This window comes from Streptomyces sp. NPDC101166, from assembly GCF_044768125.1.
In the GTDB taxonomy this organism is placed as follows: domain Bacteria; phylum Actinomycetota; class Actinomycetes; order Streptomycetales; family Streptomycetaceae; genus Streptomyces.
The window spans coordinates 126,862-178,675 of record NZ_JBIWPF010000011.1 but is presented as its reverse complement, the minus strand read 5'-3'; the positions used below and the strand labels follow the sequence as shown (position 1 = coordinate 178,675).

General features: G+C 68.7%; 44 protein-coding genes, 1 tRNA gene and 2 pseudogenes (1 of these 47 cut by a window edge). 35 read left to right on the top strand and 12 right to left on the bottom strand.

What is annotated here, in order from left to right; genetic code table 11:
• Positions 1 to 76: 76 nt before the first annotated feature.
• Positions 77 to 1,066 carry an ArsR family transcriptional regulator gene (locus ACIRS4_RS20855; protein ID WP_404197876.1) on the bottom strand — a complete coding sequence of 330 codons (990 nt, stop codon included), beginning with the start codon at positions 1,064 to 1,066 and terminating at the stop codon, positions 77 to 79.
• A 130-nt stretch (positions 1,067 to 1,196) separates the two neighbouring features.
• On the opposite strand from ACIRS4_RS20855, the gene ACIRS4_RS20850 reads away from it, so the two are divergent.
• The 3 genes from ACIRS4_RS20850 to ACIRS4_RS20840 all read left to right on the top strand — a co-directional run bounded on the left by ACIRS4_RS20850 (position 1,197) and on the right by ACIRS4_RS20840 (position 4,414).
• Complete coding sequence (locus ACIRS4_RS20850) at positions 1,197 to 2,429, top strand: MFS transporter (RefSeq protein WP_404197873.1); 1,233 nt, start codon at positions 1,197 to 1,199, stop codon at positions 2,427 to 2,429.
• Positions 2,426 to 3,154 (top strand): rhomboid family intramembrane serine protease, encoded by a 729-nt coding sequence (locus tag ACIRS4_RS20845; RefSeq protein ID WP_404197870.1) that lies wholly within the window; start codon positions 2,426 to 2,428, stop codon positions 3,152 to 3,154. The genes ACIRS4_RS20850 and ACIRS4_RS20845 overlap by 4 nt, the downstream gene beginning before the upstream one ends.
• A gap of 102 nt (positions 3,155 to 3,256) precedes the next feature.
• Positions 3,257 to 4,414: a M20/M25/M40 family metallo-hydrolase gene (locus tag ACIRS4_RS20840; RefSeq protein ID WP_404197868.1), complete on the top strand. Its 1,158-nt coding sequence runs from the start codon at positions 3,257 to 3,259 to the stop codon at positions 4,412 to 4,414.
• Here ACIRS4_RS20840 and ACIRS4_RS20835 read toward each other — a convergent pair.
• On the bottom strand, positions 4,373 to 6,130 hold the full coding sequence (locus ACIRS4_RS20835; RefSeq protein ID WP_404197866.1) for a CocE/NonD family hydrolase: 1,758 nt from the start codon (positions 6,128 to 6,130) through the stop codon (positions 4,373 to 4,375). The two genes, ACIRS4_RS20840 and ACIRS4_RS20835, sit on opposite strands and share 42 nt — an antisense overlap.
• Before the next feature lie 151 nt (positions 6,131 to 6,281).
• Here ACIRS4_RS20835 and ACIRS4_RS20830 point away from each other — a divergent pair, with 151 nt between their 5' ends.
• Positions 6,282 to 6,998, top strand: a complete 717-nt coding sequence (locus ACIRS4_RS20830) for a TetR/AcrR family transcriptional regulator (RefSeq protein WP_404197863.1) — start codon at positions 6,282 to 6,284, stop codon at positions 6,996 to 6,998.
• Positions 6,999 to 7,109: 111 nt separating this feature from the next.
• Here ACIRS4_RS20830 and ACIRS4_RS20825 read toward each other — a convergent pair whose 3' ends face one another.
• Positions 7,110 to 7,784 carry a nucleotidyl transferase AbiEii/AbiGii toxin family protein gene (locus ACIRS4_RS20825; protein WP_404197861.1) on the bottom strand — a complete coding sequence of 225 codons (675 nt, stop codon included), beginning with the start codon at positions 7,782 to 7,784 and terminating at the stop codon, positions 7,110 to 7,112.
• 126 nt (positions 7,785 to 7,910) lie between these two features.
• On the opposite strand from ACIRS4_RS20825, the gene ACIRS4_RS20820 reads away from it, so the two are divergent.
• From ACIRS4_RS20820 to ACIRS4_RS20770, 11 genes are all read left to right on the top strand, one after another.
• On the top strand, positions 7,911 to 8,621 hold the full coding sequence (locus ACIRS4_RS20820; protein ID WP_404197858.1) for an RNA polymerase sigma factor: 711 nt from the start codon (positions 7,911 to 7,913) through the stop codon (positions 8,619 to 8,621).
• Positions 8,618 to 9,223: a hypothetical protein gene (locus tag ACIRS4_RS20815; RefSeq protein ID WP_404197855.1), complete on the top strand. Its 606-nt coding sequence runs from the start codon at positions 8,618 to 8,620 to the stop codon at positions 9,221 to 9,223. Before ACIRS4_RS20820 ends, ACIRS4_RS20815 begins: the two co-directional genes overlap by 4 nt.
• 165 nt (positions 9,224 to 9,388) lie before the next feature.
• Positions 9,389 to 10,594 (top strand): acyltransferase family protein, encoded by a 1,206-nt coding sequence (locus ACIRS4_RS20810; protein ID WP_404198138.1) that lies wholly within the window; start codon positions 9,389 to 9,391, stop codon positions 10,592 to 10,594.
• Between the two features lie 293 nt (positions 10,595 to 10,887).
• Positions 10,888 to 12,183 carry a phosphatase PAP2 family protein gene (locus ACIRS4_RS20805; RefSeq protein ID WP_404197853.1) on the top strand — a complete coding sequence of 432 codons (1,296 nt, stop codon included), beginning with the start codon at positions 10,888 to 10,890 and terminating at the stop codon, positions 12,181 to 12,183.
• Positions 12,184 to 12,276: 93 nt separating this feature from the next.
• Complete coding sequence (locus ACIRS4_RS20800; RefSeq protein WP_404197850.1) at positions 12,277 to 13,008, top strand: ferritin-like domain-containing protein; 732 nt, start codon at positions 12,277 to 12,279, stop codon at positions 13,006 to 13,008.
• Between the two features lie 98 nt (positions 13,009 to 13,106).
• The gene (locus ACIRS4_RS20795) at positions 13,107 to 13,895 is read left to right on the top strand and encodes a hypothetical protein (RefSeq protein WP_404197848.1); all 789 of its coding nucleotides are present in this window, start codon (positions 13,107 to 13,109) and stop codon (positions 13,893 to 13,895) included.
• 27 nt (positions 13,896 to 13,922) lie between these two features.
• Positions 13,923 to 15,077: a sensor histidine kinase gene (locus ACIRS4_RS20790; protein ID WP_404197845.1), complete on the top strand. Its 1,155-nt coding sequence runs from the start codon at positions 13,923 to 13,925 to the stop codon at positions 15,075 to 15,077.
• Positions 15,074 to 15,766 (top strand): response regulator, encoded by a 693-nt coding sequence (locus ACIRS4_RS20785; protein WP_404197843.1) that lies wholly within the window; start codon positions 15,074 to 15,076, stop codon positions 15,764 to 15,766. Before ACIRS4_RS20790 ends, ACIRS4_RS20785 begins: the two co-directional genes overlap by 4 nt.
• An 830-nt stretch (positions 15,767 to 16,596) precedes the next feature.
• On the top strand, positions 16,597 to 17,367 hold the full coding sequence (locus tag ACIRS4_RS20780) for a hypothetical protein (protein ID WP_389335362.1): 771 nt from the start codon (positions 16,597 to 16,599) through the stop codon (positions 17,365 to 17,367).
• Between the two features lie 540 nt (positions 17,368 to 17,907).
• Positions 17,908 to 18,120 carry a hypothetical protein gene (locus ACIRS4_RS20775; RefSeq protein WP_404197841.1) on the top strand — a complete coding sequence of 71 codons (213 nt, stop codon included), beginning with the start codon at positions 17,908 to 17,910 and terminating at the stop codon, positions 18,118 to 18,120.
• A gap of 41 nt (positions 18,121 to 18,161) precedes the next feature.
• Entirely contained in the window at positions 18,162 to 18,611 is a 450-nt protein-coding gene (locus tag ACIRS4_RS20770; RefSeq protein WP_404197839.1) for an ISAs1 family transposase, read from the top strand.
• A gap of 58 nt (positions 18,612 to 18,669) precedes the next feature.
• Here ACIRS4_RS20770 and ACIRS4_RS20765 read toward each other — a convergent pair whose 3' ends face one another.
• On the bottom strand, positions 18,670 to 19,104 hold the full coding sequence (locus ACIRS4_RS20765) for an ester cyclase (RefSeq protein ID WP_404197836.1): 435 nt from the start codon (positions 19,102 to 19,104) through the stop codon (positions 18,670 to 18,672).
• 200 nt (positions 19,105 to 19,304) lie between these two features.
• Between ACIRS4_RS20765 and ACIRS4_RS20760 the strand changes: the two genes are divergently transcribed.
• From ACIRS4_RS20760 to ACIRS4_RS20750, 3 genes and pseudogenes are all read left to right on the top strand, one after another.
• Entirely contained in the window at positions 19,305 to 21,122 is a 1,818-nt protein-coding gene (locus tag ACIRS4_RS20760) for a DUF4157 domain-containing protein (RefSeq protein WP_404197833.1), read from the top strand.
• A gap of 187 nt (positions 21,123 to 21,309) precedes the next feature.
• Positions 21,310 to 21,560: pseudogene (locus ACIRS4_RS20755) on the top strand (hypothetical protein); the annotation flags it as partial.
• A gap of 398 nt (positions 21,561 to 21,958) precedes the next feature.
• Positions 21,959 to 23,380, top strand: a complete 1,422-nt coding sequence (locus ACIRS4_RS20750; protein ID WP_404197830.1) for an ATP-binding protein — start codon at positions 21,959 to 21,961, stop codon at positions 23,378 to 23,380.
• A 717-nt stretch (positions 23,381 to 24,097) separates the two neighbouring features.
• On the opposite strand, the gene ACIRS4_RS20745 is transcribed toward ACIRS4_RS20750, so the two are convergent.
• The gene (locus tag ACIRS4_RS20745; protein WP_404197827.1) at positions 24,098 to 24,670 is read right to left on the bottom strand and encodes an ArsR/SmtB family transcription factor; all 573 of its coding nucleotides are present in this window, start codon (positions 24,668 to 24,670) and stop codon (positions 24,098 to 24,100) included.
• Here ACIRS4_RS20745 and ACIRS4_RS20740 point away from each other — a divergent pair.
• Positions 24,669 to 25,481 (top strand): hypothetical protein, encoded by an 813-nt coding sequence (locus ACIRS4_RS20740; protein WP_404197823.1) that lies wholly within the window; start codon positions 24,669 to 24,671, stop codon positions 25,479 to 25,481. The genes ACIRS4_RS20745 and ACIRS4_RS20740 overlap by 2 nt on opposite strands.
• Before the next feature lie 874 nt (positions 25,482 to 26,355).
• Here the strand turns inward: ACIRS4_RS20740 and ACIRS4_RS20735 are convergent.
• The 4 genes from ACIRS4_RS20735 to ACIRS4_RS20720 all read right to left on the bottom strand — a co-directional run bounded on the left by ACIRS4_RS20735 (position 26,356) and on the right by ACIRS4_RS20720 (position 30,887).
• Positions 26,356 to 29,106, bottom strand: coding sequence for a KGGVGR-motif variant AAA ATPase (locus ACIRS4_RS20735; RefSeq protein ID WP_404197820.1), 2,751 nt, complete (start codon positions 29,104 to 29,106; stop codon positions 26,356 to 26,358).
• A 12-nt stretch (positions 29,107 to 29,118) separates the two neighbouring features.
• Entirely contained in the window at positions 29,119 to 29,541 is a 423-nt protein-coding gene (locus tag ACIRS4_RS20730) for a hypothetical protein (RefSeq protein ID WP_404197818.1), read from the bottom strand.
• 838 nt (positions 29,542 to 30,379) lie between these two features.
• A tRNA-Arg gene (locus ACIRS4_RS20725) sits at positions 30,380 to 30,452 on the bottom strand.
• Between the two features lie 243 nt (positions 30,453 to 30,695).
• A complete protein-coding gene (locus tag ACIRS4_RS20720) occupies positions 30,696 to 30,887 on the bottom strand; it encodes a hypothetical protein (protein ID WP_404197815.1) in 192 nt (63 codons plus the stop codon).
• Between the two features lie 146 nt (positions 30,888 to 31,033).
• Here ACIRS4_RS20720 and ACIRS4_RS20715 point away from each other — a divergent pair, with 146 nt between their 5' ends.
• On the top strand, positions 31,034 to 31,186 hold the full coding sequence (locus ACIRS4_RS20715; RefSeq protein ID WP_404197813.1) for a hypothetical protein: 153 nt from the start codon (positions 31,034 to 31,036) through the stop codon (positions 31,184 to 31,186).
• Between the two features lie 17 nt (positions 31,187 to 31,203).
• Here the strand turns inward: ACIRS4_RS20715 and ACIRS4_RS20710 are convergent, their stop codons facing one another.
• On the bottom strand, positions 31,204 to 34,137 hold the full coding sequence (locus ACIRS4_RS20710) for a BTAD domain-containing putative transcriptional regulator (RefSeq protein WP_404197811.1): 2,934 nt from the start codon (positions 34,135 to 34,137) through the stop codon (positions 31,204 to 31,206).
• Between the two features lie 263 nt (positions 34,138 to 34,400).
• Here ACIRS4_RS20710 and ACIRS4_RS20705 point away from each other — a divergent pair.
• The 15 genes and pseudogenes from ACIRS4_RS20705 to ACIRS4_RS20635 all read left to right on the top strand — a co-directional run bounded on the left by ACIRS4_RS20705 (position 34,401) and on the right by ACIRS4_RS20635 (position 49,762).
• Positions 34,401 to 35,216 (top strand): annotated as a pseudogene (locus ACIRS4_RS20705) (IS5 family transposase).
• Positions 35,217 to 35,390: 174 nt separating this feature from the next.
• Positions 35,391 to 35,558 (top strand): hypothetical protein, encoded by a 168-nt coding sequence (locus ACIRS4_RS20700; protein WP_404197808.1) that lies wholly within the window; start codon positions 35,391 to 35,393, stop codon positions 35,556 to 35,558.
• A 203-nt stretch (positions 35,559 to 35,761) separates the two neighbouring features.
• Positions 35,762 to 36,922, top strand: a complete 1,161-nt coding sequence (locus ACIRS4_RS20695) for an acetyl-CoA carboxylase biotin carboxylase subunit family protein (RefSeq protein ID WP_404197806.1) — start codon at positions 35,762 to 35,764, stop codon at positions 36,920 to 36,922.
• Positions 36,923 to 37,052: 130 nt separating this feature from the next.
• Complete coding sequence (locus ACIRS4_RS20690) at positions 37,053 to 38,456, top strand: diaminobutyrate--2-oxoglutarate transaminase family protein (protein ID WP_404197803.1); 1,404 nt, start codon at positions 37,053 to 37,055, stop codon at positions 38,454 to 38,456.
• Entirely contained in the window at positions 38,453 to 39,673 is a 1,221-nt protein-coding gene (locus ACIRS4_RS20685; protein ID WP_404197800.1) for a hypothetical protein, read from the top strand. Before ACIRS4_RS20690 ends, ACIRS4_RS20685 begins: the two co-directional genes overlap by 4 nt.
• A complete protein-coding gene (locus ACIRS4_RS20680) occupies positions 39,663 to 40,838 on the top strand; it encodes an aspartate kinase (protein ID WP_404197798.1) in 1,176 nt (391 codons plus the stop codon). The genes ACIRS4_RS20685 and ACIRS4_RS20680 overlap by 11 nt, the downstream gene beginning before the upstream one ends.
• Positions 40,839 to 40,849: 11 nt before the next feature.
• A complete protein-coding gene (locus tag ACIRS4_RS20675; RefSeq protein ID WP_404197795.1) occupies positions 40,850 to 41,920 on the top strand; it encodes an LLM class flavin-dependent oxidoreductase in 1,071 nt (356 codons plus the stop codon).
• Positions 41,921 to 41,967: 47 nt separating this feature from the next.
• Positions 41,968 to 43,209 carry an acetyl-CoA carboxylase biotin carboxylase subunit family protein gene (locus ACIRS4_RS20670; protein ID WP_404197792.1) on the top strand — a complete coding sequence of 414 codons (1,242 nt, stop codon included), beginning with the start codon at positions 41,968 to 41,970 and terminating at the stop codon, positions 43,207 to 43,209.
• A gap of 11 nt (positions 43,210 to 43,220) precedes the next feature.
• On the top strand, positions 43,221 to 44,489 hold the full coding sequence (locus ACIRS4_RS20665; RefSeq protein ID WP_404197789.1) for an MFS transporter: 1,269 nt from the start codon (positions 43,221 to 43,223) through the stop codon (positions 44,487 to 44,489).
• 117 nt (positions 44,490 to 44,606) lie between these two features.
• Positions 44,607 to 45,107 (top strand): cobalamin-dependent protein, encoded by a 501-nt coding sequence (locus tag ACIRS4_RS20660; RefSeq protein ID WP_404197786.1) that lies wholly within the window; start codon positions 44,607 to 44,609, stop codon positions 45,105 to 45,107.
• Between the two features lie 13 nt (positions 45,108 to 45,120).
• The gene (locus tag ACIRS4_RS20655; RefSeq protein ID WP_404197783.1) at positions 45,121 to 46,383 is read left to right on the top strand and encodes a methylaspartate mutase; all 1,263 of its coding nucleotides are present in this window, start codon (positions 45,121 to 45,123) and stop codon (positions 46,381 to 46,383) included.
• Positions 46,367 to 46,891 carry a flavin reductase family protein gene (locus ACIRS4_RS20650; RefSeq protein ID WP_404197780.1) on the top strand — a complete coding sequence of 175 codons (525 nt, stop codon included), beginning with the start codon at positions 46,367 to 46,369 and terminating at the stop codon, positions 46,889 to 46,891. Before ACIRS4_RS20655 ends, ACIRS4_RS20650 begins: the two co-directional genes overlap by 17 nt.
• Entirely contained in the window at positions 46,888 to 48,078 is a 1,191-nt protein-coding gene (locus ACIRS4_RS20645) for an ATP-grasp domain-containing protein (RefSeq protein ID WP_404197778.1), read from the top strand. The genes ACIRS4_RS20650 and ACIRS4_RS20645 overlap by 4 nt, the downstream gene beginning before the upstream one ends.
• A gap of 133 nt (positions 48,079 to 48,211) precedes the next feature.
• A complete protein-coding gene (locus ACIRS4_RS20640) occupies positions 48,212 to 49,264 on the top strand; it encodes an aspartate-semialdehyde dehydrogenase (RefSeq protein WP_404197775.1) in 1,053 nt (350 codons plus the stop codon).
• A gap of 48 nt (positions 49,265 to 49,312) precedes the next feature.
• The gene (locus ACIRS4_RS20635; RefSeq protein ID WP_404197772.1) at positions 49,313 to 49,762 is read left to right on the top strand and encodes an ADP-ribosylglycohydrolase family protein; all 450 of its coding nucleotides are present in this window, start codon (positions 49,313 to 49,315) and stop codon (positions 49,760 to 49,762) included.
• Here ACIRS4_RS20635 and ACIRS4_RS20630 read toward each other — a convergent pair.
• Entirely contained in the window at positions 49,740 to 51,413 is a 1,674-nt protein-coding gene (locus ACIRS4_RS20630; RefSeq protein ID WP_404197769.1) for a helix-turn-helix domain-containing protein, read from the bottom strand. The two genes, ACIRS4_RS20635 and ACIRS4_RS20630, sit on opposite strands and share 23 nt — an antisense overlap.
• Before the next feature lie 128 nt (positions 51,414 to 51,541).
• Positions 51,542 to 51,814, bottom strand: partial view of a M6 family metalloprotease domain-containing protein gene (locus ACIRS4_RS20625; protein WP_404197767.1) — the end only. It continues 954 nt past the right edge of the window; 273 of the gene's 1,227 nt are visible here — the last part of the coding sequence; the start codon falls outside the window, past its right edge — the gene reads right to left on this strand; it ends in the stop codon at positions 51,542 to 51,544.

Genomic DNA, 51,814 nt, shown 5'->3' with positions numbered 1-51,814 from the left:
GACCCGCACGACACGCCCCCCGGCGGCAGCCGACCCGCACGACACGCCCCCCGGCCGCAGCCGACCCGCACGACAGCTAACCCCCACCCCCCGCCGACGCCACCGCATCCCCCACCCCCGTCCGGGAGTACAGCACCGACCGCCCCACCCTCCGCCGTTCCACCAACCCCGCGTCCAGCAGCACCCGCAGGTGCCGGCCCACCGACCCCAACCCCTGCCCGGTCAGTGCGACCAACTGCGTCGTGCTCAGCGCCCCCTCCCCGAGCAGCACCAGGACCGCCGCCCGCCCGGCCCCCAGCAACGCGCTCAACGCCGGCGTCGCCGCTCCGCCGCCGTGGTCCCCGGCGAGAGCCCCGACGCATGGGTAGACGACGGCATACCGCCCCCACCCTTCCCGCCCCTCGGCCTCCTCCCACGACACCCACCCCGCGCGCGGAGTCACCGGCACGAACAGCAGCTCCGCGCCGGAGATCTCCCGAGGGGGGTATTCGTGCAGGTTCACCTGCAGCCGGCTTTCCCCGAGCCACCGCGTCCCCGGCCGCAACGAGTCCAGCACCGAGGCCCACCCACCGCGACTGACCTGCGCCGTCCGCACCGCGACATCCGCTTCGAGGACTCTGCGCCGCCGCTCCCAGTAGGGCAGTACGGCCGCGTCCCACACGTACTCCAGCAGCACCGCCGCCCGCTCGGGCAGATCGTCCCGCTCCAGAACGTCCGGCAGCGGCCCCGCGAGGGACACCCGCAGATGCGCGCGGGCGTCCGCCGCCCGCGCCGACCGCACCCGCCCGAGGCCCTCCTCGAAGCTTTCCCCCTCCCTCGGGGTGGGCGTCAGGAAGTCGGCGAGCCAGTGCCGCCCGAGCCCCGCCCGCACCAGCCGCGCGGTCACCGGATCGGCGGCGAGCCGCGCCCGGTAACCGGGCAGATGCGCCCGCAGCCAGGCCGTCTCCCCGGGATGAGCGCCCGCCCCGGAGTGCAGCAGCTTCAGACTCGCGAAGGTCTCGGCGAGCGGCGAGATCAGAAACCGGCTCCCGGCGAGCGTGTCGGCGTTCACCTGCCACCACCCCACCGGCTCCACCCCCTCGCCTGTGCCACACGGCAGCCCGGCCATCGCGGCCCACGCTCAGAGCCGTGGCTCGACGTTTCGCACCACCGCGAAACGATAACGACCCCCTCCAACCCCGCCCGAGACTCCCCGCATGACGCTCAGCCCGACCGGCTACCGACGCCTCTTCCGCACCCCGGAGTTCACTCCCCTCCTCCTCTCCTCCGCCGCCCACACCGCCGCCCAGACGATCGCGGGACTCGCCCTGGGCACCCTCGTCCACCGCGCCACCGGCTCCCCGTTCCTCTCGGCGGTGAGCATGTTCGGTCCATCCCTCGCCCAGGTTCTCGGCGCGACGCTCCTCCTCTCCGGGGCCGACCGCCTCCCCCCGAGACGTGTCCTGGCCGGCCTCTCCCTGGCCTTCGCCGCCCTCACGGCCGTACTCGCCCTGCCGGGGCTGCCGACCGGGGCCGTCTTCGTCGCCGTCCTCGCGCAGGGGCTGGTCGCGGCGCTCGGCGGCGGGGTCCGCTGGGGGCTGCTCAACGAGATCGCCCCCGAAGGCGGCTACCTCACCGCGCGGTCCGTCTTCAACATGACGCACGGGCTGCTGCAGATCACCGGGTACGCCACCGGCGGCGTCCTCGTCGCCGTCCTCTCCCCGCGCCCCGTCCTCCTCCTCGCCGTCCTCCTCCACGCGAGCGCCGCTCTCGTCGCCCGCCTCGGACTGACCATCCGCGCGCCCCGTGCCGTGGGCCGCCCCTCGGCCGCGCAGACGTGGCGCACCAACGCCCGCCTGTGGTCCTCCCGTCCGCGCCGGCTGCTCTACCTCGGCCTGTGGCTGCCCAACGGTCTGATCGTCGGCTGCGAAGCCCTCTTCGTGTCCTACGACACCGATGCCGCGGGCACCCTGTTCGCGTGCGCGGCGCTGGGCATGCTGGCCGGCGACCTCGCCGTCGGCCGCTTCCTGGCACCCGCGGTGCGCACCCGCCTCGCCACCCCGCTCCTGCTGCTCCTGGCCGCCCCGTACGCCGTCTTCGTCCTGCGCCCGCCGCTGCCCGTCGCCGCGGTCGCCGTCGCCGTGGCCTCCGTCGGTTTCGGCGCGAGCCTCGTCCAGCAGGAACGTCTGATGGCCCTCACCCCGCCCGAACTCGGCGGACACGCCCTCGGCCTGCACTCCGCCGGGATGCTCACCCTCCAGGGCGTGAGCGCCGCCCTCGCCGGCGCGGCAGCCCAGCTCACCTCGCCGGCGACGGCGATGACGGCGATGGCGCTCGCGTCGGTCGTCGTGACCCTGACGCTGGCGCGAGCGGCATCCCCACGAGCCGCCGCACTCCGTAGAGTGCGAGGCGAGGGGGACGGGGTCCGCCAGGGAGGGGAAGCGCGATGAGCAAGACGGAAGGGACGCCGGTCAGTTCGGAACAGGTGATCGCGGAGGCGCGCAAGGCGTTCTTCACGATGTTCGCGTTCCTGGCCATCGTCTGGCTGGTCCAACTGGCCAACGCGGCACAGGACTACGGGCCGGCCCGCGACTACGGCGTGACCTCCGGCGACGTCGGATCGCTGCCCCACGTGCTGTCCGCGCCGTTCCTGCACTGGAGTTGGGCCCACATCGAGAGCAACTCCGGCCCGCTGTTCGTCTTCGGCTTCCTCGCCGCGTACCGCGGCGTCGCCCGCTTCCTCGGGCTCAGCCTGCTGGTCGCCCTCACCAGCGGTACGGCGGTGTGGCTCCTGGAGCAGGGCGACGCGGTGACGGTCGGCGCGAGTGGCCTGGTCTACGGGTACTTCGCCTACGTCGTCGTCCGCGGGCTCTTCGACCGGCACCTGATCGACACGCTGATCGGCCTGGTCATGGCGGCCTCCTTCGCCTACCTGCTCACCACCGCCGTCCCCGGCACCCCCGGCGTGAGCTGGCTCGGCCACCTGGGCGGGCTGGTCGGCGGTCTCGTGGGAGCCTGGCTCTTCCGGGACCGCGCCCCCCGCCCCGAGGCCGCCCCGGCCCTCGCGACCGCTGCCGCCGCCCGCACCTCCAAGCGCCGCTCCGCGCCGTCGACGCCCGCCGACCACCCCCGCGCGGACCTCCACAAGGAGCTGGACGACCTGGGCCTGCTCTGACCGACCGGGCAAGCCCTCGCGGCCCCGCCGCTGGTGGCATGTCCCGACCCGCCCTACCGTCGTGGATACGGCGACGGCGCTCCCTGCGGAAGGAGACGGGCCATGCCAGGACGGCGGGCGGAGTCGCCGGCGATGCCGGCCGGCCTGGGGGCGATGCTGGCCGACCTGGAGGAACTCGTGCGGTGCGAGTCCTTCTCCGCCGACCACGCCGCAGTGGCGCGCAGCGCCCGGACGGTCGGCGCGCTCGGCGCACGGCTGCTGGGAGCCGCGCCGGAGACGATCGTGATCGACGGGGTGACCCACCTGCGGTGGACGTTCGGCGGACCGCGCGTCCTGCTGCTGGGCCACCACGACACGGTGTGGCCCCTCGGCTCGCTCCGCTCCCACCCCTGGTCGGCCGAGGACGGGATCGCCCGCGGTCCGGGCGTCCTGGACATGAAGGCGGGCCTGGTGCAGATGTTCCACGCGCTGGCCTCGCTGCCCTCGCCGGACGGGGTGTGCGTGCTGGTCACCGGGGACGAGGAGGTCGGCTCCCCGACCTCGCGCGCGCTCGTGGAGCAGACCGCGAGGCGCTGCGCGGCCGCCTTCGTGCTGGAGGCGGCCGCCGACGCACGGGGCGCGGTGAAGACCGCCCGCAAGGGCACCTCGCGGTACGAGATCGTGGTGCACGGCCGGGCCGCGCACGCCGGGGTGGAGCCGCACGAGGGGATCAACGCCTCCGTCGAGGCGGCCCACCAGGTCCTGGCCGTCGCCGGCATCGAGGCCGCGCTGCCCGCCGACGCGGCCCACCCCGTGCTGGGCGCGGCGACCGTGACGCCGACGCTGCTGTCGTCGGGGAGCGTCCGCAACACGGTGCCCGCGCGGGCGAGCCTGTGGGTGGACGTCCGCGTGCCGACGGCGACGGCGCAGCACCGCGTCGACGCCCTCGTACGCGGCCTCGCTCCCGTGACGCCCGGTGCGCGCCTGGAGGTCGTGGGCGGCGCGCAACGCCCGCCGATGCCGCCGCACGCCTCCGCCGACCTGTTCGACCTCGCCGTCCGCACCGCCGCGGACCTGGGCCAGGCGCCCCTGACGGGGAGAGCCGTAGGGGGGTCCTCCGACGCCAACTACACGGCGGCGACGGGCTGTCCCACCCTGGACGGCCTGGGCGCGGTGGGCGAGGGCCCCCACGCGGACACCGAGCACGTGAAGATCCCCCACATGCTCCCCCGCACCCGTCTACTGACCGAACTGATCACCCGGGTCCTCGGCCCCCGTTGAACCGGCCCGGCCCCGCGCCGGCGCCGGTTCGGCGACGGGGAGGCTCAGAGCGCAGTCCGTGTGGAGGGTGATGCGGGTCGGGGTGTGGGCGGTGGCGGTCGCCGGGGGCTCGCCGGTGCCGGGGTTGCGGGCGTAGCGGGGGTGGGCGCCTCCGCTGAGCTGCCAGCGGAGGCGGTGGCCGGGGAGGAAGCGGTGGGCGGTGGAACTCATCGGCACCGTGACGCGGGAGGGGGAGTCTCCCGTCGTCCGCACCTGTGCGAGCCCGTCGCAGACATCGGTGGAGCGGCCCCGCGGGTCCACGTCGCACAGGCGGACGAAGACGTCGGCGTACCCGGTGTCCGTGGCGACGCTCAGCCGCGCCGAGACCGGGCCGAGGACGTCCACCGGTTCGGTCAGCGCGGGCCCGGTGAAGGTCACGACGTCCGCACGGGCCTCCAGGGCGCCGTTGTCGCGGGGGCCGGCGGTGCGGGAGAGCAGGGGGCCGCCGAGGGACGGCGTGGGGTCGTCCGGGTCGTAGCAAAAGGACGTCAGCGGTCCGCGACCCGTAGGGGGCTGCGGGGTGAGGCGCCCGTCCGGCGTGGCGAACCATGCCGTCGCCGCCGGGGCGGGCGGCCACGCGTCCAGGTCCCGCCAGCCGGCCTCGCCGCCGACGTGCACCCGTACACCCGTAGGGCGCAGCCCGGAGGGGTCGTCGCACAGGTGCGCGCGCAGCCAGGCGAGGCTCTCTGCGAACACCTCCGGCCAGCCCCGCTGCAACGCGGAGGCGTGCGTCCACGGCCCCACGAGCAGCGCGCTCTCGCACCCGGCCCGCCGCAGCCTGCCGTACTGCTCGAAGGTCTGGTCGACGAGCGCGTCGTGCCAGCCGGTGATCAGGGCCGTGGGCACGCTCGCCGCCTCGGCCGCCCGCGCCTGCGACGCGCCGTCCCAGAACGGGTCCTCGGCGTCCGGATGGGTCAGCACTCCGTCCAGCCATGGCACTTCCTCCCCGAGTGCGGACGCGTACGCCCGGCGCAACGGCCACGCTGTGACGACCCCGCGCATCCGCCGCTGCATTCGAGCCGCCGCCCGCACGAACGGGCCGAGCCCGCGATGCTGGTGCGTGATGCCCATGCCGACGAGGAGGGCGTTCTCCAGGAGGAGCGCGCCGTCGCGGTAGAACAGGGCGTACGGGTCCGACAGGCCCACCTGCACCACCATCGCCCTCAGTTCCGGCGGCGGTTCCGCGGCGAGCGCCCACTGCACATAGCCCAGGTAACTCGGGCCGACCGTGCTCAACCTTCCGTCGAACCAGGGCTGTTCGCGCAGCCAGGACGCCGTCGCCAGCCCGTCGGCGGTCTCGTTGCGCCACAGGTGGAACGCGCCGCCCGACCCGCCGGTGCCGCGGCAGCTCTGCAGGACGACGTGGAAGCCCTGTTCGGCGAAGAGCACCCCGTACATGGGGGACCAGGGCAGTCCCCTGCCGTAGGGCGAGCGCACGAGGAGGGTGGGGAAGTCGCCGTCGGCGCGTGGGAAGTAGTGGTCCGTGATGAGCGGGCTGCCGTCGGCGGCCGGCACCGTGAGGCCCGGCTCCCACCCGACGTCGTACCGCCTGGCCGGAAGGCCGCGCCAGGTCGCCCGCATCAGCCGCGAGGAGAGCGGCGGCTTCGGGAACGGCGCGGGGTCGAAGCCCCGCCTCGGCCCCTCCGTGGTGCCGTTGTCGTGGGTGCGTGTCGCCATGGTCCCCTCCCGCGGTTTCATTCTCGTACTGTGTACGAGAATAGAGGATGCTGGGATGCTGGAACACACGGACGACGGCGAAGACCGGACGACACGTCCGTCAGGGACGCCGCGACCCGCGGCGGCGGAATCGAGAAGGAGCACCGAGACGGTGACGCGCGACGGCGACGCCCGCACCCCGGGCGTCGACCCCGAACAGCTCTGGCTGAACCCCGACCGACCCCGCAGGGGCCGCAGGCCCGCCTTCAGCCGCGAGGCGATCACGGCGGCCGCCGTCGCGCTGGCGGACGCCGAAGGCATCGACGCGGTCACCATGCGACGCGTCGCCGCGGAGGTCGGGGCCGGCGTCATGTCGCTCTACAGCTACGCCGCCGACAAGGACACGTTGCTGGAACTGATGGTCGACCACGTCAGCGGCGAACTCCCCGCCGACGGCGACCTCACCGGCGACTGGCGCGCCGACCTCAAGACCGTCGCCCGCCTCCAGCGCGCCCTCATGCTGCGTCACCCCTGGCTGCCGGCCGCCCTGACCACCCGCCGCAGCCTCGGTCCCCGCACCCTCGCCTTCCTGGAACACGCGCTCGCGGCCCTGCGCCCCACCGGACTGGACGGCGCGACCAGACTGGAGATCTTCGCCCAGCTCACCGCGTTCGTCGCGGGACACGTGGCCCACGAGCTCACCCAGACAGCGGCCGCCCAGGCCCCCGACCGGGCCGCGGCCGAGGCTCGCTACCTGGCGAAGGTCGTCGAGGCTGGCCGCCACCCCGAACTCGCCGAAGCCCTCGCCGCCCCCGCACGCCCCGTCACCCCCGAAGCCACGTTCACCCGCTTCCTCAACCGCCTGATCGACGGCCTCGACACCGGCTGAGACCCGGGCCCCTACTACCCCTACCCCTCCCCCTGGCCCCGTGGATCGACGTGCCCCCTCACCCGTAGGCCCCCTGACCCTTGAGAGCCAGGAGTCCGGGCGACGGGACCCTCACTCCTCCTCCGGAGGCGACGACTCCAGAAGGCGTTCCGCGATGTCGTCCGCCCACTCCTGCGCCCACCGGCGCAGCGCGGCCACGGCGGGACCGTCGAGGCCGTATGCGGTGAACTCGACGTCGTCGATCATCTCCGCGCCGGTCAGACGGGCCTGGAGGTCGGCGAGGTCGAAGGCGTCGCGGGCGTGGCGACGGCCCAGTTCCTCCAGATCGGGGTGGCTCCAGCGGCCGGCGGCGGCGTGGACGTCGACGAGGTCGCGGGCCAGCCCCCGGTCGGCCAGCGCCCGGACCTTCGTGCCGACCACGTCCTCCAGGGAGAGGGCGAGACCCAGCTCGGTAGGCACGAGCGGCCGCCACAGCACCTCCTTGAGGACGTCGACCTGGCACTCCTCGCCGGTGACCGGTTCGACGACGACCAGCCGGGCGGAGAGGGGATCCGTCTCCGGGGGACTCGACACGAGCCACCCGCGCTCCTCCAGCCCCGCCCGGAGCACGCCGGCGATGTCCTCCATCCCGGCCGGGCTCTCGGTCGCGACGGCCACATGCCGTACGACGCGTTCCACGAGCCCGTGCGCCTGGGCGGCGTGACCACCGGTCAGCGCCAGGGAGTAGGGCGTGCCCAGGTCGAGGAGGTCGGCCAGCAGACGGCGGTGCAGATCGCTCACTCTCACAGGGCCAGTCTCGGGCAGCGAGCAGCCGACGGCACACGCGTCACGCCCGCCCCCTGTGTAACGCTTTTCGCGCTTCGGGCCAAGAACAGACGACGACGTTGCCCGACGACGAGAAGGAGGCCGCCCGTGGACGGCGCTGAACGGGGTGAGCCGGAGGCGGCGTTACGGGACCCGCGCCTCTTCGAGGACTTCTACCGACGCCATGTGGACGCCGTCCTGCGCTTCGTGGCCCGGCGGGTGGACGACCCGCACACCGCGGCGGACCTGACGGCCGAGATCTTCCTCGCCGTCCTCGACTCGGCCGCCTCCTACCGTCCCGGCCTCGGCAGCGAGACGGCCTGGCTGTACGGCGTCGCGCGCAACGTCGTGTCGTCGGAGCGCCGCCGGATCGCCCGTGAGACCGCACGGGATCTGCGCCTGTCCGGGAGACGGCTGCTGGACGCCGACGACGTCGTCCGCCTGGAGGACAAGCTCGACGCGGAGAGTCCGGGGCGGCGCGCCCTGGCCGCGCTGGCGAGACTGCCCGAGGGGGAGCGGGCGGTCATGGAGCTGATCGCCGTGGACCAGTTGACGGTCACCGAGGCGGCGGCCGCGCTGGGCATTCGCCAGGTCACCGCGAGGGTGCGCCTGCACCGCGCGCGCAGGGCGCTGCGCGCCGAGGCGGCCGCGACCACGGCGTCCACCGCGACCACGGCGTCCACCGCGACCACGGCGTCGACCACGCCCACGGCGTTGACCACGCCCATGGCGTCGGCCGCGCCCGTGACCCGGGGACGCCCGAAAGCGGCACGGACACCGGACGGACCTCTGATGTACGTCGCGGGGGGAGAGGCGTGAGCACGAGGCCGACGTTCGAGGACCGTCTGCTGGCCGAGCTGAAACGGGACATCGACACCCGCGAGCAGCCGCCCCCCGCGACCCCGCCGCGCCGCCTGATCACCCCTCGACGCCTCGCCGTCGTGGCGCTGCCCTGCGCGCTGCTCGGGCTCGCCCCGCTGCTCGGACTCGGCACCGTGCTCGCCTCCGAAGCACCGGCCCAGCCGGTCGCGTACGCGGTGCAGGGGCGCGGCGACGGCAAGGTGAGGCTCACGGTCGAGGAGCAGTTCATCAGCGTGGAGGCCCAGGAGGCCCTGGCGAGGGCGCTGCGTCCCTGGGAGATCCACGTGACGATCGACGTACTGCCACCGGGGTACGTGTGCGAGCGCAGCGCCCCCGCTCCCACGCCGGTGGCCCTGGACGAGCACGGCGACCCCATACCCGTAGTACCCCTCAAGTCGAGCTGGGACTTCACCCTGGGCCGAGGCGATCTGCTCACCTTCGAGAACACGGCGGGCGGCCGCAGGGCCCGCGCGGTCGAGCACTACGACGCCGGGACGGTGGCGGAACCCTGCGTCCCCGTGAAACTCGCCCTGCCGGACGGCCTGAAGACGAAGAAGTAGCGCCCGGCGACCATCACGGATCACGGCAAACCCCTACGGGCCACCACCCGACACCACGACGGATCTCCCCTCACAGAACGGCGGCTGTCCATGACCCCCTCCCAAGTACCCCCACGCACCGGCCGATTACGCACCGATCCATCGCTCTCACCCCGAGTGACGCCGCTGCGGGAGAGACCCCGGGTCGGCTGGCTGGACGCCCTCAGAGGCATCGCCGCCCTGGTCGTCGTCTTCGATCACTCCTCGTACGCGTTCCTGCCGCAGTTCAGGCAGGAGTTGATGCCCGAGTTCAACACCAGCCGTTACGGCATCATGGTGTTCTTCCTGGTGAGCGGCTACATCATTCCCGCGTCGCTCGAACGCGGCGGCTCCGTGCGGACGTTCTGGATCGGACGACTGTTCCGCGTGTACCCGCTGTGGGCGGTGGCCGTCACGGCGCTGCTGGCACTGCACGCACTGGACCTGGCCCTGATCCGCCCCGACCTGGCGCACCAGCCCCCGGCCACCGTGGCCGCCGCGCATCTGACCATGTTCCAGGAGCTGTTGGGCACACCCAACCTCCTGCTGGTCCTGTGGACGCTCTCCTACGAGATGGCCTTCTACCTCCTCACCGTCGCCCTTTTCACGGTCGGCCGGCACCACCGTTCGGCGACGGTGGCGGTCACCCTGGCCGTACTGGCGGCCGCCGGCGTCGCGGCGGGAGTCACGCTGCCGCCCTCGGCCCTCTCCCACGCCCTGGGCGCCGGCCCGCTGGTGGCGATCGCCTCGGTCGTCATGGCGACCGCCGTCTGCTGCGCCTGCGCCGGGCGGCCCGTACTGCGCACGGCCGGGGGCGTGCTGGGCGGACTGCTGGCCCTGCTGCTGGTGACGGCGAACGGCACGGTCCCCGTCTGGGAGGGGCTGATGATCCTCGCCGTGATGTTCCTGGGCACGGCGATCCACCGCGCGGAGCACGGTCAGGTGACGTGGCGCGCCGCCGCCTGCGCGACCGCCGCGGTACTGATGTGCGCCGTGGCCAGTGCCCACGGCCACGGCGACGCCCGCCAGTTCACGGAACGCGGCTGGCTCACGGCGTTCCTGCTGGCAGTCCTCACCTTCGCCGCCGGCTGGGCCCTCCGTCACCGGCGAACCCCTCGCTGCCTGACGGTCCTGGGGGCGATCAGTTACTCCGTCTACTTGCTCCACCCGGTGATGCTGGCCGTGACGGACGCCACGATCGGCCGCTCCGCCCGCGACGACCTCGTCCTGGAGGCGGCCTTCGTCGCCGTCCTCCTCCCCTTGTCCTGGCTGGCCCACCGCTATGTCGAGACCCCGCCGCAGAGATGGGGCCGTGCTCTCTCCCGGCGGCTGCGGGAGCGAGCCGGCGGATGATCCCGGCGTCACTGTGACGACCGACCTTCCGGTCGGCGGAGCACGGTGATAGACAGCCGGGGTGGAGAAGACTCAGGAGTTCCGCGCGGCCTCGGAGGTGCCCTGTTCCGCACCGAAGTCCGACTTCGCACCCCCTCCGATAGTATGTTCGATCTCGCGATGGTCACCCCTGTCGCTTTTCCTTCATCGACCACTCGACAAAATCGGCCAGACGATTGATAACTAGAGCATCGCGGGTGTTCTCGCGGACAAGCGGCAGGATCTCGCCGGTCGCGCGGCGGCATGGACGCGCGATGCTGTGGGGGACGGCGGGGGCGGTGGCTCTCGTACTCCTCGTCGCACTGGAGATCGCCGCACGCCGCTACGGCGAACCGGGCCCCGTCACCACCCAGGTGGAAGCCCTGGTCTTCGCCCCGAAACCGGGGCCGCTGTACGGCGGTCTGGCGTTGATGATGGTGGTGCTCACCTGGCGGCAGCGGTTCATCGCGGCCGGCGCGGCGATCGGCATCGACGTCGTGTTCATGTCGGTGCGGTGGGCGGCAGACGCCCACATACCCGAGGATCACTCCGTCGGAAACGGCGCGTTGTGGGTGATGCTGGGCACCGCGGTCTTCGCTGTCACGCGCCGCACCGGCCCCGAACGCGTCCTGCTGCTGAAGGGCGTCGGTCTGGCCCTGCTGCTGGTGGCCGGCCGCAAGATCGGCGACACCTGGCTGTTCATCACGGCGAAGACCCGCACCGAGGTGCTCGACCCCTACGTGGCGACCGCCGATCAGGCGCTGGGCAACCCGTCGTGGCTGGTGGGCCGGATGGTCGAGGCCACCAGCCCGATCAGCTCCCACCTCCTCCAGTGGGTCTACGCGCAGCTCGCGGTCGCCGCGGTCGTCGTCGCGCTCCACCAACTGCGCGACGTGGCGTCCGCAAGACGCTTCCCGCGCCATCACCTGGTCCGCACGTTCCTGGTGATCGGCCTCCTCGGGCCCGCCATCTACATGGTCTTCCCGGTCGTCGGTCCGGTCTTCGCCTACGGCCCGGGCGCCTCCGGCACCGGTGGTGTGCAGTGGGCGGTGGCCAATCTCTGGCCGAACACGCCCCCACCGATCACCGTCCCCCAGCCGGTGTCGTACGACGGGCTCACCCCCCGCAACTGCATGCCCAGCCTGCACACGGCATGGTCCGTCGCGATCTTCATCCACACCCGCAAGGCGCCCCGCCTGCTGCGGTTCGCGGGCACCTTCTGGCTGGTCGCCACGCTCACGGCGACCCTGGGATTCGGCTACCACTACGGCGTGGACCTCCTCGCCGGCGTGGTGTTCGCGCTCACGATCGAGGCAGGCCTGCGCTCGTTCGACCGAGGCTGGGACCGGGCGGGAGTCCAACTCGTCCTCCACGGCACCGCGGTCTTCGCCGCGCTCCTGGTGTCGTACCGCTTCCTGCCGATGGAACTGGCCGCGTACCCGGCGGTGTCCGGCCCCCTCCTCATCCTGGCGATGGTCTCGGTGATCTACGGCTACCGGCGCACCACCAGACTCTGGGAACCGGTCCTCGCCCCGGCCCGACGCCCGGAACCGCAACCCGAGCCGGCCTGAGCGCCGCCGCGGGACGCCGAAGGGAACGGTTCGGCCTCCGCGGGCGTCCCCCCTTTCCGGGGCACGGCGTCCGTGTCCGGAAAGGGGAACCGGGTGAGTGCGAGCGGCTTCGCCAAGTGGACACGGCAGTTCGAGGACGAACGCGAGCGCAGAAGCGCCCAGGGCGACCCGGACTGGACGCGAGGCGCGACGCTGCCCCCGGCGGTGTGGGCCGGCATCCAGCGCTTCCAGGTCGGTGAGGACGGCGACGGCGCCAACCTCGTCGCCAAAGCCGACCAGGCCGGCGACGCCGACTACGCCCAGGCGGTCAGACTCTTCGTCGCCGAGGAACAGAACCACGCCCGCCTCCTGGCCCTGCTGCTGGCCGCGGGCGGCCGCAAGACGCTGGCCGGCCACTGGAGCGACACGGTCTTCGTACGGCTACGGCGCCTGATGGGCCTGCGCATGGAACTGCTGGTGCTGATGATCGCGGAAGTGGTGGCCCTGCGTTACTACCGCGCCCTGCGCGACGGCACGGACGACTCGCTCACCTCGGAGGTGGCCGCGCGGATCCTGTCCGACGAGCAGCGGCACGTCCCGTTCCACTGCGAGCGGCTGCACGCCTCCCTGGCGGAACTGCCCCGCGCGACGCGCCGCCCGGTGATGGCCGCGTGGCGGCTCCTCCTGCTCGCGGTCTCCCTCGTCGTCGCCGCCGACCACGGCCCGGCACTGCGCCGGCTCGCCGTCGGCCGCCTGCGGTTCGTCGCCGACGTCATGGCGTCGTCCACCACGGTCGTCTCCGCGATACTGGCGCCCCGCCCGGACGCGTGGACGAACGCGGCCTGACCCCTGCCGGGAGTCAGCGGGTCATACCCAGGTCTGACCCCGAGGTTCAGTTCCCGGTCCGACGCCCCGTAGGGGGAGGCACAGGCATCGTCGTCGGCATGACGAACCCGACGACGTCCATGCCCGCCCCGGCCACCACCACCGGCGCCCGCCTCCACAGCGCGCTGCCCGTGGAGCGCCTGGAGGCCACCGGCTTTCCCGGACGCTGGGTGGGCGGCACGGCCATGGTGCTCGGCCCGCTCCTGATGCTGGCCGGCGCGTTACTGAGAGCCCGCTTCCACTTCTTCTTCCCCGACCAACTCGCCGCGTACGAACGGCACCCCACGCAGATGGCCACCGCGTACGGCCTCTTCGCCGCGGGCAGCCTGCTGCTCTGGCCCGCCGTGGCGGTGACGGCCGCGCGGATCGGCGCGCGGAGCGCCGGCTGGGGCCTGTGGGGAGGCGTCCTGGTGATGTCCGGGCTCTTCGCCCGCACCTTCCACGCGGGCGTCGACCATCTGGCCTTCCAACTGGTGCGTTCCCGAGGGGCCGGGCCCGCCACCGAGACGGTCGCCGCCGGCTACGGCGCGTTCCACGTCTTCTCCACGCTGAACCTCGCCGTCCTCGCCGGGTGGGTGGTCCTCGCCCTCGGCGCCTGGCGCACACAGGTCCTCGGCCCGGTCCGTGCCGCCGCACTCGGCCTCACCGCGGCGCTGCCCCTGGGGGTGCTGAAGGGAACGACCCCTCTGTCGCTGGTGGCCCTGGCCGGACTGTGCGTCGCCTTCGTACCCCTGGGGCTGGCACTGCTGCGCCGAGCGCCCCGGCCCAGCCGGACGGCGGTGCTGCGCTGGGTGCCGCTGGCCCTGGTGACGCTCGCGCTGATGGCACTGCTGGGACAGGTCGGTTGAGTGGACGCGCACAGGTACGGTCGGGCCATGAAGCCCGACGGGCAGCGCCACGTCCACGCCCTCGACCTCATCGCGGCACTGGCCCTGACCGCCGTGTACGCGGGATTCGCCCGGCTGACCTCCGACGACGGCCAGCCCGTCTACACAGGGCCGCCCTGGCTCGGCCTGCTGATCGCGGCCATGGTCGGCCTGCCCATCGCCGGGCGCCGCCGGTGGCCCGTCGCGGTGCTGACGGCCGTACTGGCCGCCCTGGCCACGGCGTCGCTCCTCGACATCCCCCGCGAGCCCTACGCCGCCGCCGGGCTCGCGGCCTACCTCGTCGGACTGGCCGAGCCCGCCCGCCGGTCCGTGCCCGCCCTCGCGGTGGCGCTGCCGGTGGCGTGCGGCGCCGTCTACGCCGGGGAAGCGGTGGTCACCCCCAGCGAAAACTGGCGGGGCGCCGTCGGGGTGGCCTCGGTCGTGCTCCTGGTGATCGGCGGGGCGTGGGGGGCGGGGGTCGTCCTGCGCGGCCGCCGGGCCGGGGCCGCCCGGGAACAGCGGCGTCGGTCGGAGCGGGCGCTGATCGAGGAGCGCCTGCGGATCGCCCGGGAGCTGCACGACATCGTCTCGCACAACCTCAGCCTGATCGCCGTCAAGGCGGGCGTCGCCGGGCATGTGGCCGAGGCCGACCCGACAGAGGCGCGGGCCGCCCTCAAGGTCATCGAGGAGACGAGCCGTGCCGCGCTCGCCGAGATGCGGCGCACGCTCGGCGTACTGCGCACCGAGGGCGCGCCCCTCGGACCGGTGCCGGATCTCGACCGGCTCGACCGGCTCGCCGCGGAGGCGCACCGGGCCGGTGTGGAGGTCGACCTGACGGTGCGGGTCGTGGACGGCCTGGCCGAGGGGACACAGCTGACCGTCTACCGGATCGTCCAGGAGGCCGTCACCAACGTGGTCCGGCACGCCGCCCCGACCCGCTGCCGGGTGACGGTCGAGGCGGACGCGCGAGAGGTGCGCATCGACATAGTGGACGAGGGACCGTCGCCCGCACCCAGCCGGACCGCTCCCGAACTGCCCGGCGGACACGGCCTCTTGGGGATGCGGGAGCGCGCGATGATGTACGGCGGCAGCTTCGAGGCGGGCCCCCGGCCGGAGGGCGGTTTCGCGGTGTCCGTCCGTCTGCCCGCCGAAGGGAACCGATGACCGTGACCGACGTGAGCCCCGTCCGGGTGCTGATCGCCGACGACCAGGCGATGGTGCGCGGCAGCTTCCGCGTCCTGGTCGACCATACCCCCGGCATGACGGCCGTGGGCGAGGCCGCGAACGGCGCGGAGGCCGTCGAACTCGCCCGCCGCGAAAGGCCGGACGTCGTCCTGATGGACGTACGCATGCCGGACGTCGACGGCATCGAGGCGACCCGGCGGATCAGCGCCGACCCGGCCCTGTCCGGCGTCCGCGTCCTCATCCTCACCACGTTCGACCTCGACGAGTACGTCTACGCCGCCCTGCGCGCCGGCGCCGCGGGCTTCCTGCTGAAGGACACCCCGCCGACGGAGGTCCTCACCGCCATCGGCGTCGTCGCCGCGGGTGAGGCACTGCTCGCCCCCTCGGTGACCCGCCGCCTGATAGCGGAGTTCGCCCGCCGCCCGGAACCGGCCCGCCCACCCAGCCGCTCCCTGGACGCGATCACCGACCGCGAACTCGAAGTACTCGGCCTGATCGCCCGGGGCCTGTCCAACACGGAGATCGCCGAACACCTCCACCTGAGCCCGGCCACCGTCAAAACCCACATAGGCCGCCTGCTCACGAAACTCCACGCCCGAGACAGAGCCCAACTCGTGATCGTCGCCTACGAGACGGGGGTGACGGGGCGGGGGCGAGGGGGGATGTGAAACGGATGCCGACTCACGACCACGCTGTCAGGAGTTGTGGACGGTGATGTCCCCGTTGCCGGTCTTCAGTCCCAGTCCATACCTACCCGACGGGTTGTCCGAGACGCCGACGCTCTTGTCGCCGTTGTTCGTGTCCGCCGTCACCCCGATAGTGATCCGCGTGCCCTTGAGCTTTTCCCGGTGATCCTGCCGGTGGAGCTCCTCACCTCGACCGTGCCGGAGACGCCGTTCATCTCGATGCGCCCCGAACCGGTGGTCACCTCAGGTCCTCAGGGCCGCCCTCCCGCCGATCGGGCCAACTGCGGCTTCCCGTGGGCAGCCCTGCGCCCGCGTTGAGCGGACTGCTCCTGAGTACCATCACCGCGCATCCGGCCCGACCGCCGGTCGAATGCCTGGCCGACGCGATCGGCGCCGTCAGAGCGCTGGATGGGGAATGCAGGGCCCCGGGGAGAGTCACGTTCGCCCGGTTGATCACGGGATGCCGTGGAGGGTCAGGACGGCCTCGGGTTGACCGTGCTCGCGCGTCGGGCGCTGGCGGTATTGGCCCAGCCGACGCCGTGGAAAGTGGCGTGTGCCGGGTCACGCAGGACGGTCATGACGGTGGGGGTGCGGTCGCTCTGAACCTGGCTGGCGTCCTCGGCCGACGGGATCGATCACGGGCCGGTCACGGTGCGGCCGTGCGCTCCAGAAGGAAGGGTAATCCTGAAAGGAAAGAAGGGCAGACCCATGTCAACGCTTCGTAAAACATGATGAGTTGAACAGGCCTATGCGATGATGCCTTCTCCGCCTGTCGCTGCGGAGATGTCGACACATCGAAAACGGAGTTTTTCATGCAGAAGGTCATCGACTACATCGAAGAACATCGGAAAACGTACGAGAACCATGCATTCTTCACTCGCCTGCTCACCGACGAGTCGCTCCCCGGAGAAAGGCGTCTGGCGTGGGGGCCCAGCGTGGTTCCCTTCATCATGGGCTATTCCGACCTGAACAAATACGTCTTCCGCAAAGACGAAGGCAATGCCCGGCCCGATCAGCTGCAGGCCCTTCTGAACGCGCACACGTACGAAGAGGACTTCCACTGGCAGTGGATGCTGACCGACCTGGAGAAGCTGGGGGCCGACAGCAGCATGCCCCTGTCGGACGCCACGCGGGTCCTGTGGAGTGCGGACTTCAGCCATTCTCGACGTCTCTGCCTGGAGCTGGCCGCGCTCGCCGCGGGCGCCCCCACGTACGCTGTTTTCGCGATGGTCGAGTCCATCGAGGCTGTCTCCATCACGATCTTCACCCACTGCCGGGGAATCGCCCTGCGGGACGGTCGCGAATGTGAGTTTTTCGGCACCAAGCACTATATGGCGGAGGCGTCGCACAGCATAAAGTCGCCCGAGGTAGAAGAGAAAAGCCTGCCGTCCCTCGACGACGCACAGCGCGAGGAAGCCAAGCGGGTTGTGGACCGCACGTTCTCGCTCTTCGACAACTGGTCCGGCTCGCTCCTGCGGTTCGCTCTCGAAAGCGGGGACCACGAGCGCACCTACGAGAGGGTGATCCAGGAGAGCAAGGACCTGCTGCCGGAAGCCGAGGCGGTGGCTGCTGCCGCCTTCTAGCCTCGATCGTTGCGGGTCAACTGCAGGACCCAGGGGAGAGTCACGTTCACCCGGTTGAGTAGGTGACGCTATGTCAGCCGTAGGTGCAAGGCGAGCATGGCCCCTTGTGATCATGGAGTTCTCTACGCTGCACGATCTGCAAGGTTGCCGTGCTCGCTGTTTCATCATCGCTCACCCCCATCGTCCGCACGCGGCGCCCCTGCCCTCCTCTCCGCCGGGGACGCTCGTGCCTGCGGGGCTGGTGAAGGCACTGAGCGCTTCACAGCTCCCGGCGAGCGGACCTTGCGGGACGTTTTCGGCAAGGTGGACGCCGCCGCGCTCACGCAGGCCGGCTTCGCCCGACTGACGGCCCTGACGCCCTCATCCCCCTGCGCCCTGGCACCGGACGGTGTCCGTGAGCGGGAACAACGGCGTGCGCATCGGACCGCCGCACCGCAACAAGGCGACGTTCGGCCGTCGCGACGGGCGTTCGCGGTAGATGGAAAGTGTCTGCGCGGCGCAGTACGCGCCGACGGCAGCCGCCTGTTCATACCGACCGCCGTGCGTCAACGACGACACCCTGACCGCGGCCCGGAGATCGGAGCGAAGACCGACGAAATTCCCGAATTCGCCCCGCTCCTCGACCAGATCGACGACACCGGCCTGGCCGACGCCGTGGTCACCGTGGACGCCCTGCACGCGCAGAAGGACCACGCCCGCTACCTCATCGAACAACGCCACGCCCACTACCTGCTGTCGATCAAGAGCAACTAGCCCAAGCTCTCAGGCCAGTTGAGCAACTTCCCTGGAAGGACGTGCCCGTCCTGCACCGCTCCAAGGACCGCGGGCACGGCAGGGAGGAGGTCCGCGAGGTCAAAGTCTGCAGCGCCGACGGACTGCTGTTCCCGCACGCCCGCCAGGTGGTCCGCATCCACCGCAAGCGCCGCCGCGTCGGAGCTGGGAAGTGGCAGACCGAGACCGTCTACGCGGTCACCGATCTCGCCGCCCACCAGGCCGATCCGGCCGAAATCTCGGCATGGGCCCGCGGACACTGGATCATCGAGAACACTGTCCACTGGACCAAAGACGTCACCTTCGCCGAGGACGCCAGCCAAGTCCGCCGCCACGGCATCCCCGCCGTCATGAGCACCCTGCGCGATCTGGCCCGCGCTGCCCTCCACCGTGCCGGATGGGCCAACATCGCCAGCGGACGCCGCGCCCACACCGCCCCCGAAACCGCTCTCACCCTCCATGGCATCCCGTGATCAAAACGGACGAAGGCCACTCTCCCCGGGGCCCTGACGGGGAATGGCGCCGTCCGGACTACGTCGGCGTACCGCCGAGCGTCGGCATGACGCCGAGCTGCTGGAGGAAGCCGAGAAGGTCCTTGTCCGACCACTTCTCCGCGAGCCTGCCGTTTTCGACGCGGTGAATCACCGTCGCCGTCATCGTCAGCTGATTTCCGGTCGCCGGAATGCCGGGCAGGTCCCTTTCGTGCACTCCTCGGGCCGTCATCCGGGTGACCACTTTGTCGCCTTCCGCGATCTGGTCCTCGATCTCATGGATTCCGGGAGTGGCCTCCCAGAAGAGACGGAACGCTTGCTTGAGCCCTTCGCGACCGGACCCGAGCCCCGGGAACGGAGGCGGGGAGTGGTCTTGGTAGTCCTCTGCCACGAGTTCGTCCATGGCCTCCACGTTGCCCCTGTCGATCTCCGCGTAGAAACGGCGAACCAACCTCTTGTTCTCTTCGCTCGACATGGGACTCCCCTACGCGCGTTTCGTACTGCCGGAACCGGTCTGCACGACCGGAAGCATGACCCGCCCCGGCATGGGGCCACGCCTGCGCCTCGCCGAGCTTCAGGGCGCGTCACCCGGAAGCATCCATGCGATGACTCGGCGCTCGGGTCATCCTGGCGGATCTCGCCGCCCGGCCGTGGCAGAGCGAGTTCGGCGGTCGGATGCGGCACGGCATCGCCTACCGGACGTCTACACCCACCCTGGGGAGGGGTGACAGGGGTCGCAGACGGCATACGCGTGCCAGATCTCTGATCTCTGCATGCGGCCGTAAATCACCCGTCCTATGCTGGCAAGAGGCCTTGGTGATCACGATCACGGCAGGTGACCCGCGGAGGCATCCCATGCACTCGTTCAGTCGTGACAACCGGTCCTCGGCCTCCGCAGCAAGTGGCGCTGACAGGGCCACCCACGTCACAAGCAATGCGCCCCTCACCAAACCTGGGGACGCCTTGGAGCGTGCGGCCGGCATGCTGGCCGACCGCGCCCTGGCAGCGCAGGCCCGGACAGCGGCGTTCTCTGCCACGGGTGTCACAGCGATGAGGGCGCCGGTCGGCCCACGTCCGGAGCACAGCGCTCCGGACGTGGGAGTCGTCCCCGCGGGCGGGGGTAAGCAGCTGGACCCCCCGGTGCGGACGGATTGGGAGCGGGCCTTCCGGCACGACTTCAGCGGCGTGCGGGTGCATAGCGGGCCGGAGGCGTCCGCCATGGCCGACCGGCTCGGGGCACGCGCTTACAGTTTCGGGCGGAATGTTGTCCTGGGCCACGGGCAGTCCCTGCAAGGCCACGCGGGTCGCCACCTCTTGGCACACGAGCTGGCGCACGTCGTCCAGTACGACGCCTCCGGCCGGGCTGTCGTCGCACGCCAAGAAGCCGACGAGAGGACCGACGCCGAGGTGCGCAGCGAACTCGAGAAGCGGACGGGGAAAGGTTTCGCTCAGCTCGTCCTGGGACTCGGCCGAGGCCCGATCGACCCGAGCAAGGTTTCGCCGCGCGAGCTCGAGCGGGAGCTGGAAGAAAACGGCACATTGCCACACAGGAAAATGGAGACCAAGGAACCAGTCGTGCTCGACGAAGTCATCGTCAAGCACCCATACCAAGAGAATCGTTTTGTCACCGAGGCCCGGACCGGCCGCCAGTCCCAGGTCGACGCGGAGAAGGCGGCCGGTCAACAGGCCGTTCGCGAAACCTTTGTATCCAACATGACCGGGGCATTGGGCGGTACGAGGACAGGTTCCGCTTCGGCGGGACTGGTGCAGCCGACCCCTGAGGGCAGACGCTATGAACCCCGGCCGCCCACGACGTACGACACACGGACCGGGGCGCGCGCCCCGGTGACGATCACTCCCCAGACCCGCTACGTCCAGGTCGCGAACCCGAATCTGGTTGCCCGCTACGAGCGGATCGCCAACGAGCGCCTTCCGGCTGTGATTGACCAGACTCTGGCCGCGGAACGGGCTACGCCCGCGCGGACCCGCTTGAGCCATCTCGGGACCGAATTCGACGCCCTGCGGGCGGAGGTCGGCAACGCCCCTTCCTTGACCGTGCAGCAGAGGAACCGCGCCACCGGCATCCTGCGCGAGGCTCGCGACCTAGCCCGCAAGGACTTCGGCAGCCTCCAGGAAAAGGTGATGCGGCGGCTGCGTGCCGATGCCGACCTCCAGGCCATTGAAGGCCGGCTCGTCGCCGCCGGTGATGCCCGACTCAACCCGACCGGCACGCTCCAGATCAAGGTCCGTCGCGCCGATGGGGCGGAACGCTTCGAACCGCTGAACCTCGAACATCGGGTGCGACTGTCGGACGATCCGTGGGCGGCGAAGGGGAACCGGAACATCATTTTGACCGATGCACCCCAGAACCAGCAGTACTTGGAAGGGATTCGCCAGCAGGGGTCGGTCTGGCCGACCGGCGGGAGGGAAGCGTTCGTGGTCCGGCACAAGCTGAACGACGAGGGAGTCGACTTCGCTCCGGGATCCCGCTGATGCAGTTGGTTGTCATGCGTGTGTGGTCGTGAACCACGTGAGACCGGCCCGAGTTGCTGACGAGGTTCCTCGAACATGGCCATTGCCCGCACGCCCTCGTACGCACGGCCATGTGCTGTCGCGGGTCTTGCGGTCTGCCGGCAGTCGCACCGAGAAGGATGGCAGTCGCACCGAGAAGGATCAGTGGCATTTGTGTCATGGCAACACAGTGGCCTTCACGGCCGGGGCGAGTACGCGGGAGCTGATGACGAGGATGGGCCACAGCAGCTCGCGCGCCGCGCTCATCTATCAGCACATGACGAGCGGCCGTCACCGAGCCTCGCCGACAGGCTCGGTGCCATGATCTGTGGTGGTGAGGGAGCGGCGTCGGACTTCTCCGAGGAGGCCCCCCGCGAACGCGTAAGGGCAAGCGCGTGGCCCGGTGCCGGAAACGGCTGAAGGCCGGACTGGGAGGAAACCCTCCTGAGCCGGCCCTTTTGCTGTGCCCTCGGCAGGATTGGAACCTGCGACACCCGCTTAGGAGTGGGATCGAATCTCTGGTGGGCGGTGCTTGGCTGTGCCGCGTGGTGCTCTTTTGCCTGATCAGCGCTGCGCGGCACGGCCGGCCCATCCGGCTCAGGACGGCTCTTGTCGCGCAGTACGCTCGTGCCGCTCACGCATCCGGCGACCGTGGGGCGTCAAAGGGCGAGCATGTTGCGGGGCACGATGGCTGATTTCCTCCGGTGGGTGCACCAGGACAAGCCGGACCTGTCTCGGCAGTCTGTCACTAACACTAATGTTACTAACTTGCGTGTTAGTCTCAGTGGCGATTTGGGTAACCCCGAGAAGGCGGCGACGTGGCAGATTTCGTGGGCAGGCGTCACGAGCTCGAGACGCTGGACCGAGAGCTGGGCAAGGTGGCGGCCGGGGCCGGTGGGGAGCGGCCCGGGCGATGCGTGATACTTCAAGGGCGCCGCCGAGTGGGCAAGTCGCGGTTGGTGGAGCGGTTCGCCGAGAGGTCCGGTGCGCCGTTCCTCTTCTATGCCGCCACAGGGGCGTCGCCGAGGGCGGACCTGGAACGGCTCGGCCAGGATGCGCAGTCATCCAGCCTTCCGCTGGCGAATCTGCTGTCCGCGGCCCGCCCGGCGAGTTGGGATGCGGCCTTCGACGTCCTGGCAGCGACACTTCCGCACGACCGGGCCAGCGTGGTGGTCATGGACGAGGTGCCCTATTTGATGGATGCGGAGGGCGCCTTCGAGGGCACGCTGCAGCGAGCCTGGGACCGAGTGCTGGAGAAGCGGCCGGTTCTGCTGGTTCTCATCGGCTCCGACCTGTCGATGATGGAGGCGCTGAACAGCTACGGACGCCCGTTCCATCAGCGCGGACGCGAGATGGTGCTGGGTCCGCTCAACCCGGCGGAGGTGGGCGAGATGCTCGGCCTCGAACCTGCCTCGGCTTTCGACGCGGCCTTGATCACCGGTGGGCTGCCTCTGATCTGTGCAGAGTGGGCGTACGGTGCCGGCATCTGGGAGTTTCTGCGGGAGGCGCTCAGCGATCCGGTCTCGGCCTTGCTGGTGTCGGCGGAGCGCTCGCTTGCTGCGGAGTTCCCCCAGCAGGTGCAGGCGCGCACCGTCCTGTCGGCGATCGGCAGCGGTGAGCGGACGTTTTCCACTATTGCCCGCGCCGCGGGCGGGATCGGGGCGACCCCGCTGCAGCGGTCGCTGGGGATCCTTGCGGACAAGCGGGTGATCGCGGCGGAGCTTCCGGTGTCCACGCGGCCTTCGAAGGACCGCCGCTACCGGGTCGCGGATCCTTACCTCCGCTTCTGGCTGAAGCTCCTGGGGCCGGCGATGGAGGAGATCGAACGGGGCCGGGGTGACCTGACGCTGCGGCGCGTCCGTGAAAACTGGACCAGTTGGCGTGGCCGGGCCGTTGAACCTCTGGTGCGTGAGGCGCTGGCACGGCTGCTGCCCGATGCGAACCTCCCCGCTGCCCCCGCCATCGGCGGTTACTGGACCCGTACCAACGATGTGGAGATCGACATCGTGGGAGCGGACGGGGCGCCGATCGCCAAGGACCTGCTGTTCGTGGGCTCGGTGAAGTGGCTGGAGAACTCCCCGTTCGACCGGCATGATCTCGCGGCGCTGCACCGACACCGCGCCGCGCTCACGCCTGATCCTGTGCCTGTGATCGCTGTCTCGCGCAGCGGGACCGACTGCGCGGGGCTCGACGCCGCGTACGGACCGGCGGAACTCCTCGCGGCGTGGTCCTCCTCCTGAGCGTGCCGGGATACATGGTGGACCGAGGCGTACGGCCTGCCGGTCGGACTCGGGTCGGCCGAGCGGGACTCCGGCCCGATACTCGCTCGTCCCTTGTGAAGTCCGCCTGGACGCAACTGAGGAGCAGAGGTGCACCAGGATGGTGGTCGTCTGCGCGGGTCGCCCTGCCGTCGAGCAGCGCACGATGTTCGGCACGGCACGGTACGGCACGGCACGGCGCGGACCATCGGCCGTACCCGGGCCGCGCCGCCCTGGACAGGTCCACCGCGACCTCGGCACCGTGCCGACACCTCGACGAGGACGTCCCTCCGCTCACGCAAACGGCTGACTTGGACTGTCATGGGACGCGCACCCTCGCCGTGCGACGGCCCGGGCTCGCCGTCGCGCAGCTCCAGCTACACCCGCCCGCGGGTGCGACGCCGAACGTCGTCGCCCCACTGCGCCGCGACCACCGCGACACGCGCGCCACCGCGCAGCGTGAGCGTCCACACCGGGCCCCGGGCAGTGGCCGGCCTGTGGACTGATTGCGGTCGGGTGGATCCTGGCCACCACGGTCACCGCTGGAATATCCCGTGCGATCAGCCGTCAGCGACTGATATCGCGGGCGGCGTGTCTGGGACGACCGGCACGCGTGCGGCACGAACCTGATGAGGAGGTCGTGGCTGCTCGTGAAGACGTCGGCCCGACCTGTCCCTTCCTTTCAACTCACCCGTCCGGTCAGTCAGCGGGCAGGCCGAACCAGCGGAGCAGTACGGGTCGTGCGTCGTCGGGGGCTTCCTCGGGCCCGCGAGCATAGCGAGCGAGCAGGGCCAGATAGTCGTCGTGGAATGCGTCCAGCTCACCCTTCGTGAGGTGGATGAGGCTGCGTGAACCCCGCATCCAGCCTTCGGACTCCGCCTGCCCGGCGGTGAACTGCCGCGCCAGCTCGACGTCCTCCTCCATCCTCATCCGGTCCAGCTCGGCCGACATGGCACGCTCGGCCTCCGTCAGCTCGCTCTGCGGCGGTCTGCGGATGTCGAGCCCGCGCACCCCGCGCCACCAGCGCTCCCTCCCGGTGGAGCGGTCGGGGATGTCCTCGATGAGGCCACTGCGTTCCAGCATGCGCAAGTGATAGCTGAGCGTCCCGGTGTTCTCGCCGAGGGCGGCGGCCAGCGTGGTCGAGGTGGCCGGGCCCACCGCGCCGAGGTGGCGCAGGATACGCAGGCGCAACGGGTGCGAGAGGGCCTTGAGTACCTCGGGGCTGTCGACCGTGCGCCGTCCTGCGGCTTCCGCTCTCCGCTCTTTCGTCATGGCGGCAGCCTATCCAGACGGCAGCTGTTTCTCTGCAGACCTTTCTCTGCAGAGAAATCTCTGCAATGCTGGGCGCATGACGCCGAACCGAGTGACCTTGAATCGCGCAGTCCGCCGCTTCGCAAGTGCTGCCGCGGGGGCCCTACTTGTCGGAGTCGCCCTGGGCACCGCACCCGCGTCCGGAGCTGAGCTGGCCGCGGATCTGCCCGAGTTCGACTTCTCCGCCTGCCCGACCGTCGATGAGCTGCCCGCGGGTGCGGACCCCGGAACCTGGCGCTGCGAGGTGATGCACGCCACGGGGCATCTGCGCATGGGTGCCGTCGACGAGCCGCTCACCGAACCTATGAAGATCACCTTTGCGGAAGGCTGGGTGGACGGTGAATTCCGCCAGGTCTTCGGGGAGATGACCGCTGCGCCGATCCGGGCGGGAGGCACCCCGTTGACGCTGACTCCGCAGTACGGCGGCTACTCGGACTTCCTGTCCGACGACACCCGGCGCGGCGAGTTCGACATCAAGTTCGCCATAAGCTCGGCGGGCGGGCTGCCGGCCCTGCTGCCGTCGGGCTGCTCGGTGGGCAGCGATGAGGATGCGGTCCACCTGGTGCTCAAGGACACCGATCCCACCCGGGTGATATCCAGAGATCCCCTGGTCGTCGCCTTCGGCGCCCAGGACGCGGAGTTCGCCGCCCCCGGCACCAGCGGCTGCGGCCGCGTGAGCCACGCACTCGACCGCGCCCTGGGCCTGCCGTCCGCGGCGGGGGCGAACGCCTTCGACATGGATGTCACGGTGGCCATCCGGTCCTACATGTAGACCCGTTCGGTTGGGTAATTACCCATACCTGTAAGCCAGTTGCGAGGGTTCAGACCGCGTTGACCTCGGAGTGTTCCATGCGGGGCCACGCTCGAAGCGACCCCCGGTTCGGATGAGGGGAGGCGTGTTTCACGGCCCAGGCGGCGGACTTGGGCGGACTCGACGAGCTTGAAGACCATCGCGATGGGCACCCCGGGAGTCGGCGCCCCTCGAGCCCTTCGTTCGTCGGCTCCAGGACCTTCGCCACGGCGCGGCCCACGAGGCCGGGGCTGACCTGAAGGCCATTCAGGCGATGCTCGACCATTCCCCGATCACCATCACGGCCGCCACGTACGCGAGCCTCCTCCCGGAGGCGGACCTGGCAATCGCCGAGGCCGCAGCCCGGCTCGTACCGCGAGCCCGCGCCACCTCCGAGGAGGTCACCGCTCCCGAAGCGGAGTCCGAGCCTGATGGCGCGGAGAAGGCCGGCCCGAGTCCGTGCGGCATGATGCTGTTCCGGCGGCCATACTCGGGAGATCAACTCCCCGTCCGCTCACGCAAACGGCCCCGGACGAAAGCCCGAGGCCGCCTGAAGCCCTCCCTGGAGGAGAAACCCCAGGTCAGAGCGGTAACGCATTGTGCCCCCGGCAGGATTCGAACCTGCGACACCCGCTTAAAGGAGTTTTCTCGGGGCGGGGCTGTGACCTTCAGAAATGCTGGCTGTAGGGCGTCCCTCCTGAAGAAACACTCCTCCGTAGTTCTCACGTGTTCGTGGGGTTTCCCATTCTCATGTGTGCTGCATCCGTTCCGCAGACCAGCCTGCCTGAGTGTCCTACAGTCGCGGACCTTGGGGTATCGCGACGTCTTAGCGACCGGCCGGTTGCTTTCAGTGCTGTCATCGTCGCCACAGCACCTTGGCTCTGCGCTCGCTTCCGTACCCCAGACCGTGTCGGTAAATTTCGGCCACCCAGTAGCGGCCATCGTTGCCTCGAGCGAACACTCCGGAGTCCACGAGGAAATCCGCTTCCTGAACTGAGATCTCGACTTCCTCCAACTTGAAGGGCACCGTCACTGGCTGGCGTACCTGCTGTAGTCGGCTCAACAGCTCGCCGACTTCCTGATTCTCCTGCTGAATCGAGTCGATCTTGTTCGTGCTGCAGGCGAGCAGCGCCTTGCGCATGGCCCCGGGGACCAGCACGCGGTCTTCCCATGTTGTCTGAGGAATCGACAACTGTGCCGCCTCGGACAAAAACACGACCACGTCCCTGGCTTGCACCTGGTCATTGAAATCCCCGAGGGCAGCGGGCACCCAGAGGTGAGAACGTGCTTCCTTGGACTTCTCTGTCCCCATCTTCCAGCCCCACACTGGGATAAGGGTCTCCACGAGGTCGTCGTACGACAGCTCAGTGATCTGGGACTCGTCCACAGGCGTAGGCAGCGCGCCGGCGTGAGCGGTTACCCACAGAGCGAGCCGCAATGCCTCTTCCTTGTCCCAACGCAGCGCATACGGCTCGTGCCGGGCCAAGAGCTGCCCACTGTTCTGGCGCACAGCCCGCGTCACCAGATCCTGACGGACGAAGACCACCAGCCCAAGAGGGCGCCCCCGCAGCGAGCGCAGCCAGGCGAGAACGTCGATCAGCAACACGCGCAGTGCTGTGCGCTTGGACTCGTTGTCGAGCGACTGCAGCAGGTCCTCAAGCCCGTCGATGACGAACACAGCCCGCGCTCGCTTGCCGAGCTCGGTCAGGGCGGCTTCCGCGCTGCTGCTGTCAGGCGGCCGTACGCCTGCCGCGATAGCCAGGCACTCAAGCCACAAGTGCCGCCATTGCAGCTCGTCCTGCGCATCGAGCGTTGTGAGGCCCGTCCTCAGCCGGTCCTTGATTTCCTGAGAGGTAGCACCCTGGCCAGGCTCCCCGCTGTGTCCTGCCACGAATGCATCACGCAAGTCCTGGGTTGTTACGTCGTCATACTCCAGGTTGTCCGACTCAAGCACTGGGACCACAGGCACAGTTAGTCGAACGCCCTCGATGCCGGACTGCTCGGCGAACATGTCCCACGACCGGGCGGCGCATGCCTTCGCGTACATGAAGGTCTTGCCTGCGCCTTTGGCACCCACTACGAGCGCTACTGGCGGCTCTGTACGGTGATCTCCCAGCAACCTGCGCAGCGGATCGGTAACTAGGAAGCCACTGGCTGACGACATGCCTTCCCGTTCGGCATAGATGAACCGTCGAGCGGTATCCGCCAGTCGGCTACGCAGCGTGGAGTGGTCGACAGCCTCCGGCAGTTCCTCCATGGCAGTGGCAGATGGAGCGACCAAAGTGGGCATAATCGGCTCTAGGGCCTCAGCTACTTTGCTGCTTTCCAGCACTCGCATGACAGCGTCCCAGGCGGAGGGGAGTGCGAGCAGCTCTTCTCGAAACGGACTTAGTAGTGGCTGGGAAAGGAGGTCGGTGTCTACTTCGCCGGTGTCGTCAGGTTCAGTGCCTGGTTCGGTGGCTGGCCGCCTGAGCGACGCGAATAGCGCGCTGCCCAGCTCATTACGTGCGCGGTCCGCCTGGTCCTCGTGCACATCCTGCCGATACTGCGTGATGATCACAGAGCTTGCCGGATCAATACCCTGGAGGGTCGGTGCCTGGTGTCCCAGTTGCCGCAGCAGTCTCTCGGTTCCGGCGAGTGACTGGTGGCTCAGGGTGGTGACGAACACGCGCTGGACCCGCGGGTCAAGCAGCACCGGGGCGGACAACTCGGTTGCTCCCGCACGCAGGTCGATGATGATGGTGTCTGCGCCGACACGGGCGGCGAGCGCCACGAGTGCTTCGGTCAGGAAGTACGGGGAGCGGCTCGGTGTGAGCAGATCCGCTGGGTCGATCCGAGGTGGGCCAAGCAGTGGCCTCCGACTGGTCGGGACCACGGTCACGCGCCCCCCGCTGGTATACCGTCCGACCTGCTGATTCGGCAGGTAAGCAGCGGCGATGTCCACGGCCGCCGACCAGCTGCCGTCCTCGGCTCCCTGCAACAGGGCGAGCAGGTCCTCATAACAGAAGTCGAGCTGCCCCCCTTGGGCTCTGTGCATCCACGTGATTCCGGGGGCCTCAAGATCGGCGTCGATCAGCAGGACGCTCCCGCCGCGTTGGGCCACGGCATCAGCCATGGCAACTGCGTGGACCGTGCGTCCGACTCCGCCCTTGAATGAATGGAACGCCACTAGCTGTACGTCGCCGGCAAAGGTTTCGTCGGCGGGCCTTTCCAGCGGGTGCGCCAGGTGCGGAGTGATGTGCTTCTCGCGCAGCAGCGGGACACGTCGAGGCTGGTTCACGTTCTCCGGTTCGGGGGTGAGCATGACGGGCAGGCCAACAACCTCAGTCGCCCTCGGGTCATCGAGCGCCAGCACCAGCGTGGCGTCGTGCCATTCGGCCGAGCCCGTTCCGAAAGCTTCGTCCAACCATTGCTTCACTTCTTCGGCATCCGTACCAGGTGAGACAACGAGCTCTAGGCCGTCCCACCAGCCATCCGCCGCTTGCAGCCAATGCGGCCACCGGCCCGCTGCCGCCAGGAGAGCCAGGTGCTCTTCCACGTCCACCCAAGTGAAGAGATGCTCGGGGGGAGCCAGCCCTTCCAGATCAGTTAGTTCGGCCACGACCACGTACTCCTACCCTTAGTCCTGCTCGCACCAGCTGATCAAAGCGCGAAGCGCATCCTGGGCTTCCTTCTCGTCCGCCGAGTCAAGCTTTGCACCATAGCGCCACGCCTGATGTAGATTTGCCAGGGTGACGGAGCCACGCGTGGACGGGTGCATCTTGCAACTCTGAAGCCGGTCGAGGCGCGCACCTATGACCCGAGGCAGCCGCAGTTCCTTGGCCAGTTTGCGAAGGTCGTGAGTGGCCTCCAGAGCCGCAGAGTCGCGGTGCCCCTGCCGGACGAGCAGCCGCTCCTTGAGCCCGCATTCGGCGGCGTAGAACAGGAGGAGACAGACCGTGGCCACGTCTCCAAGCGCGCTGTTCGAGTCAACCGACTCCGCTGAGTCGCGCAGTTGATCTCGTCTCCTCTGGAGCGCTTTGACCCCCACCTGAAGCACCATGGGGCCATCCTGTCACCACAGTGCCGAGGTTCCCCTGGGGCGAAGAAGGGCCAGCTCCTCGTTTTCGTAGTTGTTCAAGGCCGTCGCCGAGACCAACCTTGAGATTGCCGACGGCAACGCCGCCCGCCGCCAGGGGTTCGAGCACCTCGCCCAGGTTCGCTAGAAGGGCCGTGAGCACCGCCGCAAGATGATGAAGTCCCCAAGCCCGCGCATGGACCGAGGAGCGCATCCTCCACTGGAAGCGCACTGGCGAGAAGCCCTCGCCCGGTGATGGCTTGGACGCAGGAGTATGTCGGCCTCTTCCTCGACCACGTCGCGGAGGACCGCTTGTATGCGATGTTCAACCTGATTGCGTTCTGCGGGCGGCACCGGGGCGAGGTGTGTGGGTAGAAGTGGACCGACACCAGCCTGGACGCTGGGCTCATCACCGCCGCCAAGCAACTCGTCGTGGGCGGCTGGGAGGTGTAGCAGGCCGATCTCAAGACCGACGCCAGCGCGCGGACCATCGCGCTCGACTCCGACACGGTCAAGCCCCTCAAGCGGCGTCGCGCCCAGCAGGACAAGGATCGCGAGGAATGGGGGTGCGCCTGGGCGGACATGGGTCGCGTCTCCATTGGGCCACAGCCGCTCGCGCGCCGCGCTGATCTATCAGCATTGCCAGTGATCGTGACCGGGCCACCGTGGATCGGCTGGGGCCATGATCCGCGAGAGTGGGGAGAGGCCACCTGCTAGGGAATGTGGACTCCGCGCGGACTCTAGTGGCACGCGTGTGGCACGGCCTCGAACACGACGAAGGGCCAGCCTGGGAGGAAACCCTCCTGAGCTGGCCCTTTTGCTGTGCCCCCGGCAGGATTCGAACCTGCGACACCCGCTTTAGGAGAGCGGTGCTCTATCCCCTGAGCTACGAAGGCGAGGAAGGCGGGGATCTGTGGGAAAACGTGTAGGAAATCGGGGTGAACCCCGCGATGCCGGACACGTCGTCCCAGGATCTCGCGCGGTGCACGGCCAGGGCTGCGCACCACCGCCAGTGTAGCGGGTGGGGACCGTAGGTTGCTGTCGGATCAGGGGGATGTGATCTTGCGGCGGCGCGGTGAGGCCGTGAGGCCCGGGGCCGCAGCGAGCTCCGCCGGCGGGACCACGTCGCCGCAGCCCGGTCAGGCGGATGGGCTCGCCGCCGTGGCGAGGGAGATGAAGTTGATCATCCAGGCGAAGCCGAGGTGGACGAGGAGGGCTGCGTGCGCTCCGTACGCGGGGACACGCTTGTCGCGGTGCGAGTAGTCGGCCTCAACAGCCGCCCACAGCGCCACAGCAACGGTGCTGGACTTGTGTGAGAGGCCCCTCCGCATCCCGGGGAAACCATAACCAGGTGTTTCCTCCAAGGTATGCAGGCGGGAACGTTCCGGGATCGGCCTGTGAGACCTTTACGGATGTCGACCACGGATACACGCCACACGGCGTCTTATCCGCTCGAATAACCACAGGGGGACGAACCATGCACACCAAGCTGATCAGACTGACTGGAATCATTGCGGCTGCCGTCCTGGCGCTCGGGCTCAGTGCGACCGTGCAGGCCGCCGCAACCGGCCAGTCAGCCGAGCAGCAGATCCTCGCGGACAACAAGGGGCCGGCAACCACCAAGTCATGAGGCCCGCGCCACCTTCCTCAATGACTGCGGCCGGCCTCCGGAATCTCCATGAGGTCGAACAACTCGGCTGCTACCAGCTGGTTCTTCCGAGCCGTCGAGCCGTCGCCGAGTCCCTCGGCCGCTTGGGCCAGACCCAGGTACGCGGACGCCTGCTCAGAGCGGAATTGGATTGCCGAGGCGACCTCAAGCGCGTGGGCGTGCAACGCCGTCGCCGATGTGTACTGCCCTTGTGCGGTATGCAGCCGACCGAGGATGTTCTCGGCCTTCGCCTGGCGGACCGGCGTACCACCGGACCGTGCGAGGGTCTGGGCACGTTCCGCGAGCTCAGACGCCGTGTCACTGTCGCCGAGATGGTGCGCTACCTCGGCGGACAGAGCCAGCACCAGGGCGACATCGCCCTGCGGCGCGCTCTCGTCACACAACTCGCGGGCCCGTATCAGACTCGCCTGGGCATCTACGTACTGACCCATGCCCAGCTGGGCGAAAGCCAGATCGGCCAGAGCCATGGTCTCGTTGACCGAGTTCGCGGTGCCCCGCTCCAGCTCGAGGGCCCGGAGGGCGGACGCTGCGGCCTCCGGATAGCGGCCCCATCGTGCGTACAGCGAGCTGAGAATCGTCTGAGTCTCCGCTTCAGTGCGAGCAGTGCCGAGTTCCCTGGCCAGTTCGACCGAGTGCTCCAACAGGGGAAGGGCCTCGTTGTACCGCCCCAGCATCGACATGAGCAGCCCGAGAGTGGACTCACTGTTCGCCTCGGCGTCACGGTCGCCGAGGCGAACCGCGATCTCGCGTCCCTCGCGGGCGACGTTGATGCCCTCCTCGAAGTAGCCGAGTTTCCAGCAAGCGGCGCCAAGACTGGACAGGCTGATACTCAGCAGGACCGGATCGTCGAGCCGGCGCGCGGCTTGGACCGCGAGGCGACCGAGTGCTCGGAACTCTTCGAAATAACTACCCGCATTCAGATGGAAGACCAGGTCGCGGACCAGCCAGCCGGTGTGCCGGTCGTAGCCGAGCCGAGCGGCCAGGTCCACGACCGCCAGCAGTCGCTGATGTTCGCGACGGAACCAGAGGCTGACGCTCTTCTCCTCCGCCAGTTCCGGGAGCTCTCCCTGATACCGAGGGATCCCGGTTGAGCGGGCGGTACGGCCTGGGAACAGTACGTCGCAGGCTACGTTGGTGGCTGTCAGGTAGTAGCTGAGTAACCGCTCGACGGCGTCCGCGTCGGGCTGTTCCGTCATCGGTCCGTGCTGGCTCTGGGCGAAGCTGCGTACGAGGTCGTGGAAGGTGTACTCGCCCAATCCGGGCTGTTGGAGCAGATGTACGTCGAGCAGAAGCTCCAGTATGTCCTCGGCGTCCCGGACATCGGTGTCGAGCAGCGCGGCCGCCGAGTGTGCGTCGATGCCATCACCAGGGTGCAACCCGAGGGCGCGGAACGCGGCGCGGTGCCTGTTGTCCATGGCCAGGTATGACAACTGAAGTGTCACTGCGACGCTGCGTTCGCCTGAGCTCAGCTCGTCCATCCGGCGGCTCTCGTCCCGCAGTCGCTCGACGAGATGCCGCACGGTCCACCGGGGCCGGTTGCGCAGCCGTGCGGTGGCGATGCGCAGCGCCAGGGGGAGATGGCCGCACAGCTCGGCGAGCTCGGCGGCCGCCTCTGGTTCGGCTTTCACACGGGCCGGGCCCAGCGTCCGTGCCACCAGAGTGGCACTGTCCTCGGGTGGCATCAGCCCCAGGGAGATCCACTCGATGCCGTCGAGGTCGAGCAACCGCACCCGGCTGGTGATCAGCACAAGGCAGCCGGGGGGAGCCGCCAACAGCGGCTGGACTTGAGCGGCGTCGGAGGCGTTGTCGAGTAGTAGTAGCATCCGGCGCCCCGCCAGTGCAGAGCCCCATGTGGCGGTGCGGCCGGGCAGGTCCTCGGGTATGTGTTCGCTCGGCGTACCGATCGCGCGCAGCAGGATGTCCAGTGCTGTCGATGCCGGTATGGGGAGCTGCTCACCGGGGGTGAACCCGCGTAGGTCCACATAGAGTTGCCCGTCGGGGAACTCCTCGGTCAGCTGGTGAGCGGCGCGTACGGCCAATGAGGTCTTGCCCGTGCCGCCCATCCCGTCGATGGCTGCGACCCGGGCGCTGTGCTCATCTGGCAATCTCTCGGCCCGGACCCGGCTGAGCAGGATTGCCAGCTCCTTGTCCCGACCCGTGAAATCCGGCAGCGCATACGGGAGTGTGGAAACTGGACCGCGTTGCTCAGCCGGCATTCCGGAGGCAGTGGCGGGCGGCCCACCATGCGGGGCTGTCAGCTCCGGACTCTCCCGCAGGATGCCCTCGTACAGCTTGACCAGTCGAGACCCCGGATCGATGCCGAGCTCGTCGACGAGCAACTCGCGTACCTTCCCGTACTCCTCCAGGGCGTCCGCCTGTCGTCCCGAGCGGTACAGGGCAAGCATGAGTTGGCCGCGCAGAGTCTCACGCAAGGGGTGTGCATCGACGAGTGCCCGCAGACTCGGGACCAGTTCGCTGCTTGCGCCGAGCTCGAGGCGCAGTTCGTGGAGTTGTTCGGCTGCGGCGAGACGACGCTCCTCCAGCGCGGTTGCCGCGCGGCCGATCACCGGGCCGCCCTCACCCGCGAGGACGGGTCCCCGCCACAGATCGAGAGCGCCCTGCAGCTCTGCGCAGGCATCGGTCAGCCTCCCGACGCCCACGGCTTGTTCCGCTGTCTCGATCCGTGCGTTGAAATCGAGAAGATCAAGTTGGCTGACCGACGTGATCACCCGGTAGCCCGGGCCGTCCGTGCTGATCATCTCTCTACCGGACGGCAGGCGGCGGCGGAGATCGGCGACAGCCTTGCGCACCTGGTGCGACGCAGTCGCAGGAGGGTCCTCCTCCCAGACGGCCTCAACCAGTCTGGCAATCGGTACTACCCGCCCGGGTTCGAGGAGCAGGGTGGCCAGCACTCGCTCTTGGATGGTTCCGCCGAGACGCACTCGTATGCCGTCGGCCCATACCTCAAGCGAGCCGAGTACATGGAACCGGGGTTTCTGTGCGGACGGAAACCCCTTTCCCGAGCCTGCGACTGTCATCGATCCTCTATCGCCTATGCAGAACACCCAAGGTCAAAGGCCTGGTTTGGGGATCATAGGCCATTTGCCGCGCCGGTCAACAGCACTTTTGGAGGTTGTCTCACGTGGCGTCAGATTGATGGTGCATGATGCCGTCTGTGAGTGGGGATCTTTCGCGCCGTTTGGTGCCGGATGGGCTATGGGTGCGGGTGGCCCCGTTGCTGCCGGTGTTCGCTTCGCGTCCGCAGGGTGGGGGAACTGCTCCGGTGGATGAGCGGGCGGTGTTCACGGCGGTGGTGTACGTGCTGACCAGTGGGTGTTCGTGGCGGCATCTGCCGGACTCTTTCGGGGTGTCGCGGGCGACGGCGCATCGCCGGTTCACGGTCTGGACCGAGGCGGGGGTCTGGCGTCGGTTGCACCGGCAGGTTCTGGACGAACTCGGCGCCCGGGGCGAGATCGACTGGGCGTCGGTGATCGTGGACGCCGCGAGCATGCGGGCGAAAAAGGGACCACCCTGACCGGGCGGAATCCCGTCGACCGCGGCAAGAAGGCAGCAAGCTGCACGTCCTGTCCGACGCGCAGGGCGTCCCCCTCGTCGTAGGTGTCTCCGCTGCGAATGTCCACGAAACCCACGCCCTGCAACCCCTGATCCTCGGCCTGCCGGCGATACGCTCCCGGCGCGGACCCCGCCGCCGACGTTCGGCAAAACTCCGCGCCGACAAGGCGTACTTCTCCACAGCCTGCCTGGCCTGGCTCCGCGAGCGCGGCATCGTGCCACGCATCGCGCGGCCGGGCGTGGAGTCCAAGGAGCGACTGCGCAGGCACCGTTGAAAGTCGAGCGCTCGATCGCCCGGCTGTTCGGCCACCGCCGTCTGACCGTCCGCTACGAACAGCAGGGCGGACACTTCCTGGCCCTCCTCGCACTTGCGGCCGCGCTGACCTGCTACAAGATGTTCGCCGGAATCACCACGTGAGACATCCTCTCAAGACCGTCCACGCCGTCACGAGCCTGACCGCCGAACAGGCCACCGCGGTCCACCTCGCGAACTGATCCGCGGCCACTGGCACATCGAAGCCCTGCACCACGTAAGGGCACCGCCTTCGCCGAGGACGCCTCCCAGCTGCGGACCGGCAACGCACCGCGCGCGATGGCGACCTGGCGCGATCCGGCCATCGGCACCCTGAAACTCGCCGGCGTCACCGACATCGCCGCCGCCGTCCGCAGCAACGCCCGCGACGCCACCCGGCCCCTCGTCCTCCTCCTCGGCCGCGCACGATCACAAAACGGACGTCACGCGACTACGCCGAAGCCCTGAGTACCGGAGGGGGAACGTATCGGGAACCACCACTGACAACCTCGCCCCACCATGGTGACGACGCGCTAAGGAAGTCCATGTTCAGTTTGCAGCGTGCCCACGCTAACGGGGACCGGTACCTTCTGCTGCTCGGTGCCGATCTGATGTTGCGTGAGCGAGCCATCGTTTCCGCCCTGCGTGCTTATCCCGGCCCGGTGATTGGTATGACGGAGGATCCCGTTTCCGGTGCGAACCGGTATTTCGACCACATCCTCCCGGCCAGTAGCTACCAAGCCAAGCCCGCGCTGAAGGCAGTGGAGGAATTCGAGCGGCAGACCGGTCTGAAACCGGACGCGGTGGTCCCCATCTACGAGATGAACCTGCACGCCTCGGTGGCGATCGCCCACCACTACGGGTTGCCGGCGCTCTCCGACGAAGCGCTTCGGCGCTCGCGGGACAAGCACACGATGAAGGTGGCGTTCGAAGAAGCCGGTGTTCCCTGCGCCCGGCACCGGTTGTTCTCCACAGCTGAGGAGCTGCGAGCGATAGCCGCGGAGCTGGAGTTCCCCCTGGTGCTGAAGCCGAGGGACTTCGCCGGGAGCGTCGGGATCATCAGGGTCAACGCGGCTGACGAACTCGACGACGCCTTCGAGCACTGCCGTTCCTCGCTCATGGAGGTCGCCGGGATCTTCGATCTCACTGACGGACGCTTCCAGGTGGAGGAGTTCTTCGTCTCGACGCACGAGGTCTCTGTCGAGGTCATCAACTACGAGGGCAGCCGCGCGGTGCTGGCCGTCACCGACAAGAACAAGAGCGCACCCCCGTACTTCGCCGAGACCGGCCAGCTGGTGCCGAGCCGGGAGACCGGCAACGCCGCACTGCGCGAGCTCGCGCTCAAGGCATGCGAGGCGCTCCACATCGACCGCGGCATCGCCCACGTCGAGATCCTGGTCAACGGGGACGAGTTGAGCGTGGTCGAGGTCGGGGCCCGTCCTGGCGGCGACGGCATCATGGACCTTGTCGATCGGGTCTACGGCTTCAGCCCGTACGACCTGCACATCGCGGCGTACCGCCGGACGATCGAAGAGCTGCCGCCGATCCCCGACACGCCACAAGGGATCGCGGCGACCAGCTTCCTCAAGGCCGCCGGCGGCACGATCACCGGTGTACACCAGCCGCATGGGTTCGATCCGGTCGAGCGCGCGCTCTATGTGACGGCGAAGCCCGGCGACCACTCCCGCCCGCCGACCTCCTACCTGGGGCGCGAGGGCGTCATCGAGTGCTTCGAGCACGGGCGCGGTCCTGGTGACTCCCAAGAATTCCAGGCGCGGGTGGCGGAGCTGGCGGCGGCACACAGCCAGAACCTCTTCAACGTCGAACCGTGATAGCGGAAAGCAGAGCGGAACGGCTCATCGGGATTGCGCGCGACCCGCTCCACCTCGCATTCGTCGCCCCTCTCGACCAGGGCATCAAGCAGTCGAAACAGGCTCCTGAGTGGGGCGAAAGGAATTCGTCGTGAGTGCGTCCGTTGTCACGAGTATCCCGGGGCCCGCTTCGCGGCGGTTGCTGGAGCAGCAGGAGCGGGATGAGTCCTCGGCCCGTACCTATCCGCGACACACGCCGATCGCGGTCGCCGGCGGACAGGGTTCCTATCTGCACGACGTCGACGGAAACCAGTTTCTCGACTTTCTGACCGGGGCCGGCGTGCTTGCTCTCGGCCACGGCAATCCCGAACTGATCGCCGCCGCACGGGCTCAGCTGAATGTCGCTTCCCACATGCTCGACTTCCCCACCGAAGCGAAGTCGGAGTTCTCCACCCGGCTCCTCGGGATGCTGCCCGAGGCAATGCGGGACCGAATGAAGATTCACTTCTGCGGGCCGACCGGTGCGGACGGAATTGACGCTGCGCTGAAGCTCTGCAAGACCGCGACCGGGCGGGCGGATGTGATCTCGTTCCACGGCGGCTTTCACGGCAGCACGCAGAGCACGCTTGCGATCACCGGGCTGCGTGGCTCAAAGGAGCACCTGCACAATCTGCTGCCCGGTACGACGTTCTTCCCGTACTCGTACTGCTTCAAGTGCCCGCTGGCTCTGAACCCGGACAGCTGCCAGGTCAACTGCGTGCGCTACCTGGAGAATCTGCTGGCTGATCCGAACGGCGGTGTACGCCTCCCGGCCGCTGTGGTGCTCGAGATGGTTCAGGGCGAAGGCGGGGTGGTCCCGGCCCGACCCGAGTTCGTCACCGAGCTTCGCCGGATCACGCGCGAGCGGAACATCCCGCTGGTGGTCGACGAAGTGCAGACCGGCTGCGGACGGACAGGTACGTGGTACGCCTTCGAGCAGTACGGGATCGAACCCGACGTCATCGTCTCGTCCAAGGCCCTGGGCGGCGGCCACCCGGCTTCGGTCATCATCTACGACGAGCGGCTGGACGGCTGGGCGCCCGGCGCGCACACCGGAACCTTCCGCGGCAACCAGCTCGCCTTCGCTGCGGGTGCCGCCCTCATGCGGATCGTCGAGCGCGATGAGGTGCTGGCGCATGTGCTCGAGATCGGGGAGTTCCTCCGTGCGGGACTGGATGCGCTGCAGCTGAACCATGCCGTCGGCCCCATGATCGGCGAGGTCCGGGGGCGCGGGCTGATGCTCGGTGTCGAGCTGAACCCGGTCGGCAGCTGGACTGCGAGTGAAGTCGCCGGCCGGGTCCGGATGGCTGCGCTCCGCCGGGGGCTGCTCTTCGAACTCGCAGGACGGGACGACTGTGTCGCCCGGTTCCTGCCGCCCCTGAACCTCAGCCGCGGGGAAGCTCAGGAGGCCCTGAACATCCTGGGCGCGGCCTTCGCCGAAGTGAGCGCCGAAGCGCTCGGTGCCCACGTCGGCCGCCAAGACGGTAGTCACGAGCAGGAAGGGATCCGCGCATGACGGCAACATCCTCAGTACGTTCGGAAGAGATCAGAGCTTCCTATCAGCGCTTCCCCAGGTGGACGCAACACGGCTGGACGTGGATCACTGGTAAAGCGCTCCCCGGCCAGCAGCCACTGGTTCGCCTGAACCCTGTCACCTACCTGCTCTGCGACCTCGTCGCACTCGCGGCCGGTATCGGCAGTGCCTGGTGGATCGTCGCACGGGGTCCGCTGTGGACGCTCGTACTGCTGCCCTTGTCCTGGTGCATCACCGCGTCCGCGTCGAGAGTGTGCTCGACGGTGATCGCGCACCACGCCATCCACACCCGTTTCACCGGTCGGATACGGCAGGACCGACTGATCCATCAAGTGCTGTCCACGCTCGTATGCACCGACGACGCGGATCAGTACTACGAGGATCACATCAATCTCCACCATCGCAAGGAAACCTTCGCGACCCTCGCCGATCCCACCATCCAGCACCTGCTCATGCTCGGTTTCCGGCCCGGGATGTCCACCCGGGCGTTGAGGCGCCGGCTGGCCCTGATGATCGTGTCCCCGCGGTTTCATGCCGAGTTCCTGTACACCCGGCTGGCCCAGAACCTCGTCCGCTGTGCGCCGTACCGACGAGTCATGGGGTTCGCCTACCTGGCCGGCGTTCTCGGCGTGGTGACCTGGCAAGGGGTGTGGTGGGAGTTCACCGTCGCCGTGCTCGTCCCGATGGTCCCGATCTACCAGGTTGTCGCGCTGTTGGAGTTCCTCAGCGAGCACGCCTGGTTCAAGGCCAAGGACGGCAGCCTGAGCGGCCGGGCCTTCCATGTGTCGCATTCCTGGGGACGGTTCTGCGGTGATCCGCTGCCGCCGTCGGGCCTTGGCCGGTACGCCGCGTTCCGCGCCTGGTTCCGATGGGGTGCCCGCCTCGTCTGCTACCACATCCCGGCTCGAGTCCTCGTCGTACCCGGCGATCTCGCTCAGCATGACTTCCACCACCGGCGGCCCTCGACCAGAGAGTGGGTGCGCGCGGCATACGCCCGTCAGCACGACATCGACGCTGGACACCCCAAGTGGCCCGCGTACACCGACGTCTGGGGGATGGGCGATGCCATCGGCCGGGTGTTCACGATTCTGAGCCAGGAGAAGCCCACCGAATGGGGGCTCGGTGGCGAGAAGAGGCGCACGTCCGAGGGCGCGCAGGCAGCGAACTCGTCGTCGAGGATGGTGAACGATGCCGCGTGACTCCGAGCACCTGCGTGTCGTCAAGTTCGGTGGATCATCCTTCGTGGAGCTGGCGGACTACGCCCGGGTCGCTGCTCGTCTGATCGAGATGACCGACGATGGCGGCACCGGGGTGATCGCCGTGGTGAGCGGGATGTCCGGCTCCACCGGACGTCTGCTCGATGCGGCGTTGGCGGTTGATCCGGACCTGAAGCCGGAGGTGCAGGACCAGGCGCTGGCCACCGCCGAAATGCTGAGCGCCACTCTGCTCCGGGCCGCCCTGCACGCACAGGGGAGTACGGCAATCGATCTCTGGGCGCACCAGCTGGGCATTGTCGGTGATGACACCGCCACCCGATCGAAGATCGTCACGATCGATCCCGCGCCCGTGCTCAAAGCGCTGACCGAGCATCAGGTCGTCGTGCTGGCCGGTGGCCAGGCGGTACGGCCCGATGGTCGCATCACCATGCTCGGCCGCAACAGTTCGGACCTCACCGCGGTCGCCGTCGCCGGGGCACTCGGCGTCACCGAGTGTGAGATCTACTCCGATGTCCCCGGTGTGTACACCACCGACCCCTACACCGAACCCGCGGCTCGGCTGATGCCGGAGCTGTCCTATGCGCAGTGCGAAGCGATGTCGGACAGCGGGGCCAAGGTCCTGTTCGGCGGGTCGGTGGCGGCGGCCAGGCGGTACGGCGTTGCCATATCGTGCCGGTCCCTGGGCGACGACCGAGGAACCGTCGTGGGTCCAGGGGTGGGCACGACCGCGGTGGTCGGTGACCGGAAGGCCCAGGTCTTCCGGCTTGCTACCGGTGTCGATCCCGACCAGGTCGCCACGCTGATGCGGGAGACGGGATTCGTCGCCGTGGCAGTGCCCTCTGCCGGCCCCGTCCTGGCGTTCACAGGTGACCAGCGTGGTGTGGCCGAAGCCCTGGTCGGCGCCGGGGTGATGGCCGAGGCCGTGCACGGAACCGGGTTGATGTCGGTCGTCGAACCGGACGGCACCGCCCGGCGGTGGTTGGTCCCACTGGACGAGGTGGACGCCCATGTCCGGCGCGAACACGCCCGGCTGGATCAGCAGCCCGGTTCCACCGATCCGGCGCGCCTCGCACCGAAGGCCCGCTCGGCCAACAGCGGGCTGCTCATCGGTTCCGCCGGACACCAACCCGTAAGCCTTCCGGAATGAGGACAACGACAGTGGAACCGCTGCGCATGCATTGGGACGTACCGACTGACGGGGGCGGTCAGGCCAAGCCCACGGAAAAGTACAAGCTGGGCGCCCTGGACATGGGCGAGATCACCGACTTCGTCAAAGAGGCCGAGGAACTCGGCGTTGACAGCCTCCTGTTCGGGATCGGGCACTACCTGCCGGACCCCGTGCCGATCATCGCGGCCCTCACCCAGCAGACGGAGCGGGTCAAGTTCATGCTCGCGTACCGCCCGGGGCTCCTTTCGCCGACGCTCTTCACGCAGATCGTCAACACCCTTTCCTGGATGTCCGAAGACCGCCTCTCCCTCAATGTGGTCGCCGGGATCTCGGTGGCCGAGCAGGCCGGCTACGGTGATTTCCTGGACCACGACCAGCGGTACGCCAGATCGGGTGAGTTCCTCCACATCCTCCGGGAATTCTGGGAGGGCGAGGTCCCGCAGACCTTTGACGGGCACCACTACTCGATCAAGGACGCGGAACTGCATCTCGGCTACAAGGGCGGCAAGCGTCCGGAGATCTACATCAGCGGTGCCTCGGAGGTGGCGCAGCAGACCGCCCTCAGCTACGGCGATTGCTGGATGCGTTACGGCGACACCCCGGAAGGGATGCGGCAGGCAAGCCTGCCGTTGATCGAGGGGGGCTGCAGGGTCGGCACCCGGATGCATGTGCTCGCCCGGGAGACTCGCGAGGAGGCGCTGGCCGAACTCGCTGAGCTGATGGGCGATCCCGACGTCGAACACGAGGCGTGGATCCGCGAATTCGTCAAGAACGTCGACTCCGAAGCGGTGAAGTCTTCCTTCCGGCTCGCCGATCAGGCTTCCGGGAAGTGGCTCTCGCCCTACATCTACACCGGCGCCGTCCCCTATCGCGGAGGCCCGGCGCTGTGCTTGGTCGGTAGCTACGAAGAGGTGGCCGGCTACCTCTTCCAGTACAAGCTCGCCGGTATCAGCGAGTTCATCTTCTCCGGCTGGCCGACCCGGCCGGAAATGAGGACCTTCTTCACCCACGTGGTGCCCCTCATCCGTGAGCTGGAGCGTGACGCGCAGCCGCAGTCATGACTGCTCGCTCAAGCCCGCTGAACTCAACTCACTGAAAGAGGGATCCCATGCACATCGTGGTTCTCAACCGCTGGCCCAGGTTCTCCGAAGAACGGCGCTGGGACAACGAACTTGAGCGATTCGAGGATCTCGACCATGACCGGCACCAGATCAGCTATGTGGTCGACGCAGAAGGGGCTACCGGAGTCCTTGCCGATCGTTCGCACATCGCGGATTTCGTCGTTCTGGAAGATCTGACCGATCTCGCCGCGGTGTGTGCCGCCGTACGGGGAATAGCCGACCGCGTCGGACCGGTCGATCAGCTGGTGGCGTTGTCGGAGTATCTGCTGGAAGTGGCTGCCCAGGTCCGCGAGGAACTGGAGATCCCCGGTCCGCGCCCGGCGGAGGTCAGTACCTATCGAAACAAGCTGACCATGAAGCAGATCCTCGCCGACTCGGGTGTACGGGTGCCTCGGTTCGCCCCTTGCGTGGATGTGGAGACGACCACACGGATCGCCCGTGACATCGGCTATCCCCTGATCCTCAAACCAGTCGCCGGGGCGGCCAGCAAGGGCGTACACCGCGTGGCGGACGAAGCGTCGCTCCGGTCGTGGCTGGCGAGCGTCGACAGTGCCGACTACCAGATCGAAGAATTGATCGAGGGGACCGTCTACCACGTGGACGGATTCGCCGACCACGAGGCGCGGGTGCCCTTCCAGGTGGTGTCCCGCTACATCAACGACTGCCTTGCGTTCGAGACGTCGGGAGAACCACTCGGTTCGGTGGTTGTGCAGGAATCCGCGCTGAGGGAAAGACTCGAAGAGTTCGCCCGGGTCTGTGTCGCCGCGCTCGACATGAGGTCGATGGCGATTCACCTGGAACTCTTCGTGACCCAGGACGAAGAGATCGTCTTCCTGGAGATTGCCGGGCGTGTCGGCGGTGCCGAGGTGCCGCATCTCATCAACCGGCTCTTCGGCGTCAACTTGAGCTGGGTCTGGCTGCAGGCGATCTGCGGAGAGCCTGTTTCCCTCCCGGCCAAGACGTCGGACCCGTCCGGTGGCTGGCTGATCATTCCCAAGCCTGAGCAGCTTCCTGCCAAGGTGCTCCACCGGACCTCGATGCGGTCCTCGGTCCCGACGGTCTGGCGCGAACTCGTGCCCAGCCCGGGGGAGGTGCTGGACCCGGACGGCAGTTATGACTCCATCCACAGCGGGCGGTACATCCTCGTCGGGGACGAAGCACAAGTCGAAGCGGACATTCGGCACATCATTGAAAACTTCCGCATTGAGACCATTCTGCTTCCGGCGTGAAGGGGAGAGAGATGTCGTCGCCAGTAAAGACCGTCACGCCGATTCCGCCAGTGGCGAAGCGCGCCAACCGGCAACGCCCCCTCTTCCTGACCGGGGTCTTGCTGGGCGCTGTGGCAGAACAGGTCGTGCTCTTCGCCCTTCCCCTGCTCATCTTCCAGAAGACGAACGATGTTGCCCTCCTGGGCCTCGCCTATGCCATCGAATGGCTTCCGGCGTTGCTGGCGTATCCTTTCGCGGGCTTGATAGCCGACCGGGACGGGGGTCCCCGGCTGTTCTCGGTCGTCACCGCCGGCCGGTCGGTCGTTCTCATCCTCGCCCTGGCCGGCTGCCTGCTGCTGTCGGACTGGCAAACTCCGATCCTGATGTCCTGCGGAGCGCTCCTCGCCCTGCTCCTGGCGCCGGTTCACATGGCGATCGAGAAGGTCGTGCCACAAGTGGCCACGGGCAAAGACCTGCCGAAAACGCAGGGGCTGGTCCAGAGCATGGAAGTTTCGGCGATGGCCGTCGGCCCCGCGCTCGCGCTGCTGGGCGTGATGTTCTTTGACAAGATCATGCTCCTCGGCGTCGCCGCGGCAGTGTTCATGGCCGCTGCCTGCTGCTGGCTGCCGATACCCCGCGGACCGAGGGCCGCAAAGCCCGGCACCGCGAGGGAAACCATGGCCGAGCTCGGCCTGGGCTGGAAACTTCTGGCCAGGAGCAAGCCGTTGGTCCTGCTGGCCGGTCTGAACTTCTCGATCAACCTGGTCTTCGGCACGGCGCTCAGCGCCAATGCGGCGTTGGTGACCGACGTGTTCGACGGCCCGGAATCGGCATTCGCTCTCCTGAATGTCTCTATCGGCGTGGTCGGGTTGGTCAACCTGCTGGCCATCCCGTTCCTGCTGCGCTTCTTCGACGTCAGGGTGATCGGGGTGGTCGGACTCGCCATCCTGTGTGCCTGTCTGGTGGTGCTCGGCTTCGCGCCGTCGCTGCTGATCTACGGTCCGGCTTTCGTCGTGTCGATGGTCGGGGTGACCTACTTCAATGTCTACAACCGCACCCAGCGGATCAGGGTGATCGCGCCGGAGCATCTGGGCAAGGTCATGGGGCCGTTCTACATGATCAATCTCCTGGCGGCACCGCTCGGTGGACTGCTGCTGGCCGGCCTCGGCACCAGTCTCGGGCCGCAATCGCTTATCGCGATTTCCGCGATCGCGCTGAGTGGAGTTGCCGCCGTGCTGCTCCCGCTGACGATGCGTTCCTTCCATCGCGCATTGAACGGTCAGACAACGTCCAGCCGTTGACTGCAGCCATCGATCGGGATCTCCGCGGTCGCGCTTGATGGGGCCGGCTCTAATCTATTCGTTGCTGACGACGCGTTCGCTCAGTTTCGCACTTTCCACATAAGGGGGAGCCCGTCCGTGAGGATTGGGGAAGGCAGAGCCTTTCGCTGCCTGCTGACCACTGTCGAATCCGACTCCCATTTCTGGAACCTCATCTATCTGGAGAAGTTCATTGCTGAGAATGGCGGAGAGGTTCGCAATCTAGGCGGCTGCACGCCCGCGGATCTGGTCGTCAAGGAGGTCAACGACTTTCAGCCGGATCTGCTTGTGGTTTCCAGTATCAACGGTCATGGCTACTACGGCACCAGCGTCGTGCTGACGGAGCTCGGGCGAGCCGGCATCAACGTTCCTTGTGTCGCGGGCGGCAAACTCACCACTGCACCGTCAGACAATGATCGGGTGCGTCGGGAATTGCTCTCCCAGGGCTGCACCGACGTCTTCCTGGGTGAGAATGCCATCGATCGCTTCCGGGATTTCCTGGCTTTCGGTGTCCGTTACGGGTTCGCTGCCTGGCAGCCCAGCATGCCGGTGGTCGCGCCGTGGGACGGGCGCGTCGCCAGCCTGTCCGTGGCCCAATAGCATGTCCGGTTACATGGATCGGTTCATCGCCGACGCCCGCCGACGCGAAACCCTGGTGGTGCAGCCCCGGATGGGGTTCGGCAACATCGCTACGATGCGCGCGGGCCTGCGCGACGTACATGACCTCGATATCCCGGTCGTCGGAACCATCACCGTCGACAGTTATACCCGCGTCGGCGACCATGTGAGCTCGATCGAGCGGCTGAGGGCGGGGGAGGAACTCAACGGGTACCCCATCGTCTCCCACCCGATGGACAAAACCCGAGAAATGCTCGCCGGATTGTACGGGCCCGGGTTTCCCGTTCAAGTCCGGCACGGCACTGCCCTGCCGTTGCGGGTGATCGAGAGCTTGGTGCTCGCCGGCCTGGACACGACGGAAGGCGGGCCGGTCTCCTACTGCTTGCCGTACAGCCGTCTCCCGCTTGAGCATGCGGTCTCGGCGTGGGCCGAGAGTTGCCGCTACCTCGTCGGCGAGGTGGAGCACGGGCATATCGAGAGCTTCGGAGGGTGCCTGCTGGGGCAGTTGTGCCCGCCATCGCTGCTGATCGCCATGACGGTGCTCGAAGGACGGTTCTTCGCACAGCACGGAGTGCGGTCCATGTCGCTGAGCTACGCCCAGGGGACACACGACGATCAGGACAGAGCGGCTGTGCGCGTGCTGCGGGCATTGGCGCAGGAATATCTTCCTTCGGTCACGTGGCATGTCGTCCTGTACACCTACATGGGGCTGTTTCCGAGTACTCCTGATGGTGCCACGGAGCTGATTCGCAGCAGCGCGCGGCTGGCCCGTGATACGCACTGTGAACGCCTCATCGTGAAAACGGTGTCCGAGGCGTGGCAAATACCGAGCGTGGCAGAAAACCTGGACGCACTGCGGGTGGCATCCGCTGCCGCCGGTGGGCCGCCGGTAGCTGCCGGCCCGCAGGAAAAGGAATACTTCGATGAAATAATGGAAGAAGCCCGATGCTTGATTGAAGGAGTCCTCGATCTGGACGCCGATGTTGGCGCGGCCCTCACCCGTGCCTTCGCCTTGGGATTGCTCGACATTCCCTTTTGTCTGCACGCCGACAATCGGAACAGAACAACGTGTGTGCTGGACGATCAGGGTGCTCTCAAGTGGGGCGACATTGGGAATCTACCATTCCGGGGATCGGTGCGGCAGAATGCGATGGGGCAGCTCCGGTCGAGCGAGCTTTACCGTATGTTGAATCATGTCGCCCATCGCTATGACCACGGTCAGCCAAACAGAGAGAAGGGCGATGATGGAAAGTTCTGACCGCTTCAGGGAACTCTTCGGTTCCTTTCCCACCCCGGTCGCAATCGTGACTGCGATGGGTGCGGACAGCACCCCGTTCGGCTTCACCAGCAATGCGGTGTGCGCGGTGTCGGCAGCGACGCCATCGCTACTGATTTCGGTGGGTGCGGGCTCGCGGACGCTGCCGGCGCTCGTCGCCTCGCAGGCGTTCGCGGTGAACTTCCTTGCGGTGGAAGGCAAGGCGGCATCGGAGCTGTTCGCGAGCAAGGCAGCCGACAAGTTCGCGCACGTGGATTGGGAGCCCTCCGCTCTCGCGGCAGGGGCACCGCTCTTGACGGATATCGCCCTGAGCTACGCCGAGTGCCGGATCGTCAGCACCACGCGTGCTGACGACCATTGGCTCTTCACCGCCCGAGTGGAAGGCACCGCTGTCTTTCCCCGCGTCCCGCTGTTGTATCGCCGCGGCGAATACAGCGCCTGGTCATCTCACCGTGACGCGTCGCTGCCCGTGTTGGAGGGAGCCCTGTGAAGAAGCTCATGCTTATCGGGGTCGGCCAGATGGGTCGGCCGTACGTCGCCGCTGCAGGTCGACTCGGGGTGAGCGTCCATGCTGTCGAGGCGGCCTCCCGTGCCGATCAGGTGACGGGTACGGCGAGCGTGGCGCAGGCCCGGGGCGAGCTCGACGAGCACTGGATGGAGGGCGCCTGCCTCGCCCTTCAAGACGGCCCGTTCGACGGCGTCATCGCCTTCAACGAGCCCCAGGTCATCGTCGCGGCCATGATCCAGGATCGGTTCGGTCTCCCTGGGCCGTCCTTGCACGCCGCGACGGCTTCTCGGAACAAGGCGCTGCAAAGGGCGCTGTTCACCGCGGCCGGGATCGCTCAGCCGGCGTACATCGTGACCGACTCCCTCGCCGAGGAAATGACCTGGGCCGCCGAGCGCTGGCCGGTGATCGTCAAGCCGCTGTCCTCCGCCGGCAGCGACGGTGTGGAACTGGTGACCGATGCCGAGAGCTTCCGTGCCGTGGCGCAGGCCCGCGCCGGTGAGCGGGTCATCGTGGAGGAGGCGATCGACGGCCCGGAGTACAGCTGGGAGGCACTGGTCCGCGACGGCGAGGTGTGGTTCGCCAACGTCACCGCCAAGGAAACCACCGGACCGCCCCAGTTCGTCGAGGTGGGTCATCGCACTGGCGTACACCTGCCGGAACCGAGTGCCAGGCAGGTAGCCGATACCGGTGCCCGGGTGCTGCGCGCGTTGGGGATGCGGACCGGCTTGGTGCACATGGAGTTTCGCCTCTCCGCCGCTGGGCCGGTTCCCATCGAGGTTGCGGTCCGAACTCCAGGCGACTACCTGATGGATCTCCTTGGTGCCACGTACGGCATCGACTGGTACGAGATGGTGGTCCGGATGGCGGTGGGGATGCCGCTGCCCCAACCGCCAGTTGGCCCGTTCCGGCATGCCGCCAGCATCTTCACCATCTCGGAACCGGGTGTGGTGCAGGACATCTGCGGTCTGGACGCAGTGCGAAGTCACCCGTTGGTGCTCCAGGCGGGCGTGGAGGTCGAGCCCGGGGACACGGTCCTGGCGGTGCGGAGTTCGGGTCATCGGACGGGCGAGATCGTGCTGGCCGCTCCGTCTTCCCCCGAGCTCGAGAGTGCCATCACGTTCGTCCAGCAGACACTGGTCGTCACCACTGTTTCGCCGCGTTCCACGTAAACCAAGACCGCTGTGGAGAACGTGCCGATGTCCCCTCTCACGGTGCCGCCATGACAGCCGTACCCGGAGCCCCCGGGTTCCGCTGATCTTACGAGTGACCAGTTCGAACCCAAGACAAGAAAGTAGGGCAGTCATGGCCGCTCAGGGTCTCCGAGTCGGCGTAGTGGGCGCGACCGGACAAGTCGGAGTAGTGATCCGCAGCATCCTTCGGCAGCGTGATTTCCCGATCGGACAGCTGCGCTTCTTCGCCTCTGCGAAATCGGCGGGTCTACGGCTTCCGTGGGGCGACGACAGCATCGTGGTGGAACACGCCGAAACGGCAGACCCGTCCGGCCTGGACATCGCCATCTTCTCCGCCGGAGGAGCAACAGCACTGCGACTGGCACCCCGGTTCGCGGCGGCCGGAGCCGTCGTCATCGACAACTCCTCGGCGTTTCGGATGGATCCCGATGTGCCACTGGTGGTCAGTGAGGTCAACCCGGAAGCTGTGTCCGAGGCGCGACGCGGCATCATAGCCAATCCCAACTGCACGACGATGGCCGCGATGCCAGTGATCAAGCCGTTGCATGACGAGGCTGGTCTGGTGCGGCTCACTGTGAGCACCTACCAAGCGGTGTCCGGCGGCGGGGTCGCTGGAGTGGAAGAGCTCAGGTCTCAGGTGAGTGGAGTGATCGACCGAGCGGCCGGCTTGGCGATCGACGGGGCGGCGGTGGATTTCCCGCCTCCGGTGAAATTCGCCAGAACCATCGCCTTCAACACTGTGCCGATGGCCGGTTCGATTGTGACCGACGGATCCGCCGAGACTGACGAGGAGCAGAAGCTGCGCAATGAGAGCAGGAAGATTCTTGGCCTGCCGTCGCTGCGTGTCGCCGGGACCTGTGTCCGGGTCCCGGTCTTTACCGGCCATTCCCTCGCGGTGCATGCGGAGTTCGCCCGTCCTGTCTCCGCTGAACGCGCATCCGTGTTGCTTGAGCACGCCCCTGGTGTCCAGCTGTCCGACATTCCGACCCCGCTCCAAGCGTGCGGCCAGGACGCCAGTTTCGTGGGCAGGATTCGCCAGGATCAGAGCGTCGAGGAGGGGCGTGGCCTCGTCCTCTTCATCAGCAACGACAACCTGCGAAAGGGTGCGGCCCTCAACGCTGTCCAGGTCGCCGAGCTGGTCGCGGCGAACCTGCTCACCGCGTAGTAAGACGTAGAGCGCCACACCGCGCAGGGTCTGGCTCAGGGCTTCGGCGTGGCACGGCTCGCGCAGCTCGCCCCCGACGCCACCGCGCCCTCGGCACTGCTCGGCGGTCTGTACGTCGCGGCTTCGTTCCCCGACCGCTACCAGGTGGACGCGGCTCTGCGCTTCGCCGCCCAGGCACCCGACGGCGACTCGGTGGCCTGTGTGGCCGGGGCGCTGCTCGGGGCCGCGCACGGTGCCGAGGCGTTGCCCGTAGACCTGGTCAGCCGCCATGAACTGGCCTGGGTTCTCGACACCTTGGCCCGCGATCTCGTCGCCCAGCTCACCGACTCCCCCAGTGGCGGCGAATACGTAAGTGGTTGGGGATCGATCCCCCCTCTGGCAGGTCCGCTACCCGGGTTGGTGATCCACCGGCCGCAGGGCCCTCCCGGGGGCCTTCCGGATCCCTCCCGGGACCTTCCGGCAGCCACGCCGTCGGTCAGGTCAAAGGGACTCGGGTGAAGCGGGATGTCATGTGGAGGTCCGATTCGATTCGGGCCGCAGTCGTCCGTAGGTGGGGGAGGAGGTCGCGTTCGCATTCCTCCGGGGTGCGGCGGGCCGCGTGGGTGGTCATGGTCAGGGCCGCGATCGTGCGGCCGGTGCGGTCGTGGACGGGGACGGCCAGGGCGCGCAGGCCCTCCTCCCACTGCTCGTCGACCAGGGTGTGCGGGGAGTCCTCCAGGAGCAGGCGGCCCGCCGCCGTGTCGGGGGCCGGCAGGTGGGTGCCGGGTTCTATGGCCACGCTCATGACGTGACGGGACTGCGCGCCGGCCGTGCAGCGGATCTCGTCGCCGGAGGGCGTGAGGACCGCCAGCGACGTCGACTCCTGGATCAACTCCGTCAGGGCCTTCAGGTGGGGCGTCGCGATGCGGGGGAGCGTGGTGCGGGAGAGGGGCGGGAAGCCGAGGGCCAGCACCCGGGGCGTCAGGGAGAAAGCGCCCGTCGGCGACCGGGTCACCAGGCCCAGGTGTTCGTACGTGATCAGGGCCCGGCGCGTCGTCGCCCTCGCCAGGCCCGTCGCCCTCGCCGCCTCCGTCAGGGTCAGCTCGGATCTTCCCTCGTCGAACGCCGTCAGCACGGTCAGGCCCCTGGCCAGGGACTCGATGAACTCGCGGCCCAGTTCCTGCTTGGAAGCGCCCGTCCAGAGAGCCAGGGGCGAGGGGGGTGACGTGGGCTGTGGGGGAGCGCTCTCGTGCAGGGCTCGCTGCATCGCGTCAGCCGCCTCACGCAGGCGGGGCAGGAGCGCCGCTCGCAGGTCCTCGGCCGTACGGCGGCTCGTGTGGCTCACCACGCTCGCCACGCAGGCGATCCGGGACGTGCCGGGGTGCCGTACCGGGACCGACACCGCCACCAGGCCCGGTTCGATCAGCTGGTCGTCCAGCGCCCAGCCGTCGCGCGCCGCCTGGTCCGCCCGGCGGGCGAAGTCCTGTTCGAGCGTCGCGTCCGGGGCGCGTGGGGGGAGCGCCGGGAAGTCCCCGCCGTCCGGGTCCGTCGTGCGGCGGGTGCGCCAGCGGGTCCAGTCGGCGTCGGTCCATTCCGTGGCGAACAGCGGTCCTGGCGCGGTGCGTTCGGCGGGGAGCAGGTCGCCGATGCGGAAGCTCAGGGACATCGCGCGGCGGCGGGTCGCCTGGTGGATGAAGCGGATGCCGTCCCGGTCGGCGACCGCGAGGGAGACGGACTCGTCGAGTTCGTCCGCCAGTTCGTCCGCCCGGCCGCCGAGCAGGGCGGGGAGCCGGAGGGCCGCCAGGTAGGAATTGCCCAACTCCATCACGGGCGGCGCGAGTACGGCGTCCCTGCCGTCCAGGCGGACGTGGCCCATGCGGGCCAGTGTCACCGTGATGCGGTCGACCGTGGAGCGGGCCAGCCCCGTGGCCCGCTCCAGGCCACTCAGGCTCATCGTGCCGCCCGCCGCCGTCAGCTCCTGGAGCACGGCGATCCCGCGGATCAACGGGGCGACGGCCTCCTGCGGGACGGCCACTTCAGGGACGGCTACTTCCGGGACGGCCACCTCCCGCACAGCCGCCCCCGGTGTCCCGCGTCCTCCCCCGGGGGACCGCAGCGGTCCGTTCGGCCTCGGCGGTTCCCCGGCCGGCGTGGGCGTGTTCGCGGGCATGAGCTTCGGTTCTCCGATGCGGCGGTGATGCGGCGGTACGGCGGTGACGGCGGCCCCGCCGCATCACCTCCGCACCGCATGACGGTGGCGGCAGGCCCCACCGTAATGCGCGGCCGTCCGGCCCTCGCCTACGACCGTGTCACCCGCACCCGGTAGTTCCCCTCCAGGTCGGCCGCCGTCACCGCGACGCGCAGGCCCCGTTCCGGGTCCTCGAACGTCTCACCCGGCGCGAACGGCGCGTCCGACAGCTCGGCGTGGACGTTGGGGCTGCGGGTGCAGCCGCCGCTGTCGCGGTGGGCGTCATGGACGCGCACCGGGCCCATGCCGGTGTCCACCTCCGCGTCGATCTTGTAGACGAGGACGCCGGGGCGGCACACCGTCTCGTCGTTGCCGCCGTGGGC

What these genes read in the sequence shown, in the direction of transcription:
- ACIRS4_RS20840 (WP_404197868.1), top strand. Translation starts at nt 3,257, where the DNA reads ATGCCAGGACGGCGGGCGGAGTCGCCGGCGATGCCGGCCGGCCTGGGG.
- ACIRS4_RS20715 (WP_404197813.1), top strand. Translation starts at nt 31,034, where the DNA reads ATGCACACCAAGCTGATCAGACTGACTGGAATCATTGCGGCTGCCGTC.
- ACIRS4_RS20780 (WP_389335362.1), top strand. Translation starts at nt 16,597, where the DNA reads ATGCAGAAGGTCATCGACTACATCGAAGAACATCGGAAAACGTACGAG.
- ACIRS4_RS20680 (WP_404197798.1), top strand. Translation starts at nt 39,663, where the DNA reads ATGCCGCGTGACTCCGAGCACCTGCGTGTCGTCAAGTTCGGTGGATCA.
- ACIRS4_RS20650 (WP_404197780.1), top strand. Translation starts at nt 46,367, where the DNA reads ATGATGGAAAGTTCTGACCGCTTCAGGGAACTCTTCGGTTCCTTTCCC.
- ACIRS4_RS20640 (WP_404197775.1), top strand. Translation starts at nt 48,212, where the DNA reads ATGGCCGCTCAGGGTCTCCGAGTCGGCGTAGTGGGCGCGACCGGACAA.
- ACIRS4_RS20655 (WP_404197783.1), top strand. Translation starts at nt 45,121, where the DNA reads ATGGATCGGTTCATCGCCGACGCCCGCCGACGCGAAACCCTGGTGGTG.
- ACIRS4_RS20670 (WP_404197792.1), top strand. Translation starts at nt 41,968, where the DNA reads ATGCACATCGTGGTTCTCAACCGCTGGCCCAGGTTCTCCGAAGAACGG.
- ACIRS4_RS20795 (WP_404197848.1), top strand. Translation starts at nt 13,107, where the DNA reads ATGACGAACCCGACGACGTCCATGCCCGCCCCGGCCACCACCACCGGC.
- ACIRS4_RS20700 (WP_404197808.1), top strand. Translation starts at nt 35,391, where the DNA reads ATGGCGACCTGGCGCGATCCGGCCATCGGCACCCTGAAACTCGCCGGC.
- ACIRS4_RS20695 (WP_404197806.1), top strand. Translation starts at nt 35,762, where the DNA reads ATGACGGAGGATCCCGTTTCCGGTGCGAACCGGTATTTCGACCACATC.
- ACIRS4_RS20845 (WP_404197870.1), top strand. Translation starts at nt 2,426, where the DNA reads ATGAGCAAGACGGAAGGGACGCCGGTCAGTTCGGAACAGGTGATCGCG.
- ACIRS4_RS20850 (WP_404197873.1), top strand. Translation starts at nt 1,197, where the DNA reads ATGACGCTCAGCCCGACCGGCTACCGACGCCTCTTCCGCACCCCGGAG.
- ACIRS4_RS20730 (WP_404197818.1), bottom strand. Translation starts at nt 29,541, where the DNA reads ATGGTGCTTCAGGTGGGGGTCAAAGCGCTCCAGAGGAGACGAGATCAA.
- ACIRS4_RS20790 (WP_404197845.1), top strand. Translation starts at nt 13,923, where the DNA reads ATGAAGCCCGACGGGCAGCGCCACGTCCACGCCCTCGACCTCATCGCG.
- ACIRS4_RS20805 (WP_404197853.1), top strand. Translation starts at nt 10,888, where the DNA reads ATGCTGTGGGGGACGGCGGGGGCGGTGGCTCTCGTACTCCTCGTCGCA.
- ACIRS4_RS20765 (WP_404197836.1), bottom strand. Translation starts at nt 19,104, where the DNA reads ATGTCGAGCGAAGAGAACAAGAGGTTGGTTCGCCGTTTCTACGCGGAG.
- ACIRS4_RS20685 (WP_404197800.1), top strand. Translation starts at nt 38,453, where the DNA reads ATGACGGCAACATCCTCAGTACGTTCGGAAGAGATCAGAGCTTCCTAT.
- ACIRS4_RS20785 (WP_404197843.1), top strand. Translation starts at nt 15,074, where the DNA reads ATGACCGTGACCGACGTGAGCCCCGTCCGGGTGCTGATCGCCGACGAC.
- ACIRS4_RS20630 (WP_404197769.1), bottom strand. Translation starts at nt 51,413, where the DNA reads ATGCCCGCGAACACGCCCACGCCGGCCGGGGAACCGCCGAGGCCGAAC.
- ACIRS4_RS20720 (WP_404197815.1), bottom strand. Translation starts at nt 30,887, where the DNA reads ATGCGGAGGGGCCTCTCACACAAGTCCAGCACCGTTGCTGTGGCGCTG.
- ACIRS4_RS20760 (WP_404197833.1), top strand. Translation starts at nt 19,305, where the DNA reads ATGCGGCACGGCATCGCCTACCGGACGTCTACACCCACCCTGGGGAGG.
- ACIRS4_RS20740 (WP_404197823.1), top strand. Translation starts at nt 24,669, where the DNA reads ATGGCGGCAGCCTATCCAGACGGCAGCTGTTTCTCTGCAGACCTTTCT.
- ACIRS4_RS20665 (WP_404197789.1), top strand. Translation starts at nt 43,221, where the DNA reads ATGTCGTCGCCAGTAAAGACCGTCACGCCGATTCCGCCAGTGGCGAAG.
- ACIRS4_RS20745 (WP_404197827.1), bottom strand. Translation starts at nt 24,670, where the DNA reads ATGACGAAAGAGCGGAGAGCGGAAGCCGCAGGACGGCGCACGGTCGAC.
- ACIRS4_RS20835 (WP_404197866.1), bottom strand. Translation starts at nt 6,130, where the DNA reads ATGGCGACACGCACCCACGACAACGGCACCACGGAGGGGCCGAGGCGG.